The organism is Kitasatospora sp. NPDC001175 (assembly GCF_053598215.1).
Map to the genome: position 1 here is coordinate 130235 of NZ_JBSFJU010000010.1, position 52820 is coordinate 183054.

A 52820-nucleotide genomic window follows, 5' to 3' on the forward strand; every position below is an offset into this window, starting at 1 on the left:
GCAGCAGGCGGCGTTCCTTGGCGACGGCGACCGCGCCGGCGCGGGTGTCGACGCCGAGCTTGGCGTAGATCCGACCGAGGTGGGTCTTGACGGTGGCCTCGCTGATGAACAGTGCGCGGGCGATCTCGCGGTTGCCGAGACCCTGGGCGAGCTGGGTGAGGATGTCCTGTTCGCGGTCGGTGAGTTGGGGTGAGGGGGTGCGCATCTGGGCCATCATCCGGGAGGCCACCGGTGGGGAGAGGGCCGGGCGGCCGAGCGCGGCGGCGTGGATGGCGGCGAACAGCTCCTCGGGCCGTTCGGCCTTGAGCAGGTAGCCGGTGGCGCCGGCGGCGATGGCGCGGGTGATGTCGGCGTCGGTGTCGTAGGTGGTGAGCACCAGGACGTGGCCGGAGCCGGGCCGGGCGGTGATGCGGCGGGTGGCCTCGATGCCGTTGATGCCCTCGCCGAGCTGGAGGTCCATCAGTACGACGTCGGGCCGCAGTCGGGCGGTCAACGCGACGGCCTCTTCCCCGCTGCCGGCTTCGCCGACCACCTCGATGCCCGGGGCGCTGGCGAGCAGTGCCAGCAGCCCGGCCCGGACCACGGCGTGGTCGTCGCAGACGAGGAGGCGTACCGGGACGGTCGCTGTGTCGGTCACTTGGCCTCCAGGGGGATCGCGGCGGAGACGACGGTGCCCTGGCCGGGCGTGCTCTCGACGGTGAGGGCGCCGCCCAGCTGGCGCAGCCGGGCCTTCATGGCGGGCAGGCCGTGGCCGCGCCCTCCGGTCGGCCGGTGGGTGTCCGGGTGGAAGCCGCGGCCGTCGTCGGCGACGTCCAGGACGGCCTGGTCGTCGAGGTAGGTCAGGGTGATCGCGGCCGCCGAGGCGTGGGCGTGCTCGCGGACGTTGGCCAGCGCGCCCTGGGCGATGCGCAGCAGCCCGGACTGGGCGGCGAGGGGCATCGGTACCGGCGTGCCATCCAGGTGGAAGTGGACGGGCAGGCCGCTCTCGGCGCTCTCCCGGGCGGCCAGGGCGCGCAGGGCGGCATCCAGCGTGCCCTGGTCGGCGAGGTCGGCCGGGGCCAGGTCGTGGACGAAGCGGCGGGCCTCGGCGAGGTTGCGGCCGGCGATCGCGGTGGCGGCCTGGACATGGGTGCGGGCGGTGACGGGGTCGTGGTCCCAGGTGCGTTCGGCGGCCTGGAGCAGCATCTGCTGGCTGGACAGGCCCTGTGCGAGGGTGTCGTGGATCTCCGCGGAGAGCCGCTCACGCTCGGCGAGCGCGCCCTCGCGTCGTTCGGTGGCGGCCAGTTCGCGGCGGGTGGCGAGTAGGTCGTCGATCAGCGTCCGCTGGCGGGCGCTCTGCCGCTCCATGTGCAGAAAGACGGCGGTGGCCAGTGCGGCGACGGCCGGCGGGACAAGGGGGAGGGTCGGGTCGAAGCCGTCGGCGAGTTCCAGCTCGGCGAGCACCACCAGCGCAGTCAGCGCCGTGACCAGCGGAATCGCGGCGCGCGGGGGCAGCGCCCGCAGGACGGTGTAGATGAGCGGTACGGCGCACCAGGCGAAGCTGGGCGCGATCAGGACGAGCAGCGCCCACACCGTGAGGACGGCGGCCAGCCGGGTGGGCCGGCGGTCGGCTGCGACCAGCAGGTGGCCCGCGGCGAGGGCGAGGCTGAGCCCGATCACCCAGGGCGTCAGCGGGCTGTGGAGGTGGTGGACCAGGAAGCGGGTGAGCGAGGCGGCGAGCAGCACGAGGAACGCCACCCGCATGACGACGGCCAGCCACCTCGAGTCGGGGTTCGCCGCCTCGGCTGCGGCCTGGTGCACTGGCATCTCCTGATCCGTACGTTCTGACTGCTGGGCGGGCCGCCGACCTCGGGCGCGCCGGTCACCGCCTGTTGGCATGGTGGCCCGCGCGGCGCCCGGGCACATCAACCGATCGGCTGACCCCGTTGTCATCCATGATGCCTGCGGGTTCGGGCCGGAACGCCGATCCGGACGGCGCACCGGCGGCCGGAGGATCGAGGCACAGCGGGAGCCGCACGGCTTCCCGAGCCGATCCGACAGGAGCAGCAGAACCATGAAGAAGACGGGCACGCTCGGCCGAGTTCTCACCGGTGCCATCGCGGCGGTCGCCGTGGGCGCGGGCACCTTCGGTGCGGTGGCCGCCAGCGCGGAGGAGGCCAAGCCCTCGGCCGCCGGGAGCGCCGAGACCGCCAAGGGCAACCTGACCGAGTCGACCCACCTGTCGATCGCCGCCGCGACCAAGGCCGCGCAGGCCGCGCTGGACGCGGCCCAGCGGGGCGGCCAGCACGTCTCGGTGGCCGTGGTCGACCGTGACGGCAATACGCTGGTGACGCTGCGTGGCGACGGAGCCGGCCCGCAGTCCTACCAGTCGGCCGAGCGCAAGGCCTTCACCGCGGTCTCTTGGAACGCGCCGACCTCCGAGTTGGTCAAGCGCCTCGCCCAGGCGCCGGGCCTCAAGGACATCCCCGGCACCCTCTTCCTGGCCGGCGGCGCACCGGTCCAGGTCAAGGGCGCGCCCGTCGCGGCGGTAGGTGTGGCCGGCGCGCCCAGTGGCGACCTGGACGAGCAGTTCGCCCAGGCCGGCGTGGCGGCCCTCGGAAAGTAGTCCGGGAGCGGGGAGCCGGTCTGGTCCCGGGCCGGCTCCAGCGCCGTTCGCCGGGACCGCCTCCGTCCGAGGCGGCGTGCGACGACGGGCACGCCCGCTGAGGCGAGGCCGAGACCACGGCCCGGGGTCACACGCATCCGAGGTTCGCCCGCCGCAGCCCGGGCCGGAGCACGCCGAGGAGGAACTGCCCGGCCCGTACGGCAGGGCGCTCCGCCGCCAGGTCGATCGAGTGCCTGCCTGGTGGCTGCTACCCGAGACCGGTCCGGCCGTGGTGCCCGGCTACCGATTCGGTCAAGGAGTATGGAAATCACGGGAGTTGAGCAAGAGGGTAATGCCAGCAGGTGCGTGAGGACCGCACGCACGGAGCGGTCACTTGGAGAAGTGCGTGCGGGCCGCGGCGGGCCGCAGGATGTCACCGACCTTCAGGCCGTGCCGACGGGCGGTGCCGCGCTTGAGCCGCTGCGGACGGTCCTCGTCCACGAGGACGCCGGGCGTGACGTCCGCGAGCGGGATGTAGAACTGAGGGTTCTACGCCGACCGATCCGGTGAGGAGAGCGTACCGGGGCAGCTGAGACGAGTGAAGGGGGCTAGGGTGGCGCGCTGTGCGGCTGGGCGAGTACCCGAGTGACCGCGGCGAGCGCGCGGAAGCCTGTACCGACATGGTTCTGACCTGCGAAAACGGGGTGCGGCTGCGACAATCGGGCGAGTGGCTTCGGCGGCCCGATACTGAGGTGGCCCACCTTGTCGTGCGGCTAGTGTCGGCGCGATCCAGAAGGGCTTCGATTCTCGGGTATGCGCGCGTAGATCAGGGTGTGGTCCACTGATGCTGACTTTTGCTGACCTGACCTGATGGAATTGTCAGGTATGGCTCGCGCGTAGGGCAGCTGCAACCCGGGCTGCTCGGGAGCGGGCCGGGGACGCGACAGACGCCTACCTGGGCGACTGGTTCGCCGCCTGGGACCGCTTCGGCGCGCTGCGCAAGCCGGTCGTCGCGGCCGTCGCGGCCGTCGCGGCCGTCGCGGCCGTCGCGGGCTACGCGCTCGGCGGCGGCTGCGAGCTGGCGATGCTGTGCGACGTCCTACTGGCGGCGGACACCGCGAAGTTCGGCCAGCCGGAGATCAAGCTCGGTGTGATCCCGGGCATCGGAGGTTCGCAGCGCCTGACCCGGGCGATCGGCAAGGCGAAGGCCATGGAGCTCTGCCTGACCGGCCGCATGATGGGCGCCGAGGAGGTCGAGCGGGCCGGCCTGGTCTCCCGGAGCGTCCCGGCCGACCAGCTGCTGGCCGAGGCACTGGCCACCGCCGAGACGATCGCTGCGATGTCCACCCCGGTGGCGATCACGATGAAAGAGAGCGTCAACCGCGCCTTCGAGACCAGCCTCGCCGAGGGCGTCCGCTTCGAACGCCGGCTCTTCCACGCCACCTTCGCCACCGCAGACCAGAAGGAGGGCATGGCGGCCTTCGCCGAGAAGCGCCCGCCGTCGTTCACCCACCGCTGACCCGCCGCCAGGGCGAGCCGCCCGATGCGGGGACGGCTCGCCGGCACGTCCGAATCCGCGCCGGCACCGCGCGCCGGCCACGAGAGCAGGAGGACAGTCCTCCGGACCCGGGGCACGACCAGCCCGACGAATCAGTCCAGCCTTGCCGCGCACCCCGCTCCCTCGGGGAGGTCCTGACTACCGCCAGGCACTGTAGGGCTGAGCGGGCCGATCGGCTCGGTGGCGTCCTCCCCGCCCCGGGCGGGGTTTCGCCCACCCGGGTCGGGCGGGGGTGGGAGCGCCCCGCGGAGCCGTCGCTAACGGGCCGGGCGGCGGGCCTCGTCGACGGTCACCGTGTCGCCCGTCCGGACGCCGTGCAGGATCTGGGCCAGGACTTCGACGCCGCGGACGACGCGGGGACCGGGACGGTTGAAGTAGGACGGGCCGTCGAGGATCCAGACCCGGTCGTCCCGGACGGCCGGCAGCTCGTCCCAGCCCGGCAGTCCGGTGAGCAGATGGAATTCCCGCTCGGTCCGGGCCGGCGGGAATCCGCAGGGCAGGACCAGCAGGACATCGGGCCGGGCGGAGCGCACCGCGTCCCAGGTGATGGGCTTGGTGTGCTCGCCCGCCTCGGCCAGCAGCGGGGTCCCGCCCGCGATCTCGACCTGCTCGGGCACCCAGTGGCCGGCGGGCCAGAGCGGGTCGAGCCATTCCACCGCGACGACCCGTGGTCGGGGCAGGCCATGCACGGCCGCCGCTACCCGGTCCAGCCGCGCGTGCAGTGCGGCGGCGACGCGGGCGGCGGTGGCCGCGACACCGAGTTCGGCGCCGACGTGTTCCAGGCAGGCGATGACCTCGGGGAGCGTTCGGGGTTCCAGGCTCAGCACGCGCGGGCCGCCGTCCAGGATCCGCACGGCCTCGGTCACTCCGGTGTAGGACACGGCGCACACCTCGCAGAGGTCCTGAGTGAGGACGACGTCGGGCGCGAGGGCGGCCAATTTTTCCACGTCGAGCGTGTAGAGCGACGAGCCCCGGTGGGCCGCGCCGCCGACGGCCTCCGAGATCTCCCGGCTGGTGAGCCGGTCGGCGTCGAACTCGGCAGCCGTCACCACCGGGATCCCCGCGACGGTGGCGGCCGGCCGGTCGCACTCGTGAGTCCGGCCGACCAGGGCCCCACCCAGACCGAGCTCGGCGGCGATGTCGGTCGCAGCAGGCAACAGGGAGACGATCCGCATGCGCCTAGCCTAGAGAGCCCGGGTCCAGGCCGTGGGGAGCACTGCGGCAGGGGTCGGTCGACGAGTACGGCGAGGTCCCGGACGGAGCACGGGCGGATGAGGGAGGATCCGACGCCGTCTCAATATGTGGGCGATTGAGTGATTCTCCAGCCGGATGCTGGCGGATTGGCTCTAGGCTGGCCGGTGCAGCTGGTTCGCCCTGTCCGCCAGGCAGGGTGTCGTAAGAGGGAACCCGGTGGGAATCCGGGACTGCCCCGCAGCGGTGAGTGGGAACGACCGCCGTCATACGCACTGGGCCCGGGTCGGGTTTGGGAAGCGACGGCCAGTAGGTGTCCGCCCTTCACGGGTGGGTGTGTCCGCGAGTCCGAAGACCTGCCCGCTGCCCGCCCGCGGACGATCCGCGTGTGGACATCCGGTGACCTCGAGGGCGGGTCGGCGACCATACCAGGCGGATCAGGCACGCGCGTCCACGGCGGCCGCCGCCCGGTTCGTCATCCCTTCGCGTTCTCGTGCCGTCGCCGGGCCCTTGAGGAGACAGACTCGCGAAGGAGAGTCCCTTGACCACGAAGTCCGCAGCCGCGGCAATCGCGACCGTGTACGGCTACCCCCGCCAGGGCCGGGGCCGGGAGCTCAAGAAGGCGATCGAGGGCTACTGGAAGGGCGCGGTCACCGCCGACGCTCTACTGGCCACCGCCGCCGACCTGCGCCGGGGGAACTGGCAGCAGCTCGCCGACTCCGGCATCGAGGAGGTCCCCACCGGGGACTTCTCGCTCTACGACCATGTTCTGGACACCACGGTAGCCGTCGGCGCGATCCCGGCCCGCCACCGCGCCGCCGTCGACGCCGACCCGCTTGACGGTTACTTCGCGATGGCACGCGGCACCCAGGAGGTGGCGCCGCTGGAGATGACCAAGTGGTTCGACACCAACTACCACTACCTGGTGCCCGAACTCGGCCCCGACACCGCCTTCACCGCGAACCCGGCCAAGGCCGCCGGCGAACTGGCCGAGGCCCTGGCGCTCGGCCACGAGGCCCGCCCGGTGCTGGTCGGCCCGGTCACCTACCTGCTGCTGGCCAAGCCCGCGCCCGGTGTCGCCGCCGACTTCGAGCCGCTCACCCTGCTGGACCGGCTGCTGCCCGTCTACGCCGAGCTGCTGGCCGACCTGCGCGCCGCCGGCGCCGCCTGGGTGCAGCTGGACGAGCCCGCGCTCGTCCAGGACCGCACCCCCGCCGAGCTCAACGCCGCCGCCCGCGCCTACCGCGACCTCGGCGCCCTCACCGACCGGCCCAAGCTCCTGGTCGCGAGCTACTTCGACCGCCTCGGCGAGGCCTTGCCGGTGCTGGCCAAGGCCCCCGTCGAGGGCTTGGCGCTGGACTTCACGGGATCTGCCGCCGCCAACCTCGACGATCTCGCCGCCGCCGGCGGCCTGCCCGGCAAGCGGCTGGTCGCCGGGGTGGTCGACGGCCGCAACATCTGGATCAACGACCTGGAGAAGTCGCTCGCCACCCTGGCGACCCTCCTCGGCCTCGCGGACACGGTCGACGTGGCGCCGTCCAGCTCGCTGCTGCACGTGCCCATCGACGCCACCATCGAGCGCGACATCGACCCGCAGATCGTCCGCTGGCTCGCGTTCGCCAAGCAGAAGTCGGCTGAGGTGGCGCTGCTGGCCCGGGGCCTGCGCGAGGGCGCGGGGGCGATCGCCGCCGAACTCGCCGCCAACCGCGCCGACCTGGCCTCCCGTGCCACCTCGCCGATCACCCGCGACCCGGCGGTCCGCGCCCGCACCGCTGCCGTCTCCGAGGCCGACGCGCGCCGCGCCCAGGCATACCCACAGCGGGCCGAGGCTCAGCGAGCCAGGCTCGGGCTGCCGCTGCTGCCGACCACCACCATCGGATCCTTCCCTCAGACCTCCGAACTGCGCGTGGCCCGGGCAGATCTGACTGCGGGGCGGATCGACGCCGCTGCGTACCGGGAGCGGATGGAGGCGGAGGTCCGCGAGGTCATCGCCTTCCAGGAGAAGGCCGGGCTGGACGTCCTGGTGCACGGCGAGCCCGAGCGCAACGACATGGTGCAGTACTTCGCGGAGCAGCTCACCGGCTACCTGGCCACCCGGCACGGCTGGGTGCAGTCCTACGGCACCCGGTACGTGCGCCCGCCGGTCCTGGTCGGGGATATCTCCCGCCCGCACTCTATGACGGTCGACTGGTTCGGCTACGCGCAGGGCCTGACGGGTCGTCCGGTCAAAGGCATGCTCACCGGCCCGGTCACCATGCTCGCCTGGTCCTTCGTCCGCGACGACCAGCCGCTCGCCGACACCGCCCGCCAGGTCGCCCTCGCCCTGCGCGACGAGGTCACCGACCTGGAGGCCGCCGGCGCGGCCGTCGTTCAGGTCGACGAACCGGCGCTGCGCGAGACCCTGCCGCTTCGCACCGCCGACCGCCCGGCCTACCTCGCCTGGGCCACCGAGGCGTTCCGCCTCGCCACCTCCGGGGTCCGCGCCGACACCCAGATCCACACCCACATGTGCTACGCCGAGTTCGGCGCGATCATGACGGCCATCGACGAGCTCGACGCCGACGTGATCTCGCTGGAGGCCACCCGCTCGCACATGCAGGTGGCCGGGGAACTCGCCGAGGCCGGGTACCCGCGCGAGGTCGGCCCCGGCGTGTGGAACATCCACTCCCCGCGGATCCCGAGCACGGAGGAGGTCGTCGAGCTGCTGCGCGCCGGGCTCGCGGTGATCCCGGCTGAGCGACTGTGGGTCAACCCCGATTGCGGGCTGAAGACCCGCGGCTGGACCGAGACACGGGCGTCGCTGGAGAGCCTGGTCGGCGCCGCCCGCCGCTTGCGGGAGGAACTCGCTGGCTGACACGCCTTCGTGAGATCAAAGGGGGGGCGCAGACCACCTGCGTTCGCCCCGGTGGCTCGCTGACGCGCTGGCCCGGCTGGCCGTGGCCGAGGACGGCAGAGGAGGAGGTGCCCTGACCGCTCCGGGGCGGGACGGGCGTCCGCCACGAGGCGCGGGCCGCGCCGGTCCGGCACGGCCCGCACCTTCGCTCAGCCGGACTGGGACATGCCAGCCAGATCGAGGCGCTGGAGGCGGCGGGCTGCACGAGGATCTTCCGAGAGAAGATCAGCACCCGCGTCAAGCACCGTCCTGAGATGGCGGCAGCCCTCAAAGCTCGCCACCGAGTTCAAGGAGGCCGCGCCCGACCAGGTCGTGATCCTCACCGTCCACGAAACGAAGCGCCTGGCGCGCAACGCCGCCGAGCTGATGCAGCTCTCCGCCGACCTGGAGGAGCCTGAGCCAGGCCTGTTCACACTGCCCCGCCAGAGCACCCGCACATAGCCGCCGTCCACGACGCCTGAAAGGGAATCGGACGAAGAACCACACGGCACCTTCTGAGGCCGAGGTCCTATCACAAGGCGAGATCACGCTGATGGGATTTGTGGGAGAGATAGCTGGTTCGTGTGACTTTGAGGTGAGCCTTTCCGTGTCGGGGAAGGTTCACGGGTGGCTGCGGGGGCCGTGCACCGTCGTCCGGCGGGAAGCCGTCGCAGCCGCGCCTATGGGGAGGGGTGGGGAAAGTCGTGTCAGCACAGGGGAGTGCGGGAGCGGGCGCCGATCGGGGGAAGGAGGCGGTCCAACTGCTGGCCGGTGTCATCGATGTGGGACTGGAACAGGCCGAGGGCTTGCTGCGCCGGATGCGCGGCGTGCTCGGCCGCTCCGACCTGCGCGAGGTGGCGGCGGACGGGCAGGAGGAGTTGCGGGCGCGGGGCGAGTTGCTGATGGGCCGTCTCGCCCCCGCCACCGAGTCCCACCTGGAGGGCGTGGCGCGCCGCGCGGCAGCCTCCCGCCGGACATCCTCCGATGCCTGAGGCGTGGCAGGGGCCGGCGCTGAAGTCGCGCGTCGAGGACGCCCTGCACGCCTTCGTGCACCAGGAGACAGCGCTGCTGGTCGCCGTCGATGCCCAACTTGAGCCGGTGGCTGAGCAGTTGTGCGCGGCTGTGGCGGAGGGTAAGCGGTTGCGTGCCGCGTTCGCCTACTGGGGCTGGCGGGCTTCGGGTCAGCCGGACAGCGAGGCGATGGTGCGGGCCGCGGCGGCGATGGAGTTGGTGCACGCGGCGGCTGTGGTCCACGACGACCTGATCGATGACAGCCCGATCCGCCGCGGTGCGCCCACCGCGCACCGAGCGTTGCGCCATGCCGTCGCCGACGGGCCGGGGTGCGAGGCCCAGGGCAGGTCGCTGGCGCTGTTGGTGGGCGATCTGCTGATGTCCTGGGCCGGGCAGGTGTTCGCCGGCTGTGGGCTGCCCGCCGCCTACCTCGCGCGAGCTCGTCCCCTGTGGGCCACACTCGCCCGCGAGCTGATCGCCGGCGAGTGCATGGAGATCCTCCGTGCCCGGCTGACGCCGAGCGCGGAGAGCTCGCTGGAGATCATTCGTTACAAGACCGCGAAGTACACCGTCGAGCACCCCCTGCACCTGGGTGGCTACCTTGCCGGCGCCCCGCCCGCACTGCTCGACAGCTTCACCGCCTACGGTGTGCCGCTGGGCGAGGCGTTCCAACTCCGCGACGACCTGCTCGGTGTCTTCGGCGACCCGCAGCGCACCGGGAAGTCCAACCGGGACGACCTCACCGGTGCCAAACCCACCGCGCTGCTCGCCCATGCCCTCACCGGTGCGACGCCCGCCGACCGCGCGCACCTGCAAGCCGGGCTCGGCCGAGGCGACCTCGGTGCGGCGGAGCTGGACCAGCTGCGGGACATCATCGAGCGCTCCGGTGCCCGGGCCCGCGTCGAGGAGATGATCGCCCAACGAGCGACGGCCGCCCGCACCGCCCTTGAGCGGGCCGCACTCCCGCCGCAGGCCGCCGCGGCCCTCTCCGAGCTGATCGCCGCGGCCTGCGCCCGCACGTCCTGACATCGCCGACGCCGAACAGACCCGAACCAGGGGGCACCCCATGACCGTGACACCCGAGGCGATGAACGCCCTGCGCCTGGCGGGCGACCCGCCGGCCGACGACGTGGTGGACTCGCTGTTCGAGCGCGGTGACATCGGAAAGTTCAACACCCTGATGCGCTGGTTCGCCCAGAGCGGCCAGCCGCTGCCCGACGACGTTCCCGAGGTGGCTCGCGACTACCTGCAAGCCACCGCCACCCCGCCCGACTGGGTCGACTGGGACCAGATCGAGAAGGCCCGGCTGTTCTTCATCCGCAACAACGTCCACATCTCCACCGCGCTGTCCTTCGCCTCGATGCCCGCCTGCTATGTCGTCCCGCACGTCGCCCGCCTGCTCAGTGCCACCCACTCGCTCGACTATCCCTCCAAGCGAATGGCCGAGACCGGCCAGTTCACCCTCTACCTGATGCGGCCCGACGCCTTCGAAGCCGGCGGCAGGTTCCTCCCCGCCGCGCAGAAGGTCCGCCTGCTGCACGCCTCCATCCGCCACCACCTACGCCGCGAGAACCGCTGGGACGAAGCCACCCTCGGCATGCCGATCTGCCAGGAGGACATGATCGGCGGTCAGATGATGTTCTCCATCCAGGTGCTGGACGCCCTGCACCGGATGGGCATCCACATCTCCAACGAGGGCGCCGAAGCCTACTTCTACGCCTGGCGCGTGGTTGGCGCGATCCTCGGTGTCGACACCCAGGCCGCGCCCGCCGACCTGGCCGAGGCACGCGACTTCTCCGACCTCTACATGGCCCGCCACATGGGCCCCTCCGACGACGGCATCACGCTCACCCGCCAACTCATCGACCTCTACGAGCAGGTCGTCCCCGGCACCCTGCTCGACCCGGTTGTCCCCGCCCTGATCCGCTACCTCATCGGCGACACCTGCGCCGACTGGCTCCAAGTCCCGCGCTCCACCTGGGACAAGGCCATCACCCTCGCCCCCACCCTGCTCGGCATCCTAGAGCGCATCGAGGACTCCTCGCCGCTCGGCGCCTGGGCACTGGACCGCCTCGGCGACCTCACTACCCGTTTCGAACTCAGCTCCCTCACCCGCGGCCGCGTCATGCAGTACGCCATCCCCGAACACCTCCACGACGAACACGGCGTGACCTCCACCAAACACCGCACCGACCCGTGGAGCCCGCCCCCGCTCTCCAACAGACTCCCCGCATGACCGGCGAACCCTGCCGTTCCGAAACTCGTCGCCGCAGGTCAGGCCGCGTATCGGTACTCGTTGGAGTCTGGCCAACTCTCCATCTCGACCCGTAGTGGCGGACGGACAAGCCTCTTCCCTCTGCCTGAGCCCGATCACTCGATCGTGAGTTCTCTCGCGCTCACGCTCGGCATGACGCGGTGCTCGCAATGAAGGCGTGAAGCCGGCGCAGTTGAAGTGCGGTAGGTAGGGAGAAGTGCCGACGCGGAAGCTGGACGGCAGCGGGGCCTTGATCGTCAGGCGGTGCGGGGCCGCTCCAGCACCAGATGGCACTGTCCTACCCCGGATCGGCATGGCGGGCGGCCCGGCGTGACGACTACGACGCTGGGCGGCGCTTCCGGACACCCCGCACCGTACCGCAGCTGCCGTGACGGCGCCGACTTTGCGCGCAACAGCGGGAAGGTGGCTGGTCAGCCAGGCAGAGCGACACGCGCTGACCAGCACAGCGGGAAGTGATCTCGATGTGCCCGGGAACGACCAACCCTGCGGTGCCGCATAGGGCCCCACCCAGAGGTAGGTGGTTTCACCGTCACGATCCCTGAGCACATCGTCGCAGCAACCCGACGCCGCGCGCTGCTCGCCGAGCCACGCCGACACCCGGGCGCGCTGAGCGCACTCGACGACGCCCACGTCGTCGCGATGGCCCTGGACGCCATGGCGATAGACGCCGCAGTCACGGCCGCCAGTCGTGTGTGGTGGGTCGGGACTGGTGGAAGAGGGTGTGGTAGTAGCCGTCGGCCTCGCGGCCGGTCGGGTCGTAGCCGGTGGCGGTGACGCGCGCGATGGCGCGCTGTTGCTCGTCGTCGTCAGTGAAGCGGCGCTGTGGATACGTCTCGGGGGAGGTGCGTGTCACCATTCCCCGGGCGGCCAGGGTGTTGGCGATCGGCCGGTAGTCGACCATCCGTAGTGCGAAGGCGGCCACCCACACTGGGGTGCGGGTGTGGCTCACGACGGTGTCGAAGGTGCGGGGGCCGATGTAGCCGACGCCGCCGGTGATGGTGATGAGACCGGTGGCGGCCACGGCCCGGGCCAGCCTCGCGCTGGCGGGGCCGGTCTCCAGGTTCTCGGCGAACGCGCCGTCCAGCAGGCCGACCGCGCTCGCGTAGGCCACCGCCCGGGGCGCGGCGTCGAGGCCGATGAACGGCACCGCCTGCTCCCGGCGGTGCGCGGCGTAGAACTCCTTGTCCGCCTCGATGAGTTCCGGCGTGGACAGCCCGGCCATCTCCGGGCCGGTGTAACGGGCGTACAGGTCTTCCAAGGTGAGGTCGTGGTTGACCAGTGCCGCGGTGATGCCGTAGGAGCAGCACAGGTCCACCATCGTGACCGGCTCTCCCGGCGGGTTCAGGCGGGCCCGCTCGGCGAGGAGCCCGCGGAAGACCGGCTGGGCGTGGTGCGGGGTCTGGTAACGCAGGGGCCGCAGCCGGGTGAAGTAGGCGCGCGGGTCAGGCTGGTCGTAGATGTCCTCGAAGGTGCTCTTCCCCCAGCCGTGCTGTCCGCCTCCGGCGTCCGACTGCATGCTCTGCCCTCCCAGCCGAGAACGTGCACTTCGCGTACCAGCATGACCGGGCACCGCCGGGGAAGCCAGCACGCCTCACCGGTGGCCGGGACGTCGCGTAGGTCCCCCAGTACGGCCCACGGCGCCTGGAAGGGCCGTAGGCTGCTGATTCTTCCGGAGCCGACGAAGCGTGAGCTGGTCGCCGCGTTGGCCTCGGTGCCGAGCGACCCGTGGTGGGAGGTCCGGCAGCAGCAAGCTCACCCCCGGCTGCTCACGCTCGGTGTTGACGAGACAGGACCTGGTCCAGGGCCTCACGCCGGATGCTGCCGATCACTCGCTCGCAGTGGGTGTTCATCCGGGGAGCCTGGGGTGCGCTCTTGAGGATCTCCATCTCCTCGGCCTCGAAGACGGCGTCGAAGGACTGCCCGTACTTGCCGTCGCGGTCGCGCAGCAGGAACCGCAGGACTCCGTGCGCCTGCCGAGGTTGGCGGTCACGTTCCGGGCCTGCTGCACCGCCCGTTCCCGGGTGGGGTGGGTGGTGACGCCGGCGATGTGCAGGCGCCGGGTGCCGTGCTCGGGGAACGCCAGCGCGTACATACGCCTGCCGAGCGCAGTGTCGAGATGGAAGAAGTCGACGGCGATGATGCCCTCGGCCTGGGCCGTGAGGAACTCGCGCCAGGTCGGGCCGGTGCGGCGCGGAGCTGGGTCGATGCCCGCCGCGTGGAGGATCGCCCAGACCGTGGATGCGGCGATCGGGTGCCAGAGGCGGGCGAGTTCGCCCTGGATCCGCTTGTGGCCCCACCCAACTCCGCGAGGCGTACGCGAGGCAGCGCTGACCGCTCTTACCACAGGCCGTCCAGCATGAGGCGATGACCAGCCTGAGGAGCTACCTCCTTCGTCGAAGCCTTCCCTCAGGCGAGGGCGGCCAGGGCCTGGGAGGCGGCGGCCTGGAGGCGGGCGGGGTCGGGGGCGGCGCGGGCGATGACGCGGATGCCCTGGAGCATCACCAGCAGGAAGCGCGCCAGCACCTGCGGATCTCGTTCCTCGGGAAGCTCGCCCTGGGCGATCGCCCGCATCAGGGCCGAGGTCAGCGTGGTCTCCAGGACGCCCCAGCTCAGTTCGACCTGGTGGGCCACCTTGGGGTCACGCGGGCTGAGTTCGACGGCGGCGTTGACCACCAGGCAGCCGAGGTGGGCCGGGTCGTTCAGAGCCTCGTCGACCCAGCTCTGCACCAGGCTCCGCACGGCGGGGAGGACCGGGCCCGGCTGGGACAGCGCCCGGACGAACCCGGTCTCCCTGATTTCCAGGTAGCGCTTCAGGGCCGCGAGGTACAGGTCGTGCTTGCTGCCGAACGTTCCATACAGGCTGGCGCGGGCGATGCCGAGGCGCTCCACGAGGTCAGCCATCGAGGTGGCCTCGTACCCTCGCTCCCAGAACAGGTCCATGGCCTGCCCCAGCACGGTGTCCGGATCGAAATCCTTGGTCCTCGCCATGCCACGACCGTAGCAGCATTCAAGACCATTCGGTCTACTGGCCTGTCACCTCGTCCGGCGCGGGCGTCCGGTCCTCCGGCGGGGACGACCGGGCCCGGCAGTCGTACGGAGTGGTCGTGCCGGGAAAAGCCCCCGGGATCCCAGACTGCCTTCACCTTCGGGCCGTACGCGCTCAGGAGCGGCATCGCCCCGGGGCTGGCGGAGCCGGTGCGGGTCAAGTGGCGGTAGGTCTTGGCGAGTTGGCCTCCGGGGAGCCATGCACGTATGTGTACGGACTTCCGGTCGCCGCGCAGGGTCGGGTCGACCAGGACGTGGTCCCGGGGGCGCGTCCATCTGGGTCAGCGCGCTGATCTCGCCGTTGGGTCGGTGGTTCAGGTTGAGGTTGACGAACGGCCTGTCAATGCGGATTCCCGGTGGGGGCGTGAGCCACCCCGGGCGGCGTAGTTGCTCGCCAGGGTGGAGAGCGACGCCTCGGTCGGCTGCTCCCAGGGTCAGGAAGCGGCGCGTTCCAGAATTCGGCAGTCAGGTCACGGGGGGCGCATAGGGGCTGGGGTTCGCCGTTCTGTGCAGTAGTCCGTCCCACGCCTGGGAGTGGTGGAGGCGGACCGGCACGGCCGGGTCCGGGCCGCCGGATGTGGTCGCCGACAGCGTCGAACTCAGCTGATTCATCAGAGAGTTCCTCCCGCATCGGGGTTGGTGGGGACGAGTCTGCTGTGTTGCGGGGGGCGGGTCATCACCTGTTCACGGGATCCTCGGCGGCGGTCGGGCGGCCAGGCTGGAGTCACCTCCGAGGGGCCGCCGAGGCCGGTTCGGAGCGGCGGTTCGGACCCAGTCTCGGACCTATCTAGACCGTACGTTCTGAAGTTGCTACGGTTCTAGTCATCAGATTCTGCGGATTCGCCGCGCTGACGGCATCTCTATCTGGAACGATCAGTCTGCTAAGGAGTGGGTATGGCAGTGGAACCCGCCCGCACTGGCCGTGCTGCTGGCCGCCAGCCTGGCGGGCCGCGCCCTGCAGCGCCTGCGCCCCGGCCTGGTGACGGCGGCAAAACTGGCGATCTCGGCCCTCGGGCTGCTGGTCCTGGCCGGGATGGAGCAGGACACCCCGTACGTCGGGCCGCTGCTGGCCGGACTGGTGATCTTCCCGGTCGGAGCCGGGTTCACCTTCTCCGGCGCCACCGTCTGGGCGGTCAACGACGCACCCGGCCACCAGTCCGGACTGGTCGGCGGGGTGATGAACACCGCCATGGAGATCGGCCCGCCGATCGACCTCGCCGTCCTGGTCCCGATCGCCAACGCACACGCAGCCTCCCTTGCCGGGTTTACCCCCGGTGCGGCGGCTGGCGGCTTCGCCTTCGCCGTCGCGGCGGCCGCCCTCGCTGCCACCGCGGTCCTCGTGCTCCTCCAGCGCGGCACGAACCACCGCTGACCCTGCCGGGCCTGGCCCGGACCGACTCGGCACCTCGGTCAACCGGCCACGGGGCAACCGACTTTCCGGACAACACCTCTGCAACCAAGGAGACCCAGATGACCGCCCGTTTCGCCGGCAAGATCGCCCTCGTCACCGGAGCCGCCGGTGTGGTCGGCCGGACCGCCGCCCTGGCCTTCGCCCGGGAGGGTGCCACCGTCCTGGTCGCCGGCCGCAACGAGGACGGCGTGGCCCAGACCGTGAAGCTGATCGAGGCCGAGGGCGGCGAGGCCAGCGGCGTCCTGGTGGACGTCTCCGACTCCGCCTCCGTCGCCGCCATGGTCGCCACCGCCGTCGAGCGCTACGGTGCCCTGCACATCGCCTTCAACAACGCGGGCGTCCTCGGCGGCGGCACCCCGGTCGGCGAGCACGACGAGGACGAGTGGAACCGGGTCCTGTCGATCAACTTGACCGGCGTCTTCCTCGCCATGAAGCACCAGATCGCGCACATGAGCGGCAACGGCGGCGGCGTGATCGTCAACACCTCCTCCAACCTGGGGGCGCACTGGCGCCTGGCGGGTATGAGTGCCTACGCCACCTCCAAGGCGGGCGTCAGCTTCTTGACTCGTACGGCGGCCCGCGAGGCCATTTCCCAGGGCGTGCGGATCAACTCGATCAGCCCCGGCCCGATCGACACCCCGATGTCCTACCTCCCGGGTGAGACCCGCGAGGAGCGCGACGCCCGCTTGGCCCCGACCGTCCCGCTCGGCCGGGTCGCCAAGCCGGAGGAGATCGCGGCGGCCGTCCTGTGGCTGGCCTCGGATGAGTCCAGCTTCGTCGTCGGCCACGACCACGTGATCGATGGCGGTGCCACCGCCTGACACCGGCCGTACCGAGGGGCGCAGCGACCGCGGCGCGAGGTCGCTCCGCCCCTCGTTTCTCCCGTGTGGGTCCGCCGAGGGCCCCACCGGCGGAACCGCCCCCGCCGTGCCCCGACTTGGCCACCAGGATCGGGCAGCGTCGCGAACCACGAGTCCTCTAGCGGTGGTCGGCGAGTCCCTTCAGGAACTCCAGGAGAGCGAGGTTCACCTCGGCAGGGCGCTCCTGCTGAACCCAGTGTCCGCATCCGGGTAGTGCGAGGCTGCCGCGCAGATCCGCTACCAGGCCGGGCAGCGCGTCGATCAGCTGTGCGGCATAGAGGGCGAACGAGTCCTCGGCTCCGTAGATGAACAGGCCGGGGACATGGATGGTCGCGTCCTGCCACGCGCCCATGAGTTCCCAGCTCGAGTCGAGTATGCGGTACCAGTTGAGCGCCCCGGTGAAGCCCGAGTGTTCGAACGCCTCGACGTAGGCCGCCAGGTCCGCCTCGGTCAGCCACGGGGGCACGATGCCCGGGTCAGGAAGAACGTCCAGCCAACCACCGCCTGCGGGGATCACCGGATCCCATGGCGCAGGGGCATCCCCGGAGCCGGAGTACAGCACACTGCGGAACGTGGCCGCGACATCGCGGGCCAACTCGGCATCCGCCGTGCCGGGTTCCTGGAAGTACTGCATGTAGTAGCGGTCACCGAACCGGGATCGCATCGCGGTCAGCAGGCTCTGCCGCGCGCGGGGCACATAGGGAACGCTCAGCCCTGCGACTCCGCTGACGCGATCGGGCCGCAGCAGCGCGGTGGACCAGGCGATCATGGAGCCCCAATCGTGCCCGACAACCGCGGCCTGCTCCTCGTGCAGCGCGTCCAGCAGGCCGATCACGTCGCCGACCAGGTGCAGCTGGGTGTACTGCCCGATGTCGCGCGGTCGGTCCGTACGGCCGTAGCCCCGAAGGTCGGGGGCGACGACGTGGTAGCCCGCATCGGCCAGGGCTTCCATTTGGTGCCGCCATGAGTACGAGAAGTTGAGGAATCCGTGCAGCAGCACGACCAGCGGTCCGCTCCCCGCCTCCGCGATGTGCATCCGAAGGCCGTTGCTGCTGACAAACCGATGTGTGACGCCTGACATGGGTCCTCCTGCTCGGTATTCCCGGCCTTGACTCCACCCCGGGCCTCTAATGACCAACTGGTCACTAGTGACAGCCTAGGGCCGGGCACGGCTAATGACCACTCGTACACTTGTGACATGGGACAGATCTCCGGCGCCGGCCGCATGACCGCCGACCCCCAGGTTCGGTCAAAGCGGGTCCGCGACCCCGAAGCACGCCAGGCCGCCATCCTCGACGCGGCACGTGCCTGTTTCGCCGAACGCGGATACGCCCGGGCCACCATCCGCGACATCGCCCGGCGTGCTGGAGTCACCCATGGCTTGGTGATGCGCCACTTCTCATCCAAGGAACAGCTGTTCATCGCCTCGATGCCGGGCCCCCGGGACCTGGGCGAGGTCATCCCCGGCGAGACCGCCACACTTCCGGAACGACTCGCGAGCGCGTTCGTCGAGCGAATGGAGAGCGCCGAGGGCAATGACCCGCTCATCGCGCTGATCCGTGGCGCGGCCTCCAACGAGGACGCGGCCAGCGCCCTCTACCAGGCCATGCGAGAACGCAGCATGAGCGTCTACCGCTCGGTTCTGGACTGCGAAGACGTCGACGCCCGCGTCGACCTGCTCAGTGCGCACCTTGTCGGCGTCGCCTTCAACCGGTACATCCTCGGCATCGGACCACTGGCCGAGATGCCGCCCGACCAACTGGTCATCCGCCTCGCCGCCAGCTTGCGGCAGATCCTTTTCGGCTGACACATCCGCCTTCGCTTGATCATGTTGCTCTGATCAGGGGCGCACGTGATCACAGGTGCCGATCTGAGCGGCGCCGGCGTTGTTGACCAGTGCGTCGAGGCAGGCGGTGATGCTCGCGAGGTCGACCACGTCCAGGCGCTTGACCTGGATGTGGTCGGCGACACGGTTCTCGGCGGCGGCCTTCAGTGGACTTGCCGGCGCTCGGCAGACCGGTCAACCACACCGTTGCCCCGCAGGAGCACGTGGGACACGTCTGGTCGTGTGGGATGGTCACAGCTGCACCGCTCGCGGGTGCCCGAGGGTCTTCCCCCGCGTGTCGAAGAGCAGATCTGCGCGATCGGCGAGCTTGATGACGTCGATGTCGCTGTGGGGCTGTAGCAGGATCGTGAGGTCGGCCGTCTCGGCGTCGGCCAGGTAGTCCGTCACCCGCTCCACCGGTGTTCCGGCCACGCCCCAGGTCGCGACCCTGGGATCGTAGTACCGGACGTCCGCCCCGCGTCGTCGCAGTCCGAGCACGAGCGCGGTGGCCGGCGTCTCGCGCTGGTCGGAGATGTCGGGCTTGTAGGTGACACCCAGCAGCAGCACCCGAGAGCCGTTCATCGCCTTGCCCCGGCCGTTGAGCAGATCGACCGACCGTTGGACGACGTGCACCGGCATCCGCTGGTTGATCTCCTGCGCCAGCTCGACGAACCGGAACGGAATGCCCAGCGACCGGACCTTGTAGGAGAGGTAATTCGGGTCGATGGGAATGCAGTGGCCGCCCACGCCGGGCCCGGGATAGAACGGGGCGAATCCGAACGGCTTTGTCGAGGCGCAGCGGATGGCGTCCCACAGGTCGACGTCGATCTCACGGCAGAACATGGCCATCTCGTTGACCAGCGCGATGTTGACGTGCCGGTAGGTGTTCTCAAGGAGTTTCGCCATCTCTGCTTCCCGCGGGCTCTTGGCCTCCACCACCTCCCCGACGAAATGCTCGTAGAGCCGGCGGGCGGACTTCGTACAGTCCGGAGTGCACCCCCCGATCACCTTGGGGGTGTTCTCAAGTCCGAAGTCGGGATTTCCCGGGTCGATGCGCTCGGGGGAGAAAGCGAGGTGGAAGTCGATCCCGACGCGCAGTCCGCCGGCCTCCAGCGCTGGCCGGACGACGTCATCGGTCGTGCCCGGGTAGGTCGTCGACTCCAGCACCACCAGCGTCCCGGCTCGCAGATGATCGGCCACCATGGCGACCGCGCTGTTCACCGCGGACAGGTCGGGAGCCCCATGCTCGGTCAACGGCGTCGGCACGCAGATCACCACCGCCTTCGCGCTGGCGATCACCGAGGCCTCGGTGGTGGCCCTGAACCCGTGGTCCAGCATCGCCGCCACGTCGGCGTCGGAAATGTCATCGACGTGGGAGCGCCCCGCGTTGAGCCCGTCCACCACCGGACGGCTCAGGTCCAAGCCTGCCACCCGCAGGCCCGCCCGAGCGGCCCCACGGGCCAGCGGTAGGCCCACATAGCCCAGGCCGACCACGACCAAATCAATACTTGTACGGGAGCTCATTGTGTGCACAACCCCCCAGAGCGACGCTTGGACAATATTCAAGAGTGGATGACTTATCCGGTTCACCTTGGCGCGGGAACTGATCACGGCGCCGACTGCCGAATTCCAGCATAAATGAATCGATCCACCGCCGGTGCGGCGACTACGGAAACTGGCTCCACTCGAAAAGAAGGGCCTCTGTACTGTCAACCCATTGGCAAGAGGCGCCTGCGAATTCCGAAAAGATGGTCGCACACAGCCCTTGGGTGACGACGGCGTAATGCTACGAAATGCAGTGACGTCCGGCGCGTCGAAATTCCGGCAGTGGAACCGGCGTACGAATGCCGGTACTTGTCGGACATTCCGGCGGATCGTGACGGCAGCGCGCAGCCCGCGAGCCGGGCGTTCCGGCTCGCGAGGCGATCGCCGCAGGTCAACAACAGCGGAATGCGGATCCAACGGTCAACTCCAGTCGCTCGAGGTGTCCCGGTAGTTGAACCAGCACAACGCGCATCGTGAAGCAGGTTCTCCCCGTCCCTGCCGCAGCGGCGCCGCCGGATCAACCAGGCACTGCTGGACGCCGAGATCGCCGAGTTCAAGGCCCGGGTCAACCACCACATCGTCTCCCCGGCGGTGACCGGGAAGTCCCGGTCGCGCCGTCCGGATGGCGTGCGCTCCGAGGTGCGCTGGAAAGGTGCCGCGCCGATCGCCGCGGTGGGCTCCGCCTCGATGGGTGGACGCCGTCCGAATTCCGAATTGAACACGCCGCCGGATCCGCAGGGGCTTCAAGGCGTTCGTGCCAGCGTCACGAAGGCGTCTCCACTGTGCGCCTGGCCAGCGCGGATCGGGCGGGTTCACCGCCGATGGCCTCCGCCCGGCGTGCCTCGGCGAGGACATCGGCGGCGGTGAGGCGGTCGACCCCGGCACGGAACCGGTCCAGCAGGTGCTCGGCGTCGTCCAGCAGCTCCTGCTCGGTGCGGGGGCGGTGGTTGAGCGGCATCCCGTCCAGCAACAGGCGCTCCAACGCCGAGTACAGCTCGGACCGGCCGACCTCCCGGATCGTGAACGACAGGTGCACGGACAGCTCGTCCTGCTCTCCGACCGCCTCGTGTGCGTATCCGCGCGGGATGTAGAGCACCTCGCCCTCGCGCACGACCTCCGCCAGCAGCGCCGGGCCCACGTTGCCGGCCCGGCCCGGCGACCAGGCGGTGTTGCGCGGTCCGTCGTAGACCTTCCAGCGCTTGCCGCCCTGGATCTGCACCAGCAGCACGTCGGCGTCGTCGCGGTGTACGGGCAGACCCTGCTCGCCGGGCGGGGTGGCGAACAGGAACGCCTCGACGCGGTGCCCGAGCTTCCGTTCGAGCAGCGTGGCGGCCTCGCGGGTGGCCATGTGCCAGTGCTCCACATTGCGCAGCAACAGGGTCACGCCGTCGTCCATCATGCGCCTGATGCCCTCGGCGTCCGCGAAGCCCTCGGCGAGCACGTTGTTGACGGTGCGAGCCTTCGTGTAGTCGCCTGCGTCGATCGGCGTGGACTTGCGCACCATTTCCACGTAGGGCACGCGCAGCAGTCCCGAATCGATCGCGTCGTCGACCTCCCGCAGGCTGATCGGGCTGGGCGACCCGATCGGGCCCGTCGAGTCGGGCGCCTGCTCCCGCTCCCGCGGCCTGAACACCGCCGGAGCGGTGCGCCAGTGTTTCGCGTAGAAGTCCGAGACGTCGCCGACCAGGCTCGGCAGTACTTCCCGACTCGTCATCGTATTCCTCCCTGTCCGGCCGGTGGGCTCAGCCCAGCCGCCCGTCGCCGTTCAGCTCGGCGAGCGCGGCGGCGTCGAGCTCGATGTTCAGGGCACCGAGCGCGATCGCGGCCTCGGCCGGGTCGCGGGGCCCGATGATGGGGAAGGCCGCCGGGTGCGCAAGCACGTAGGCGAGGGCGACGTTGATCGTCTCGACGCCGAGCCGCGCGGCCAGCCGCTGGGCGCGCTCGCGGCGGCCGCGGTTGGCCGGCGTGTCCCAGCAGCGCACCATGTTCGGGTCGAGCAGGCCGGGGTCGACGCTGGAGAAGAACCCGCGCGCCTGACTGGACCAGGGGATCAGCGCCACGTCATTCCGGGCGAACCAGGCGAGGTCGTCCTCATCGGCGGCGATGCACCCCGGGTACAGCGGCTCGGCCATCTCCGCCAGCGCGAAGTGGTTGCTCACCGCGGCGAAGCCCTGCCCGCCCGTGGAACGCGCGTACGCGGTGGCCTCCTCGACGCGGGCCCGTCGCCAGTTGGAACCGCCGTAGGCGCCGATCCGGCCGGCGCGAACCTCGGCCTCCAGCGCGTCCACCCATTCGCCGACCGGGACCTGCTCGTCGTCGCGGTGCAGCAGGTACACGTCCACACACTGGACGCCCAGGCGCTCCAAGGAGATCGAGAGCTCTTCGGTGATCGTCTCGGGCGCGCACTTCGGCGGGTGCGCCCCCTTGGCGATGATCACCGGCGGCTCGTCCGGCGTGTTGCGGGCCAGCCACGTGCCGAGGACCTCCTCGCACACGCCGCCGCCGTAGGCGAAGGCCGTGTCCAGGAGATTGCCGCCCTGCCCGAAGAAGTGCTCCAGCAGGGGTGCGGCCTTCTCGTACGTCCGCATGCCGGACGTGCCGAGCGTGATGCGCGAGACCTCGCGGTCCACGCCGGCGATCTTCCCGTACTCCATCGTCATCGCTGTGTCCCTCTCATCGGTTCTCGGCGCTCAGGCCGACTTGTTCGAGTGCGGACCGGCTGGGCAGGTTCGCCATCACCTGCCGGACCTTGGTCCGCGCGAGCTCTCGGTGTTCTTCGTGCGCGTCCGCCGCGATCGCGACCGACGCCTGCGTGTACAGGTTGTTGAGGACCGTGCCCAGGTACCCGGAGAAGCACGACAGGTCCCTGACGCGGCCGGGGCCGCCAGCCCGTGCGTACGCTGCCGCCGTGGCGGCGACGCGGTCCGTCCGCGCCCGGCCGTCGGGGGCGTGCCAGGCCATCAGGGCCGCGGCGAGCTCGTGGTCGGCCGAGCCCGGTCCGGCGTTGTCCCAGTCGACGAGCACGAACCCGCCGGTGCGCTCACGCATCACGTTCGCGGGCGTGAGATCGAGGTGGCACATGACCAGGGCGTCCCGGTCCAAGGGGACGACGAGCTCGGACAGCTCCCCGACGGCGGGCATCAGCCGTTCGAGCCCGTCGGCCCACTCGACGCGCTGTGCGCGCAGCGCGTCGAGCAGCTCCTGCCACTGATCCGCGGTCGGCACGCGCTCGAACCTGCTGTCCGGCGCACCGGCGCCCGGGTCCCGCAGAGCCAGCCGGTGCAGCCGGGCCAGGCAGTCGCCGAGCCAGTCCGCGGCGTGCTCGGCGGCATGGTCCGCGGGAGTCAGGGGCCTGCCGTCGATCCAGCTGTAGAGCCGGACGTATACGTTCCCGAGTTCAGGGGGAAGCCGGCAGAGGTAGTCGCCGTCCACGGTGGGCAGGCTCTGCGGGCACCCGACCCCGGCGGCCCGCGCCGCAGTCTCGAACCGGACCCGGCCGCGGATCTCCTGCTCGTCCTGGTCGTCGTCCCAGAACAGCTCCTTGAGCGCGTGCCGGGTGCCGGCGGCCGTCAGCTCCCAGATCCGGCCGCACAGCCCGCGGGCCGTCGGCTCCGCGCCGAGCGCGGTGCCGGCCAGCCCGAACCTTTCCCCCACGTAGGCCGCGGCGGCCGGTGTGGGGGCGAACGCCTGCCGGGTGCTCATCGGCCCGTCCTGCCCAGCTCGGCCGTCATCGACCGCACCGTCGGGAAGTCGAACACGGTGTCCACGCTGATCGCGCCGCCCAGCTTCGCCCGGACCCTGGAGACGAGGCGCAGTGCCAGCAGGGAGTGCCCGCCGATCTCGAAGAAGTCGTCGTCGGGCCCCACGGCGACACCGCCGAGTACCTCCGACCAGAGCGCGGCCATCTCCTGCTCGGGCCCGGTCAGCGGGGCGCGGTCGGCCGCGTCCGCGGTCCCGGCCGACGGGCCGGGCTCCGGCAGCGCCGCCCGGTCCAGTTTGCCGCTCGGCGACAGAGGCAGCTGATCCAGGTCGACGAGTGCCTGCGGCACCATGTAGGCGGGCAGCGCGGCCGCGAGGTGCTCGGTCAGTTCGGCGGAGGTCACGGCGGCGTCGGCCTTGACGACGTAGCCGATCAGTCTGGCCGGGTCGCCCTTCGGCTCGACGGCGCAATCCGCCACGGCAGGGTGGGCGAGCAGCACCTGCTCGATCTCGGTCGGCTCGATCCGGTAGCCCCGCAGCTTCAGCTGCCGGTCCGCGCGATTCAGGAACTCGAGCCCGCCGTCGCTCCGCAACCGCACCACGTCGCCGGTCCGGTAGAACCGGCCGTCCTCGCCTGGCAGGGCGGTGAAGCGCTCCTCGGTGAGTCCGGCGGCGGTGTAGCCGTCGGCGACTCCGGTACCGCCCAGGTAGAGCTGGCCCGGCAGGCCCGGCGGCACCGGCCGCAGCCGGTCGTCGAGGACCCGGGCCAAGGTGTTGGCCAGCGGCGTGCCGATCGGCACTGGCGACTCGCCGCCGTCGAGCCGGTACGCCGTCGACCAGATGGTGGTCTCGGTGGGGCCGTACAGGTTCCAGCACACGGCGGCCCGTTCGACCAGCTCCGCCGCCAGGTCTGCGGGCATCGCCTCCCCGCCGCACAGCGCGGTGAACCGGTTGGCCGGCCACCACTTCGCGGCCACGAGCATGCGCCAGGTCAGCGGCGTCGCCTGCATGACCGTCGCCGAGTGCCGGGCCAGCAGGCCGACCAGCGCTTCCCCGTCCGAGGCCGACCTCTCGTCGGCGATGACCACCTGGCCGCCGGACACGAGCGGGAGCAACAGTTCCAGCAGCGAGATGTCGAAGGCCAGCGTGGTCACGGCCAGCAGCGTGTCGGCCTCGGTGAAGCCGATCCGGGCCCGTATCGAGGCCAGGAGTCCGGCCAGCGCGCGCCGCGGCACTCGCACGCCCTTGGGCCGGCCGGTCGAGCCCGAGGTGTAGAGCACGTACGCCTCGCTCCCGGGGTCGGCGACGTGCTCGGGAGCCGGTCCGGGTTTACCGTTGACGAACTCCTTGTGACGGCCGGGGAACCGGCCGCCGATCTCCGGAGTGGTCACGATGACCTTGACGTCGGCGTCGTCGAGCACATACTCGTTCCGAGCCGCGGGGTGCCGGTGGTCCAGCGGCACGAAGGCGGCGCCGGTCAGCAGCACGCCCACCAGTCCGACCACGGTGGAGACGGAGCGGTCGACGCACAGGCCGACCCGGTGGCCGGGGCCGATGCCGAGCGCGGCCAGCCGGCCGGCCAGCCCGTCGGCCCGGGCCTGGAGTTCGGCGTAGGTCAGCGTCCGCCCGCCCGCCGTGACCGCCGGGGCGTCGGGGCGCGCGGCGGCCTGGCGCGCGATGAGCGCGACGACGTCGTCCGCGACCGGGAAGTCCCGCGCCGTCCCGCTGGAGGCGGCGATGGCCGTGTGGTCCTCGGGCACGAGCATGTCCAGGGCGTCGACCGCCCCGCTCGGATCGTCCACCGCCGAGCTCAGCAGCCGCAGGTAGTGGTCGACCATGCGCTGCGCCGCGTCCTGGTCGATCAGATCGGTGTTGAACTCCCACATCAGGGCGAGCTTCTCCCGCTCGCCCGGGTCGCCCGCCCGGCGCAGCTGCTCGGCGCGGGGGATGACGACGACGTTGAGGTCGAACTTGGCACTGCCGTTGTTGTGCTCGACCAGCGTGCCCCGCGCCCCCGGCCAGTCGAACGACGGCACCGGCGAGTCGTGGAAGCTGAAGCAGGTCTGCACCAGCGCGTTCCGGCTCGGGTCGCGCGGCAGGTCCAACGAGCGCACGACGTCCTCGAAGGGGGCCTCGCCGTGCGCCAGCGCCTCCAGCACGGCGTCGCGGGTCTGGCCCAGCAGCTCCTGGAAGGACAGGTCCTTGTCCAACCGCAGCCGCATGCCGACCATGTTGACCAGCATGCCGAGCAGGTTCTCGGTCTCCGGGCTGTCGCGGTTGGCCAGCCAGGAGCCGATGGTCAGGTCGCGGGCCCCGCTGTAACGGTTCATCAGCACGGCGAACCCGGCGAACATGACGACGAACAGCGACACGCCCTCGTCCCGCCCGCACTCGCGCAGCCGGGCATAGAGGTCGTCGGGCACCGCGACCCGGATAGCCGTGCCGCGGAAGGTCTGTTTGGGCGGGCGCGGTCGGCTCACGGCCAGGTCGAAGGTGCCCGCGCCGGCCAGCCGATCCGTCCAGTACGGAAGCACCTGCCCACGCCGGACGGCGTAGCGCCCCCGCTGCCAGGCGGCGTAGTCGGCGAACTGGACCGGCAGGTCGGCGAGCTCGGGTTCGCGCCCGTCCGCCCACGCCGAGTAGAGCTCGCCGATCTCCCGCCAGAACACCGAGACCGACCAGCCGTCGTGCACCAGATGGTGCTCGGTTTCGACCAGGGCCCAGTCGTCCTGCGCCAGCCGGATCAGGGTCCACACGGCCAGCGGGCCGGTGGCGAGGTCGAAGTCGCGGTCGAACTCGGCGCGGAGCGCCGCGGTCAGCGCCGCTTCGCGGTCGGCGTCCGCGGCTTCGCGCAGATCGCGCTCGTGCAGCGGCACCTCGGCCGGGTCGTGCACCACCTGGATCGGGCCGCTCTCGGAGAGGTGGAAGGTGGTGCGCAGGATCTCGTGCCGCCGGGTGACCTCGGTCAGGGCCCGCTGGACGAGGTCCGGCCGGAGCTCGCCGCGGAAGCGGATGACGCATTGGAAGTGGTAGGCGCGGTCGCCCCCGGCCAGCTGGTCGAGGAACATCACCTGCTCCTGGCCGAAGGAGACCGGTGCCGGCCCGGTGTCGGCGCGCGGAGCCAGCCTCGGCTCCGCGGCCTCGCGCACGGCGGGCAGGCCGGCGAGCGCCTCGGCCATCCCGGCGATCGTGCGCCGCCGGAGCGGCAGACCCAGGGGGATGTCGAGCCCGAGCCGCCGACGCAGCCGGGTGACGAACTGGACGGACAGCAGCGAGTTGCCGCCGAGCTCGAAGAAGTCGGCCGAGCGGTCGGCGACGGGGCGGCCGAGCAGTTCGGTGAGGATGTCCGCGAGCTGCTGTTCGGCACCCGGCCGCGGCGGCTCGGCGTCCGGGCCCGTCCGCGCCGCGGCCGTCGCGGCGAGCGCGGCCCGGTCGACCTTCCCGTTCGCGGTCAGCGGGAGTGCCGCGACCACGTGGATCCGCCGCGGGACGAGGTGGCCGGGCAGCCGTTCGGCGAGCTCGGCGGTGATCGCCGCCTCGTCGGGCACGGTGTGCGGGCCGGGGGTGACGAAGGCGACGACGCGGTCGCGCGCCGTCTTCGGGCCGAGCGCGACGGCGATCGCCTGGTCGACGTCTGCGGCGCCGCGCAGCGCGGCCTCGATCTCGCCGAGCTCGACCCGGAATCCGTGGATCTTGACCTGCAGGTCGCTTCGCCCGAGGAACTCCAGCGTGCCGTCGGGGCGGACCCGGGCCCGGTCACCGGTGCGGTACATGCGCACGCCGAGCTCGGGGTGCCGGACGAAGGCGGCCTCGGTCTGCCGCGGGTCGTCCCAGTAGCCCCGGGCGAGGCCGGTGCCGGTGATGCAGAGCTCGCCGGCGGTCCCGGCCGGGACCGGCGCGAGCGAGTCGTCGAGAAGGAGGCAGCCCTCGCCCGGCAGCGGGTCGCCGTAGGGGATGCTGGTCCAGGACGGGTCGACGTCGCCGATCTCGTAGATGAGGGAGTTGATCGACGTCTCGGTCGCGCCGCCCATGCTCACCACGCGGGCCGCGGGGTACCGGTCGCGCACCCGGTCCGGCAGGCCCACCGGGATCCAGTCACCGCTGAGCACCGCGAGGCGCAGCGGCCCGGGAGCCGGCGCGCCGGATTCGCCCAGCCAGGACACGAGCATCTCCAGCAGCGCCGGCACCGTGTGCCAGAGGCTGACCCCGTGCCGCTCCATGAGCTCGGCCCAGTGCGCCGGGTCGCCCGCACGCTCCGGGTCCGGTACGACGACCGCGCCGCCGGCGGCCAGGGGGCCGAAGATCTCGTAGACCGACAGGTCGAAGCTGAGCGAGGTCAGCGCGAGGGAGCGGTCCCGCGGCCCGACGCCGAAGCGCCGGTTGATCTCCAGCACGGTGTCCGCGACGCCGCCGTGCTCCACCATCACGCCCTTGGGCGTGCCGGTCGAGCCAGACGTGAACATGACGTAGGCCAGGCTGTCCCGGGTGCCCGCGGCCGGTCCGGCCGGCGCGGGGTCGATGCCCTCCAGGGTGGAGACGGCCGCGTCCGCGGGCCAGGCCGCGGACGTCAGCAGCGAGGCCTGCGTGAGCACATGGGAGCAGCGGCCGAGCTCGACCAGCTGCCGGAGCCGGGCCTCGGGCAGGTCGGCGGAGAGCGGCAGGTAGGCCGCCCCCGCCTTCAGGACGCCCAGTACCGCGACGATCTGCTCCCAGCCCTTGTCCAGGGCCACGGCGATCAGCTCTTCGGGGCGCACCGATCCGCGCAGCCGTTCGGCCACGGCCTCGGCCAGGCCGTCCAGCTCGGCGTAGCTGAGCGTGCGGTGCGAGGTGATCACCGCCGGTGCCTGCGGGTCGCGCCGGGCCGCCGCGGCGACGAGTTCGTGCAGTGTCATCGGTCTTCTCGTTTCTCGTTCGGGAGCTTCAGGCGTGCTCACGGGCCAGGTCGGCGATCCGGTGAAGGCCGCTCAGCACGGCCTCGGGCTCGACACCGAAGTCGATCAGGCAGGCCACCTCGTCGACCCCCATGTCCTCGAAGGACCGGAGTGTGCGGCGCGCGGTGTCCGGGGACCCGAACAGGCCGCTGTCGCGTGAGTAACGGTCGAAGGCCCGGCGCAGCAGGGCTTCGCGGTCCGCCTCGGTCAGCTCGTCGATGCCTTCGACGGTCGGCCCGGACGTGCCGGTCAGGTCCAGAGAGCTGGCCAGGTAGCCGCTGAACGGCTCCCGGATCAGCTCCAGCACCTCGGCGTCGGAGCGGCCGATCAGGGTGTGCAGCATCAGCGTGACCCGGCCGCGCGCCGAGCTTCCGTGCCGGGCGGCCAGGGTCTCCCGGTAGAGCGCGATGTTCCGCTTCAGCACGTCCGGGCGCTGGCCGAGCAGGTGGGTCAACAGATTGCCGCCCAGTTCACCGGCCAGCCGGAACGTGTCCGGGCGGCCGGAGCTCGTGATCCAGAACGGCAGGTCCGGCTGCACCGGTGCGGGATAGATCCGGACGCCGACCCGCTCGCCGCCGCCATCCAGCCGGATGACCTCCTCGCCGGCCCACAGCCTGCGCACCACCTCGATGTGCTGCGCCAGCGTGGTCTTGCGCTCCCGGTAGGCGGTCTCGGGTTCGGGGGTCAGGGCGAAGTCCACCGCGTGCCAGCCGGACGCGAAAGCGAGCGCGGCGCGCCCGTTCGACAGGTTGTCCACCATGGCCCACTCCTCCGCGACACGGATCGGATCGTGCAGCGGCAGCACGACGCTCCCGGCCCGCACCCCGACCCGGCGGGTGACGGCCGCGACCGCCGCGCCGGTGACCGCCGGGTTGGCGTAGAGACCCCCGAAGGGATGGAAGTGCCGCTCCGGTGTCCACACCGCGTGCAGACCCGCGTCGTCGGCCAGCCGGGCCCCGTCGAGCAGCAGGTCGTAGCGTCCCTGGTCGGTGCGCGACGCGTCGTCGGCGAAATAGAAGAGGCTGATGTCCACAGGATCTCCGTACGAGGTCTTAGGCTGAGGCACCCGAGTAGCGCCGCAGACCGCGCCGCCACAGGAACCGGGTGAAGGCGAGGCCGGCGGCGGCGAATGCGGCCAACGCGGCCGGGCCCGCCCCGGTCGCCCGGGAGGTGAGGACTTCGGCGGGCAACGTGACGGCCAGGCCGATCGGGATCACGACCGTGAGCCCGATCCGCATCCACCCGGGGTAGAGGCCGACCGGCCAGCGTGCCGCCTGGAACAGGCCCGAGAACAGTTCGGCGACGTTGTCCAACTTCACGAACCAGAACGCGCTGATGGCGATCGACATCAGGAAGCTGTAGATCAGCGCGGCCCCGCACAGCAGCGTGACGGCGAAGACCGGGACCGCCGACAGGCCCACGCCGCCGGAGAGCACCGCACCGGTCGCCGTCGTGGCCAGGCCGATCGCCACGTCCAGCCCCTGCCACACCTTCGACGAGCGCACGCTGACGGCCAGCAGGGCACCGGCGGGCTTGAGCAGCACCGCGTCGAGGGTGCCCTCCTGAATGTCCGTCAACAAGGCCAGTGCGTTGGGCATCACCAGCATCTGGGTGAAGCCGCTGAGGGTGGTGTAGACGCCGGCCAGGACCACCAGCTGGTCCAGGTCCCAGCCGTCCAGCCGCTGGACCTGGCGGAAGACCAGAGCCAGTGTGATCACCGCGGTGCCCAGGGACAGCACGGAGGTGACGATGCGCAGCAGGAAGTTCGCCCGGTACTGCATCTCGTTGAGCAGCAGCAGGCGCAGGTACAGCGCGGCCAGTCGGATGTTCACGCGCCCACCCCGGTGAACCGGCGCACGGCGCGCCGCCAGACCACCGCCACGAGCAGCGCTCCCACGCCGATCCACAGCGCCTGGACGCCCAGCCCTGCCAGGAGCCGCGGGGCCGGGCCGGGTGCGATCAGTGTGTTGATCGGGAAGCTGAACGTCCACTCGAACGGGAACCACCCGGCCGCGCTCCGCATCCACTGCGGCAGCAGTGTGAGCGGCACCAGCCGTCCGGACAGCAGCAGCTCGAACAGGAGGTAGAGCTCGAACAGCGCGCTCGCCCTGGTGGTCCAGAACGTCACCAGCCCGATCAGCCACAGGAACAGCGAGCGGATGACGAACGCCGCCCAGATCGACACCAGGAAGACCAGCACACCGGCCGGGGTCGGATGCGCCGTCGGGTGGAACAGCAGGACGAGCACGGCGGCGACGGGAAGCCACTGGGCGATCCAGACGATCTTGGCCCCGCCGAAGCCGGCCAGGTCGTAGTGGATCGGATGGATCGGCAGCAGCATCCGGCCCGACATCCGGCCGGTGGTGATCCGGTGCTCGAACCCGGCCGGCGCGTAGCCGACGTTCATGTTCCGCACCAGGGTCCAGGTGATGTAGTAGGCCGCCAGGGTGCCCGGCGTGTATCCGTCGACGGATCCGCCCTGGGAGCGGGCGATCGCCGACCACACGACCAGGTAGATCACCGGCTCGGTGAGCATGCCGACCATCAGCAGCAGGCTGCTGGCGCGATAGGTCAGCTGCTGGGTCATCGACTGCCGGCCTGCGGCCGCGTAGAAGGCGCCCAGCGCCCGTACGCGGCCCGCCGCGCCCCCGGCCGTCATGGAGCCGCCGCCGTGGCCGGGGCGCCGCGGCCCGCCGGGTCGGCGCCGTCGACCCGCAGGTCGACCGCGTCCGAGGTGAAGATGTGCTCGATGACGTCCTCGATCGCGGGCCGTGTCACCGTGAGGTCCGTGACCCCACCCCCGGCCAGCAGCCGGGTCGTCACCTCCGGCACCCGTGCCGCCTCGACCCGGACCCGCAACCGCCCGGCGGAAGCGGGCCGGCACTCCCCGAACCCGCTCAGGTCCACGCCGGGATCGGTCGGCGTCACCTCGATGTCGCGGTGCGCGGCGAAGCGCTCGCCGAGCCGCGACAGGTCTCCGTCGTAGAGCACCCGGCCGCAGTGGACCACCACGACCCGTTGGCAGAGCGCTTCGATGTCGGCCATGTAGTGGCTGGTCAGCAGCACGGTCGCGGATCGGGTCCGGTTGTATTCGGCGACGAACGTCCGGATCCGCCGCTGCATGGCGACATCCAGGCCGAGGGTCGGCTCGTCCAGGAACAGCATCTCCGGCCGGTGCAGCAGCGAGCCGACCAGCTCCATCTTCATCCGCTCGCCCAGCGAGAGGTTGCGTACCGGCTTGCGCACCAGGTCGCCGAGGTCCAGCAGTTCGACCAGTTCGTCCCTGGTCTGCCGGAAACGCTCGCGGGGGATCCGGTAGATCGCCCGGTTGAGCTCGAAGGAGTCGACGGCGGGCAGATCCCATTGCAACTGGTACCGGTTGCCCATGACCAGCGCCATGCGGCGCAGGTAGGCCGGCTCGCGCCGGGCCGGATCGTGGCCGAGTACGCGCACCGATCCCGCCGAGGGGTGGAGCAGGCCGGAGAGCAGCTTGAGCAGGGTGGTCTTTCCTGCCCCGTTCGCGCCGAGGATGCCGACGATCTCTCCCGGCTCGACGCGGATGCCCACGTCCTGCAGGGCGTGCACCTGTTGCTTGCGCCGGCGGACCAGGACGCCGACCGCCGAGCGCAGCCCGGCGTCCCGTTCCGCCACGGTGAACGACCGGCCGAGCCCGGACGCCTCGATGGCCGCAGGGGTCACAGTCGGGCTCCCTCGGTGCCGAGCGGGTCGACGAGCACCATCCGGAGCTCGGCCGTGTACGGCGCGCCGGCGGCGTCGGTCAGCCAGGTCTGGCCGAGGTCCGGCAGCATCTCCGAGATCGTCACGCTCCGGCGTTCGGCGGTGTCCGCCGCGGCCCGGCGCACCGCGCGCGCGGTCTGCTCGAGCATCAGGACGCTGCTGAAGTCGGTCAGGGTCGGCTTGCGCTCGGTGTGCACGCGGCAGAAAGTCCGCACCGGCATGTCGTGCGCCTCCCGGAACTTCTGCGCCTCCCGGAACCGCCGGGCCGCGGTCTTGGCGAACGCCCACTCCAGCTCGGCCGGCTCGAAGCTCCAGGCCTCCCGTTGGACCACCAGGCGGCCGATCGAGATCCGCGGCAGGTGCCGGGCCGGCGCTAGCGGGCGGAAAGCGCCCACGATCGCGGCGGAGACCTGCTCGGCGAGCACCTCCAGCAGGTCCCACGGTCCCTCGCCGGTCTTCGAGACCACCACCAGGCGCCCGTCCTCGCGGCACACCTCCAACGCGGCGGACGGGAACACCGGGCCGGGCGCGCCGGTGTCGCTGTCGTGCAGGCACCAGTACCGGAAGTGCGGCGAGAGCAGCGCGGCCGGGTAGCTGCGGGAGTTGACCAGCGGTGAGTCCTTGCTGGGCACCGAATACCAGCGGCGGCCGGCGTGGTCGCGCTCCGCGGCTTCGAGCAGCCGGCCGACGTCCGCGTGCCGCTCCACGAAGGGGCGGGCCTCGAGCGTGTTCGTGGCCAGATGCAGCTCGCCCATCACCGCCGTGAACCGCCCGAGGCGCACCGCGTCCAGCCCGGCCGCGGCGATCATCAGGTCGGGGGAGTGGTGCCGTGCCGCGGACCACAACGGGGCGGTCGCGGGGAACTCCCGGCGGACCGCGTCCCGGATCGACTCGACGGTCGGTTCGTGGCGCCGCGCGCCGTCCGGTAGCTCGAGGATCCGCGCCCACTTGGCCTGCAGCCGGGACACCGCGTCTGCCACCGGCTCCGGCGGCCCGCCGCGGGGCGTCAGCTGCCGGGTGGCCATCCCCAGCAGCTGGGACAACGGAAGGCGGTCGCGGCCGGTGGCGCGGCTGTGCCGGTCGAGCAGGGAACCGAACAGGTCCAGGTAGTTGCGGCCGGCGCGGCCGGCGAACCACCGGGCGCTGTCGGCCACCAGGCCGAGCGGCCCGCCGATCGCTGCCTGCACCGGTCGTCCGATCTCCAGATCCACGTCGCGCCTGGTGTCCTCGTAGACCAGGGTCCGCCCGGCGTACATCTCGCCGTGCCTGCGTACGGCGTCGCTGCCGGTGATCCGCAGGAACGCCTCGTCCAGCGCCGCGGTGGCGGCCATCAGCCGGTCCGGCCGGCCGGCCGCCGCGGCGACCGCGTCCCGGCCGCGCTCCAGCTCGTCGAGCGCGGCGAGCGCGCGCTCGCGCGGCTCTCGGTCGCCGACCAGGGCGAGCCGTTCCCGCAGCGTCCGTTCGGGATGCGCCTCGATCGGACCGCTCAGGTCCATCCGTACCACGCCGTCGTCCAGCCACGGCCGCAGCTCCTCGACGATCGAGTCGACCGTCGAGGTGTCCCGCCGCGCCGCCAGCTCGGCGAGGGTTCGCGATCCGTCGCACATCCGGAGCAGGGACAGGACGCCGGGCGGCAGCTCGACGGGTTCCCGATAAGGACGCAGGAGCCGGTCGTCGTCCACGAACACCCCGCCGGAGAGCACCGGCCGCAGCCATGGACGCATGCCGGGCTGGTCGGACAGTCGCCGGGCGAGCGTGTCGATCGCCCAGTTCTCGAAGTAGACCGTGCGGTCGGCGAGCAGGCCGGGCCCGCCGGCACAGTCCATCGGCCGGTCGGACTCGGTCAACCGGCCCCAGGCGGCCGGGCCGAAGAAGCCGATGGTGTCGTTCTTGACCGTGTACCGCTGCAGGTAGTTGGCGACGAGTTGCAGATGCTTGAGCTCTGTGGTGCGGCCCGGCTCGGCCGGGCGGCCGACCTTGTCCACGGCGCTGCGCACCGCGGCGGGGTTCTGCCAGGCGACGGCCTCGCGGAACCGCGGGTCGGCCGCCACCTCGCGCAGCGAGTCCGCCAGCCGTTCGAGCTCCGCCTTCCACAGCTCGTCGAACTCCTGGTCCGGCAGACCGGCGGCCTGCGCCAGGCCGGGCGCCGAGAGCCGGCCCGCCTCGGTCACCGGGAAGCCGGCGCCGCGCAGCACGACGTCACGCCACACGGCCCAGTCGGAGCCGGCCAGCGGAAGCAGGTGGGAGCGCTCGTCCGTCTCCGGCCACGCGGGCCGTCGCGGCGCCGTCACTGGTCCCCCTCGGCAGCGGGCGCCGGGTGGACGGACAACGGCAGCAGCCGGCTCCCCGGCGGCGCGGTCGCCGGACCGGGCACGAAGGACGCGCACAGGGAGCGGGTCAGCCGCGTCCGGTGCTGCTCGTACGGTTGGTACGACTCGTGGTCGAAGTCCAGGTAGCGGTTGCGGTAGCACCACCGGCAGTCCTCGAACTTCGGGTCGATGTGCTCGCGGCCGGCGCCGTGCTGGGCGCGCAACGACAGGTACTGCTCGTTGTTCCAGATCTCGCGCAGGCCGGAGGTGTTCAGATCGCCGACCAGATGGTGCTCCGCGGGCGAGCCGATCAGGTGGTCGCAGAAGCCCACGCCGCCGCGGTAGTTGACGTACAGGTACATCCACGGATGCGTGCAGGTCTTGTTCGCCGTGTCGTCGTCGGCCCACAGCTCGTCCAGCGCCGTGTTGAGCTGAACGTCCACCTCGGTGGACTCGGTCACCTCCGCCAGTTCGGCGAGCGCGCGGAACACGTCGGGACGGTGGTGCAGCAGCTGGTCCGGATGCCCGTCCGGGAGGGTGATCGGGCTGAGGTGCATGCCGACGCCGAGCCGTGCAGCATGCTTGGCGATGGTGGTCAGCTCGTCGAGTGCCGCGGGCTGCACGGTCACGTTGAGGTGGATGTTGCCGGTGCCCACTCCGCTGGCGTGTGCCTCGTCGACCAGCACCTCCAGGTTGCGCAGCACCACGTTCATGTCGGCGCCGCGGCGGACCTTCCCGAACGTCTCGCGCTCGCCGGCGTCGAAGGACACCGAGATCAGGGCGCCGGAACGCACGAGCTTGCGCCACGTCGCCTCGTGGAACGCCGTCAGGTTGGTCACCATGCGGACCCGGCAGCCGTAATCGAGGGTCTGGTCGACGAACCGGGGGAAGTTCTTCAGAATGGTGCTCTCGCCCCAGCCGCGCAGGTCCACGATCTCGGCGGTGGGGAACAGTTCGCGCGCGATCCGGTCGAACAGCTCCTGACTCATGTTGCGGGAGCGGTCGAACTTGCCGGCCGAGCGGCACATCGGGCAGGAGAGGTTGCAGTTCTCGGTCAGCTCCACGAACAGCACCCGGGGCAGGCTGTGCAGGAGCGTTGCCCGCTGCTCGAACTCACGGAGGTTCAGCTCGTGGTTCTCGACGCGGGCCTCGGTCCACTCGACGTGGCTGCTCAGACGCTGCTGCGCGGGCGGTGCGGACGGAGTGCTCTCGATCATGCCTGTCACGGCCTTTCTGGCAAGGCGTCGCGGACCGCGTCCACGAACTCGGTGCGGAATCCCGGGTCGGGGAAGATCGAGTACTCGTGGTGGTCGGCCTCGACGCGGTGGCGGATGACGCGCCGGGCGTGGGGCTCCCAGTTGCCGACCAGGTCGTCGGCGATGTGGGCGTTGAAGTAGTGCAGGTCTCCGGCGTAGTAGCCGGGGTGGTAGAACCGGTCGGCGCGCAGGGTGCGGGCGAAGACCTCCAGCTGGCGCCGCAGGACCTCCGGTCCGACCGTCTCCGCGAGCACGCGGGCCTCCTTCAGGCTGCTGACGACGCCCGCGTCCCCGACCGTGATGGTGTAGGGCACGTCGACGCCGATCCGGCGGAGCAACTCCTGCAGTCTGCCGCCGATCAGGACCTCCTCCGAGGACACCCCCGCGGCGAGCGAGGGGTCCGGCGGCTGGCTGTCGATGAGGGCGAGCATCGCGACGCGCCGACCCTCCGCCAGCAGCCGGCAGGCGACCTCGAAGGCGATCGCGCCACCGGTCGAGAAGCCGCACAGCAGATACGGCTGCTCCGCCGGCAGCCGCAGTAGCTCCTCCAGGTAGATCGAGGCGAACTCCTCGATGCTGCGGGGCACCTCGCGTTCGCCCTCCATCCCGGCGGCGCGCACGCCGACCGACTGGACCGGCAGCACCGAACGCAGGGTCCTGATGGCCATCGCCGTGCCGGAAGCGGAGTGGAAGTAGAACAGCGAGGGAGCATGCGGATCGAAATCGGCCGGCAGTTGGAGGCAGCGGTCGGACGGCGCGCGCTCGCGCAGGTACGCGGCGACCCGTTCGACGGTGTCGCGGGCGGTGAGTTCGGCCCGGGGCAGCCGGGCGCGGGTCGTCTCGAACAGCCGGTCGGCGATGCGGGCGGCCGCTTCGTCGTCGCCGGATGTGCTGAACGCGGTGTCGATCGAGACGTCGGCGACGTCGAGCTCGTCCGCGTAGGCCTCGGCGACCGCCGCTTCCCACTGGTCCCGGTAAGGCCGCCTCGGGCCCTCCGGCACCGGCGCAAGTCCCTGCTCCACGAAGACGCCAATCTCTCGGATGTTTGGCGAGAACGTTAGGGAAGTCCAGTGATCAAGATCTGACCGCGCTCTGAACGCCGCCGACAGACGGCGTTCATTCCTCCACCAGTGCCCGTGCCTAAGCTCAGCGGCCGGGACGGAGCCGGTTGTGAACCGTTCCCTTCTCACCTTCGAACCCGCTGGGAGAGACGTGTCCGCCGTACGTACGAAGAACTTCCCGTCCTGGCCTCAGCTGGGCCCGCAGGAGGTGGACGCCGCCGCCGCCGTCCTGCTGACCAACGAGCTCTCACAGAACTCCGGCCGTCACGTCGCCGAGTTCGAAGAGGCTTACGCGCAGTGGCATTCGGCGCCGCACGCGATCGCCGTGAATAACGGCACCAGCGCCATCCACCTCGCGCTCACGGCGCTGGGCATCGGCCCGGGCGACGAGGTCCTGGTGCCGGCCTACACCTTCGTGGGGTCCGCCTCTCCCATTGCCTACCTCGGCGCCACCCCCGTCTTCGTGGACATCGACCCGGACACCTACTGCATCGACCCGGCCGACGCCGAGGCCAAGATCAGTGAGCGCACCAAGGCCGTCATCGCCGTGCACCTCAACGGCTACCCGGCGCCGGTCGGGCAGCTGGCGGAGATGGCGCGCCGACACGGGATCAAGCTCGTCGAGGACACCGCCCAGGGCCACGGCGCCGAGATCGACGGCCGCCGGGTCGGCTCGGTCGGCGACGTCGGCTGCTTCAGCTTCTGGCAGGACAAGACGATGACGACCGGAGGCGAGGGCGGAGCCCTGCTGACGGCGGACGCGGACCTGGCCGCCTCGCTGCGCACGCTGCGGGACCACGGCCTGGTGCCGGCCGGCCCCGGGCTGTTCCACCACGCCGTGGTCGGCTACAACTACCGGCTGACCTCGCCGCAGGCGGCCGTCGGTCTCGTGCAGCTGGGCCGGCTCGACGACTTCGTCGCCGCGCGCCGCCGCAACGGCGCCCTGCTCGACGAAGGCCTCGCGCAGCTGCCCGGCCTCTCGCTGCCGAAGGTCGTGCCCGGCGGGGTGGCCGCGCCGTGGAAGTACACCCTGCGGCTCACCACCGACCCGTCCGTCCTCGACGTCGTCACGCTGGTCTCCGAGCTGCAGCAGGCGGGGGTCCCCGCGCAGCGCCGCTACCCGATCCCGCTCACCCGCCAGCCCATATTCGCGGGCAACCCCTCCAACGAGACCTGCCCGAACTCCGACCTGTGCGCGAGCACGGCGTTCTGCCTGCCTGTCCACCCGGCGGCCGAGCCCGAGGACATCCAGGACTGCGTCGACGCCCTGGCCAAGGTGCTCTCCGACCACGGGGTGAGCGCGGCGTGACCACGGCCCCCGAGATCGCCGTCATCGTCACGGCGGACGCCGGTGGTCCCGGCGGGCTCGGCGCGGTGCTGGCCGCGGTCGACGCCCAGGTCCCGGCGCCCGCCGAGCGGATCCTGCTCGGCTTCGGCGCTCCGGCCCCCCTCGAGGTGCCCGAAGGCTGGACGGTCCTGGCCGGTGACTGGCCGAGCCGGGCGCAGGCCCGCACCGCGGGCTGGGCCGCGACGGACGCCCGCTGGGCGGTGTTCGTCGACGCAGTCGTTCCGGCGGGTCTGCTCGCGGCCGCCCAGCAGGCCGTGTGCTCCGCGCCGTCCGACGTCGCGGTGCTGTCGCCCGGCAGCGAGGACGGTGAGCGGGACTACTGGGCGCTGCGCGTGGCCGACGGCATCGAGCCGGCCTCGGTCTGGCGGCGTGCCGCCGCCGAGCTGGTGGGATGGTGGCCGGACCGGTGCGACGGGCCCGCGTCGCTCGACCACGCGCTCTGCCTGGATCTGACCGCCGCCGGCTGGCGCGCCGTCAGCTTCGCGGCACCGCTGCTGCCGCGGTCCGAGGCCGACGCCACGGCTGACGCCTGGCAGAAGCGCTCCCTTGCCATCGTCTCGCTGCACGCCGGGCGCGAGAGCACCTTCTCCCGGTGGGAGGAGGTGCTGCTGAAGACCGAGCTGCCCGCCCGGACCTCGCTCTACGTGGTGGACAACAGCCGCGATCCGGAGTTCACCGAGCGGTTGCGGGCCGCAAGCGTCGGGATCCAGGCCGCCCGTGGGCTCGAGCACCTCGACTTCACCGTCGACGGCACCGTGTACCAGCCGTCGCCGGACGAGTGGTACCTGAAGCGGGAGCGGAATCTGCACGTGGCCCGCCTCTACGCCTCGGTCCTGCCGAGGATCAAGGAGGACCTGATCCTGACGCTCGAGGACGACATCGACCCGCCGGCCGACGCCGCGCGCCGGCTCGTCGAGGAGTACTCGCGCCCGAGCGGCACGCCGCTCGCGGCGATCTCCGCGGCCTGGGACCGGGTCGAGGGGCGCTACGTCTGCGGGGGCAAGGCAGGGCCCGAGGGCGGCTGGGGCGCGCCGATCCCGTGGGAGGAGCTGCCGGACGAGCCACTCGACGTGGGCTGCGTCGGCGGCGCCTGCACCGTGTGGGCCAACGCCGTCGTCTCGCAGACACCGGTGTTGTTCGACTGGGAGGAGACGATGGGCTGGGACGGGCTGCTGTGCACGGGGGCCCGGGAGCGCGGGTTCACCGTCCGGATCCACGGCGGAGTCAGGTGTGTCCACCACACCTGGGGCGTGCTGCGCGGATCGGAGTGACCGTGGCGCAGGGGCAGGCCGGCCCGGTGTCCGGAATCGAGGTGCACGGCGTGACCGGACCCGAAGGCCTGTGCCTGGTCACCCTGCGGGACGGCGCACCGCTTCCGGCACCGGGCGAGGTGGCCGCGCTGCTCCGCGAGCACGGCTATGCGGGCTTCGAGGTGTGCCTGGCCGCCTCCGATGTGGAGCCGGGGTGGGCAGCCGAACTGGCGGCGCGGTTGGGCGAATCCGTGCACGTGCCCGCGCCTGGCTACGTCGTCGCGGACCTGCGCCGCGGCGTCCGGCTCAAGTGGGCGGACGGCGCCGACGAACGGGCCGACGCGTGGCGGTCCCACCCGCCGCACGCCGGCGCCGTCCCCAGGTTCGCCGATCACCAGGACCGGCTGCTGCCCCGCGGCCTGCCGCCGCATCTGGAGCCGGCCGAGGGCCGGCCGGCCGTGATGACGACGGCAGAGGTGCGCGATCAGCTGCGCCGGCTGCTGCCCGCCCGGCCGGCCTGCTCCTACCTGGGCGACCACCGGCTGTTCGACGAGGCGGCGCACCGGGTGGCCCGCCGGCTGCGGGCCGGGCTGCCGCCGCTGGAGACCGAGTACCGGCGGCTGCTCGGCGGCGCCGGGAGGCTGGTCACCCGCGGCGTGGAGATCGAGTTCCACGCCGGCCGCGGTGCCCGGGCGGCGGACGGAACGCTGCTCAGCACCCCGCAGATCGACGCGATCGCCGCACTGCTGCGGGCGCGCGGGCTCGCCCGCGACGCCCGGGTGCGGCAGCACGGCGCCGACCGCGGGCCCGACGGCGCCGAGCCCTACAGCGAGGACCGCCGTACCTGGCGGGTCGAGCTGGAGGAGGCCGAGGGAGACGGCGAAGTCGTCTCGCCGATCCTGCGGGACACCCCGCAGGCGTACGAAGACCTCGTCGCGGTGTGCGCGATCATCCGCGATTGCGGCGGCTACACCAGCGTCCGGGCCGGTGGCCACGTCCACGTCGGGGTCCCCTTCGGCACCGACACCGCCCTGCACGCCCGCCACCTGGCCCGCTTCCAGGCCCGGCAGTGGCTGCACTTCCGCCTGGGCACCTCGATCCGGGCCGAGGCGCACCGGGGCACGCGGTTCTGCCAGCCGCTGCCCGGGCCGCCGCCGGTGGACGCGACCCGGATCAGACAGCTGCGGGACGACCTCAAGCGCCGCCTGGCGCACCCGGCGCTCAAGATCGCCAGGTCGGTCGGCCGGGCCGGCGACTCGATCGAGTACCGGCACGGTGACGCGAGCCTGGACGCGGCGGAGTGGTGGACCCGCGCCGCGGTGTTCGCCGCCGACGTCGTGCTGACCGTCACCGCCGACCGGCACACGCCGTCGCCCCGGGCGTGGGTGCCGGCCGGCGACGGCCGCACGGTGAGCGACCAGACGGTGCTGGCCGCCCGCGACGGGGTCCAGGTGTACCGGCCCGAGCCGCCCGGTGACACCGTCGAGGTCCGGTGCGTGCTCGACGAGTACCCCTGGCCGCGGTTGCGCCGGCACCTCGCAGAGCTCTACCACCTCACCCCGCCGTACTGGCGGCGCCGGCCGGACCCGGATCCGGCCGCGCTGCCGGTGCCGTACGACGTGGCCGCGCTGCTCGGCCGACCCCGCGACGCGCGGCTCGACGAGGAGTCACGGCGGCGGCTGGTCGCGGTGCTCGACCACATGCACGCCGTCGGGGCGCTCTCCTCCGGGACGCCCGAGACGCCCGCGGCCCTGCGGGCCCACGCCGTCGCGGCGGTGGGCCCCGGCCCGGAGCCGGTGGTCGAGCTCGGGCGCCGGCTGCGCGCCTGGGACGCGCTCACCGACGAGCCGGACACGCCGCCGACCTTCGAGGACCTGGCCGCGCTCGCCGCCGTGGGGCCCGAGCCCCTCGCCGCCCTGGCCGGCCTCCCGTTCGTGTCGACCGCATCGATCAGAACGCTGCTCGCCGACGCCGCCGACGGCAGCGGGGGCCCTGACAGCGACAAGGAAAGGAGCCGGAACTTTGAGGAATTTCGATAGCGTGCTGGTGCTCTCGCCGCACGCGGACGACGAGGTGCTCGGCTGCGGAGGGCTGCTGTCCTCGGTGTCCGCAGCGGGCGGCGAGGTGCACGTGGTGTACCTGTCGGTGGACGGGATGGCGCACTACGGGCTGGACGAGCCGGTCACCTACCAGGCGCGGCTGGCCGAGATCGAACAGGTCAGTGCGCTGCTCGGCTTCAGCTACACCGTCGTCCACGGCGACCGGCAGCTCAACGAGCGGCTCGACACGCTCCCCCGCCGCGAGTTGGTCGACGAGTTCCAGGAGCAGCTGGACCGGCGCCGCCCGGACCTGCTGCTGCTGCCCAGCGGCCGGGACTACGACCAGGACCACGCGGCCACCTTCGCCGCCGGCTTCGCCGCGGCCCGGCCGATCGGCTCCCAGTTCGGCAAGTGGCTCGTCCCGCACGTGATGAGCTACGAGTCGTCCAAGATCCAGTGGTCGTCCGAGCCGCTGCCGCTGTCCACCGCGTACGCCGACATCACCGGCCGTCTCGACGCCAAACTGGCGGCGATGCGGGCCTACCGGTCCCAGCACCGGCCCGCCCCGCACATCCGCAGCGAGGAGTCGATCGCAGCGCTCGCCACCCTGCGTGGTGCCGCGATCGGCGTGCGGCACGCGGAGGCGTTCGAAGTCCACCGGACCGTCCTGTAGCCATCGGACGGGATCGACCTGATCCGAGCCCGGGCCGGTGTCGTGTCCGACACGCACGGCCCGGCCCACGCCGCCGACGCCGACCGGCTCCGAGAGGAGCCGACGGCCCCGACCGGAAGGAACCCCAGGCATGGCAGAACCCGAAATCACCGTCGTCATCCCCGCCCACAACCGGACGCGAGCCCTGCAGCACTGCCTGGCCAGCCTGGCGCGCCAGACCCTGGACCCGGGTGCGTTCGAGATCATCGTGGTGGACGACGGGTCCGACGAGCCGGTCGGTGAGACCGTCGCGCAGTTCGCCGACGGTGACCGGATCAGGCTGCTGCGGCACGAGCGCGCCCGGGGCGCGGGCGCGGCCCGCAACACGGGCGCGGCGGCGGCGCGCGGCGGGCTGCTGGTCCTGCTCGACGCCGATTGCCTGTGCCACCCGGACCTGCTGCGCGCCCACCTCGACGCCCAGGCCGGGGGCCCGGTCGCTGTCTGCGGATACGGCGCCGGGCGCGAACTGACCCCGGCGGCATGGCGACTGAAGCTCGGAGCGGACTGGGACTTCTCCGATCCGGACGCCGTCTTCGCACGGCTGGCCCGGACCCCCTCGCTGCACGATCCCCTCACCGAGCTGCTGGCCCGGCCCCGCCCGGCCGACTGGGCGTTCTTCTGGACGCTCAACGCCGCCGTGCCCAAGTCGTTCTTCGACCTCGTCGGCGGATTCGACACGCGGTTCGAGGTCAAGGGCATCGAGGACATCGAACTCGGCTACCGGCTCGCCCGGGCCGGCCTGCCCACGGTCTTCGCCCCCGCGGCGATCACCCTGCACCAGCCGCACGGGCGCGACCGGAACCGCGAGGTGGTGCGCGACCGGCGCAACGAACACATCCTCGTGCGCGAATACCCGAGCCTGGACGTCGAGGCGGTGTGCAGCTACGACATCGCCCACTCCCGCGACCTGATCCCCGCGCTGGAACGGTTCTCCGACCGCCTGGACGCCGCGACCGCGGACTGCGGCCGCCTGGCCGCCCTGGACCGGCTGACCCGCCGGATCACGGACGCGGACGGCGCCGTCCTGCTGGTCGGCGCGCCGCAGGGCTGGCCGGCGGGCCTGCCCGCCCCGGACACCGTGTGCTACCCGGCCGACCTGCCAGACGGCCCGGGACGCCGCCTGCGGCTGCTCGGGACCCGGCTCCCGGGTGCCGGGAAGCACTACGCGCTCGGCGTGATCACCGACTACTGGCGCCACTTCCCGGACGGCACCTTCAGCCGCGTGCTGGCCGAGATGGACCGGGTCTGCCGGGAGGTGTTCGTCCTGTCCGGCGTGAGCACCGCGCCGGTGCCCGCGCCGGACCCCGAACTGAGCGAGGCGCTGGCGGCGTACGACCGCCCGTACTGGGAGTCCACCACACCGCTCCGCCGGGAACTGCACCAGTTCGACCTGACCGAGGACGAGCCCGGCACCTCCGGACCGGCGGCGTTCCGCTGCACACCGATTCCCTGGCCGATGACCGAACTGACCGATGTGGGCGTGCCCGCGGGTGAGGAACTTGTACCGCGATGAGAAGCCTCGTGACCGGAGGAGCCGGATTCATCGGCTCCCATCTGACCGAACACCTGCTGGCGGCCGGGGACGAAGTCGTCGTCCTCGACAACCTGACCACCGGGAGCATGGCCAATCTGGCGTCGGTGCGCAGGCACCCGCGCCTGCGCACCGTCACCGGCTCCGTCTGCGACGAGGCACTGGTGCGACGCGAGGTCGCCACGGTTGACCGGGTGTTCCACCTCGGCGCCCTGGTCGGGGTGTTCAACATCCTCGAGGACCCGCTCGGCGGACTGCGGACCAACATCCGCGGCGCCGAGAGCGTCCTCGCCGCCGCGCACGAACACGACGTGCCGATCCTGATGGCGTCGAGCAGCGAGGTGTACGGCAAGAACAGCAAGCCGCGGCTGACCGAGCAGGACGACCAGATCCTGGGCCCGCCCCAGCTGAGCCGCTGGACGTATGCGGAGGCCAAAGCTGTCGCGGAGTCGCTGACCTACGGCTACGTGGCCAAGCACGCGCTGCGGGCGGTCACGGTGCGGCTGTTCAACACGGTGGGGCCGCGGCAGACCGGACGCTACGGCATGGTCGTCCCGCGGTTCGTCGGCCAGGCGCTGGCGGGCGATCCGCTGACGGTCTACGGCGGCGGGGCGCAGCGGCGCTGCTTCTGCCACGTGCTCGACATCGTCCCGGCGCTCGTCGCGCTGCTCGAGGACGAGACCGCCCACGGCGGGACGTTCAACCTGGGCGGCCTCGAACAGGTGGACATCGCCGAGCTGGCCCGGCGGGTCGTCGCCGTCACGCAGTCGTCGAGCGAGATCGTGCATGTCGAGTACCAGCAGGCCTACGAGACCTACGGCCCAGGCTTCGAGGAGGTGCCCAGCCGCGCGCCCGACTGCGCCAAGGCCTTCGCGCAGATCGGTTACCGGCCGCGCCACGACCTGGCCACGATCGTCGCCGACGTGGCGGCGTATCAGCGCGCGGCGTCGGTGCTCGTGTAGGGGACCGGTGCGACGTGCTTCGTCCGCCCAGCGCTCCGGCGCGGCCCGGGGATCTCCGCGCGGCCGCGCCTGGCGCCGGCTCGGGCCGGCGCCAGGCGCGGGAGAGGCGGTTGCCGCAGCGCGTCAACCGGACGACGGAGCCGCCAGCCGGTGGGCCGGGCGGTGGGCGGGCGCGGCGCGGTGCCAGGCGCGGCCGCCCGTGCAGTCCGCCTGCGAGACCTGTGCCGCAGGCGATTCGACGCGGTGCTCGGCTTCGAGCGCGTAGTCGGCGACGAACCGGTGCATCTCGAAGCAGCCCGGTGACGGCTCGGAGATCAGGGACTCGGCGACCATGCCGACCAGCAACTGCCGGCAGCGCGCCACGGCAACCCGGCGAGCGCGGCTGCGGCCTCGACCCGGACGCGGCGGTCCGCGCCCTCGCCCAGGCGCCGGAAGAGCCGGGCCGTTGCGTCGTCGAGCACCCGGTACGAGCAGGTCAGGGCGCGGCGCAGGTCGAGGTCGGGATCCGGGGAGAAGAAGGCGTCGAGGCTGTTCGCCGCGGTCCGCAGCTCTCCCGCGATCGACTCCAGCGGCCGGCCCGGGTTCAACGACGCGCGTGCGGCCGCGACCGCCAGGGCGATCGGCACCCCGCGGCAGGACTCGACGATCGCCTCGACGGCCCGCGCCTGGCCGGCCGTCCGGGACGGCCCGATGTGCCGCTCGAGGACGACACGGCCCTCTCCCACGCTGAACGGCGGCACGGACACCGGATGGGCGTTGTGGGTGACCAGCAGCTGTTCGAGCACGTTGCGGCTCGTGACGAGGGCCATGCAGCCGGGCGCCGACGGCAGCAACGGCTGGACCTGCTGCGCGTCCCTGGCGTTGTCGAGCACGATCAGGACCCTGCGGTCGGCCAGAAGGCTGCGGTATTTGCCGGTCAGCCCCGGGATGGTCGAGGGCAGGTTCCTGGCCGGCAGGCCGAGGCATTCGAGCAGGCAGCTCAGCGCGTCGGCGGGCGCGAGGGCCGCGGCCGAGTCGTCGAAGCCGTGCAGGTTCACGAAGAGCTGCCCGTCGGGGAAGCGCTCGGCCAGCAGGTGGGCCGCGTGCACGGCCAGCGCGGTCTTCCCGATCCCGGCCATACCGTTCATCGTCGCGATGACCGGGCCGGAGGCGCCGGCCGCGAGGGCCAGGATCCGGGCCAGCTCCTCGTCCCGGCCGACGAACACCGGCAGGCCGGGCGGAAGCTGGGCCGGGGCCGGGGCCGGGTGCGGGTGCGGGGCCGCGGCGGTCGGCGCGGGCGTGGTGTCCTCCGGATCCGCGGTGGCGTCCGTGCGAACGCTCTGCCGCAACACCGCGGTCTGGGCGGCGCGCAGCGCGTCGCCGGGCTCGATGCCCAGCTCCTCCGAGAGCGTGGTCCGGATCCGCCGGTAGATGTCGAGCGCCTCGACCTGGCGGCCGGCCGCGCCGAGTGCGCGGACCAGGGCGGCTTGGAGCTGTTCGTCCAGCGGATAGCGCTCCGCGGTCAGCCGGAGCAGTGGGAGCATCCAGTGCCCGTGGCCGATCCAGTGGTGGATCTGCGCGGCCTCCACCACCGCCTTGGCGTACTCGCTCTCGGCGGCCTGGAACAAGGCGGTGCTGGCGACGTTCTGCGGGCTGCCGGTGCCCACGGAGCCCCGCCGCAGCGTGAGTGCCTCGCGGTACAGACTCGCCGCCTGTTCCCAGTCGGATCGGGCGGCGCGGTCGCGGCCGCGTTCGACGAGCCCGCGGAACACGTGCAGGTCGACGGAGCCCGGATCGACGTCCAGCCGGTAGCCGACGCTGCTGCGCAGCAGCCAGCGTCCGGCGTCGCGCCGGCCCAGATCCGGTTCGAGCATGCGTCGCAGCGCACTGATGTGGTGGTGTATGACGTTCGCCGCGGTGGCCGGCGGGTCGTCCTGCCAGAGCAGGTCGCTGATCTCGTGGAGCGGGACCGACTCTCCGGCCCGGATCAGCAGCAGTGTGAGGACCGCGCACTGCTGCGGGCCGCCCAGGGGGAGCGGGGCGCCGTTCAGAGCGGTGCGGATCGGTCCCATGATGTCGAACGTGAAGGGGCCCTTGGACATGTCCCGTCCCAGTCGTGCGTCGGAGCCGCGGGATTCCGTGGCGATACCCGGTGCTGTCATCCGACACCCGCGCCGGCCTGCGAGCGGGCGTGCAGCGGATCGGTCGGCGCGAGCCGGGCCGCACGCCCGCGGGGGGCCGCGCGCCGACCCGACCCGCTCTCAGCCAACGGATGCCCCGGCGTTGGCGCCCGCCGGACTGAGCGCCTCGTCGATCCGGGCGCAGACCGTCTCCGCGGCCACCGCGTCCCGCCAGTGCGGCAGCTCGTCCGGCCCGCCCTCGACGAAAGCGAGGAAGGCCGCCATCTCGGCGCGGTACGCCGCGGCGAACCGGGACCGGAAATCGGGGTGCGGGCCCGGGACGGTGAGCGGCCGGGTGTCCAGCAGCGTGCGGGAGCCGATGAGCTCGGCATAGGCCTGGCAGCCGCCCGGACTGGCCCGCTTGCTCACCACGGAGCACACCGTCCCGGAGGCCAGCGTCAACGTGGTCACCAGGAGGTCGGCCGCCGCGCTGGCGTCGCTCTGGGACGCCGAGACCTCGACGACCTCGGACCCGAAGAGCCACAGGACCAGGTCGATGTCGTGGATCTGCAGGTCGAAGGCGAGGCTGCCGCCGGCGACCTGGTACCCCTGGGGCGGCGGGGCCCCGTCCAAGCTGGTGAACACGGCGAACCCGAACTGGTCGGGCTGGGCGCGGTACTCCCGTTGCAGTGCGGCGTACTCCGGGGAGAACCGACGTTGGAAGCCGATCCGCAGGGCCACCCCGGCCTCGTCGGCGAGCGCGCCGAGGCGTGCGCTGGCCTCCGGCTGTGCCGTGCACGGCTTCTCCAGCAGCACCGGGATCCCGAGTGGCAGCAGGCCGGCGGCCACGGCCGCATGGGTATCGGTCGGCGTACACACCACGGCCCCGTCCGCATCGGGCAGCCCGGCCGCATCCGGGACGACGCGGCAGCCGAGTGCGGCCGAGAGCGCCGCGGCGCGTGCCGGGTCGGGTTCGACCACCGTGACGTCGGCTCCGAGCTCGACGAGATTGCGGGCGTGGGTGCTACCGATCCTTCCGCCGCCGACGACGGCGATGCGGGGTCGGCCGATCTGGGTGCTCATCGTGAGGACTCCAAAGCTTCTCGGAACGTTCGGGTTCGATCGGCCGGCGCCGGCCGGCAGTGCTCTGCCGGCGGGGCGGGCCGGCGTCCCGCCGTGTGCAGCGGCTCCGGCCCCGTTGCCGAAGGCAGAACGGGTGACGGCGTGGCGCAGGCCCCAGATGACCGGCTCGTGGAGGAGGTTGAAACAGGCGTAGGTGCCCTCGGTCCGCCGGTGGTCGAACCCGACTGTGCGAAGGCGGAGGGTTGCGCCCCGGCGGGAGGCCAGCTGCATGCCGACCGGGTCGCCGTCGGACTCGGCCGGACAGCGCACGCCGCTCCCGGGCTGCCGGTCGCAATTGCGCAGCCACGGCACGCCGTCGTGCGGTGCGGGCCGGGGAGCGAGCCGCCGGTATTCCTCCGCGACCTCGTCGACACGGTGGTGTCGATCACGTATCGGCGTACGTCCATCCCTCTTCGTTCCCGCTGTTGTTGTCGTGAAAGTGGCTTTCCCGTAGCCAATCAGTCGCCGATGGATGGAATATCAATTCCGGATCTACAACTTTGCGTACACGTTGTTGATCTGACGTTGATCCGTGGCTGGTGTACTGGCTCTGTCCAGCCGGACCCACCCTCTGCGACGCAGGCCGGCGGCACAGTTCAAGCAGAAGATTGTCAATCGCGATATTGACGTCGACGAGGTCGGCAGTTCGCCTATGGCCGGCGCATCGTCATCCTCACGCAGACGTCTTGCGCTGTATTCACCATCCAGATGGATAGGACCTGACGCCGATGAACAATGCACCATCTCCGTCGTCCGGGCGAAAGGTTTCCTGCTGGCCGCGCTGGCCTGAAGCGGACGAGGACACCGAGCGGGCGGTGATCAGGGCACTGCAGAGCGGGCGGCTGGCCGTCAGCGGCAGCAAGAGCATCTGGCAGTCGCAGAACGTCGCCGCCGCGGCCACCGTGGCGCGGATGTCCGGCCGCCGGCACTGTGTCCTGGTCACCAGCGGATCGAGCGCGATCGTGACCGCGCTGCACGCCCTGGGTATCGGGCCCGGTGACACCGTGGCCATGACCGCGACCACGTGGGTCAGCTGCGCCACCTCGGTGTTGCGCGTCGGAGCCACGCCGGTGTTCTTCGACGCCACGCCCGAATCGCCGTGCGGCGACGTCGCGACCCTGGCCGAGACGCCGTCGGCGATCCTCGGCATCCATCTGTACGCGCAGCACTTCGACGTGGATGCGGCCCGGGCGCGGTTCCCCGGGGTGCCGGTGGTCGAGGACGCTTCGCACGCCCAGTTCGGGGCGACCGCCGACGGACGCAGGATCGGCTCGCTCGGCGACGTCTCCATCCTGAGCCTCCAGGCCACGAAGATCATCACCAGCGGCGAGGGCGGCGCGGTCCTCACCGACGACCCGGAGACGGCGGCCCGGCTGGAGTCGCTGGTCATGGACTCGCGCCGGCGCACCGATGTGGTGTCGCGCACCTCTGCCAACGAGTTGGAACCGGCGCACCTGCTCCACGGGGCCAACCACTCGCCGCCCGAGTTCGCCGCGGCGCTGCTCGTCGACCAGCTGGCCAGGTTCGACCGGCAGGCGCGGCGCCGTGCGGAGGGAGCCGCGATCCTGGCCGGGGCCCTCGACGGGAGCCGGTGGTCGATGGCCGCCGACCGGAGCGCCGTCGCCGGCGGAGCGTTCTACGGCGTCGCGGTGCGCGTCCCGGCCGGTGTCGGTAGTCCGGCCGAGGTGGTCGCGGCCGTGGAGGAGCAGACCGGCCTGATCCTCGACTCGGTGTACCCGCCGGTCGTCGAAGGGCCGCTGTACCTGCCGGAGACCATCAAGCAGTACGCCGCTCTGCGGGCCCCCGAAGTACCTCTGCCCCACTCCCGGACCTGGCACCGCGAATACGTGGTGGTGCCGCACCACGCCTTCCTCGCCGACGAGTCCCGGCTGGTCCATCTGGCGGCCACACTCCGGGGACTCGACCGGGAACCGGCCGCTCTCCGGCCCGCACTGCCGCGGGACCGTCCGACCATCGAGGTCGTCATGGTCACCAGGGGAGATCGGGACACCCTGGAAGCAGCCCTGGCCGGCGTGGCGAAGCAGGATGTCGATGCCGAGGTCAGGCTGACGGTGTGGGTGGACGCGGACCGGGTCCCGGCGGCCGTCGCGGACACGGGCTGTGCCGTGGTCACCCTGGGCGCCGACGGCATGCTGCCGAACGAGCCCTTCGCGCGGATCGCGGCCCTCCGGGAGCTGGCGGCCGCCGGGTGTACCGGGGACTTCATCGCCTTCCTCGACGACGACAACGAATGGGACCCCGACCACTTGTCCAGCCTGCTGGCCGTCGCCGACGCGGGCTATCCGGCGGCGCACTCGTGGCGGACCTTGATCGATCATTCCGGCTCGCTCGCCACCGTGGACCGTTTCCCATGGCTGCCGCCCTCTGAGGCCGCCGCCGAGCTGTTCGAGCAGCTGTCCGCGGTCCGGGTGCTGGAACCCGGCAGCCCGATCGTCCGGGACCGCGCCGTGATCCCCGCGGCGGGCCTGAACGGCATGGTCGACATGGGGGCATGGCTGCTGCGCCGCGATCTGTTGCGCCTGCTGACATTCCGGCGCACCCGGAGCGAAGCGGAGATACAGGCGCGGGTCGGCGAGGATGACATCCTGCTGGAACAGATCCGCCGGCTGGACATCCCCGTCGGATGCACCGAGACGCCGACCCTGAGATACCGGCTGGGCGGCATGTCCACGCCGGAGTACCGAAAGCCGGAATCGCCTGTACCGGACGCGACGTCGGCCGCACCATCCACGTCGGCCGCATCGGTCGTGACATCAGAGGTGTCGTCGTGACCCAGCACGTTCTCTCCCCCCGCCAGCTCTCCTCCTACCGGCAGTTCGGCTTCCTCAAACTGGAAGGCTTCTTCGACGCCGGAACCGTCGCCTCCCTCGAAGCCGAGGTGACGGCGCAACTCGCCAGTGCCTACGATCTGCCCACCGAGATCCCCGACGTGGTCACCGGCTCCATGGGGTACTACCTGCCGTTGATGGGGGAGGGCAGCGCCACGAGCCGGCGTCTTGCCGCCGGACCCCGTCTGGTCGAGCTCGGCGAGGCCCTGCTCGACGGCCCGGTCATGCCCAAGCCGGCCAAGGGGATGCTCTACAACGACGCCTCCCCATGGCATCGGGATGCCGCTGATCCTGCGCTGCGCGCCGTGAAGATGATCACCTATTTCAGTCCGTTGACCGCGGACTCCGGCGCGCTCCAAGTGATTCCGGGCTCTCATCGCGACGAGTTCAGCGACCAGCTCGCCGACTACCGGGCGGCTTGGCCGGCGGGCAGCCCCCTGGACGAAGCCGGTGAGGCCGACTGGTGGCCGGGGACGAGCCTGGACTGCAGGCCGGGCGACCTCATCGTGTTCGACGTGCGACTCTGGCACGCGTCCCTGTTCGGAAGGCTCCGGGCGCAGTGGAGCGTGTCGTACGTCGCGGTCCCGGGGACCGAAGTCGAGCGGCGGGCCGCCCACGACTACATCGACCTCTTCCTGCGGGCCGGCCACGAGTACGATGCCGAGCGGTTCCCCTACTACGACCCCGACTGGAGCAAGACGGACGGCCCGGCTTTTGCGGAGGCCATGGCCGATCTCGGCCTGATCCGGGTGGACGGCGCCGCGGCGGCCGACTGACGGCCCGAGGGGGCCCTGCGTCCGCTGTGCGACCCGGCCGCGGTGGACGACGACCAGGACGAGCGGTAGCCCCCGGCGGCCGAACGGCGGGGAACCGGCCGGTCGGGGTGTCGTTGAGCCGGTGTGCGGGCATCCTTGGGCCGGCCGGTCAGGGCGGGTCCAGCCGCTGACGGCTGGGCCCGCCTCTCCGCGAAACGCGAGCGTTCCCGAGACGCGGCCAGGGTTCATCCCTGGCGGCGGCCTTCGGGACCTGTGGGGCTCGGAAGGTCGTTGCTGCATGTCAAGCCGCATAGCAGTACTCGTTGATGACACCGCCGAGGATGCGGGTGCGCAGAAGTCGACGTTCAGAACAGCGCCAGGCCCTCGCTGCTGGTGTCCGGAACGACGGGCCGGAACTGCGCGGGGACGGTGTCGTGGCGGCCAGGCCCCGCGGCAGCGGCCACCGCCGGGGCTGTCTCGGCCAGCCAGGTGCGGAATCGGTCGACGGCTTCGCGGTAGGGGACTTGCGCCAGGATGCGGTGCTCCCCGCTGGGACAGTAGTCCACACTCAGGGTGATCATGCAGGAGCCGGGAGCGTTGTGACTGCCCGTCCAGGAAGCACGCAGTTCACCGCAGGGCTTGCGCCCGCGGGAGCTGTGGGGCACGCGGTGGGTCGGGCGCAGCGGTTCGCCGACCAGGAGTGCGGTCAGTGCCGCCAGGTGCGGCAACGGCAGCGTGGTGCGGGCGCGGCAGCCGGGGCAGCGGTGCCAGTGCCGCAGCCAGTCCTCGGCGTGGGTATGGAAGAGGTACGCGTAACGGCTGGTCACGTACACGTCGTTGCGGTAGAGGTAGTTCGGCCGTTCCCGCGTGTTGCAGGACTGGCAGACGGCCCGTTAACCGAACTAACTTTGGCATATTCGCAGGTCAGAGGCATGATCTGTTAGCTTCCCTGGGTGTTCGAAACTGATCGTCCCGAGCGGGA

The 52820-nt window shown here is 71.8% G+C and carries 39 protein-coding genes, 2 pseudogenes and 1 riboswitch; of the genes and pseudogenes, 18 read left to right on the forward strand and 23 right to left on the reverse strand.

Annotated elements, in window-relative coordinates:
- Positions 1-637, reverse strand: a 637-nt coding sequence (locus tag ACWDAK_RS10555; protein ID WP_427393971.1) for a response regulator, incomplete at its 3' end; no start/stop codon positions are given.
- On the reverse strand, positions 634-1806 hold the full coding sequence (locus tag ACWDAK_RS10560) for a sensor histidine kinase (RefSeq protein ID WP_344636030.1): 1173 nt from the start codon (positions 1804-1806) through the stop codon (positions 634-636). The genes ACWDAK_RS10555 and ACWDAK_RS10560, both read right to left, overlap by 4 nt.
- Positions 1807-2053: 247 nt before the next feature.
- On the opposite strand from ACWDAK_RS10560, the gene ACWDAK_RS10565 reads away from it, so the two are divergent.
- Entirely contained in the window at positions 2054-2605 is a 552-nt protein-coding gene (locus tag ACWDAK_RS10565; RefSeq protein ID WP_427393972.1) for a GlcG/HbpS family heme-binding protein, read from the forward strand.
- A gap of 925 nt (positions 2606-3530) precedes the next feature.
- Positions 3531-4103: pseudogene (locus ACWDAK_RS10570) on the forward strand (enoyl-CoA hydratase-related protein); the annotation flags it as partial.
- A 296-nt stretch (positions 4104-4399) separates the two neighbouring features.
- Here the strand turns inward: ACWDAK_RS10570 and ACWDAK_RS10575 are convergent.
- Positions 4400-5317, reverse strand: coding sequence for a cobalamin-binding protein (locus tag ACWDAK_RS10575; protein ID WP_344636028.1), 918 nt, complete (start codon positions 5315-5317; stop codon positions 4400-4402).
- 186 nt (positions 5318-5503) lie between these two features.
- Positions 5504-5699: riboswitch (cobalamin riboswitch) on the forward strand.
- A gap of 175 nt (positions 5700-5874) precedes the next feature.
- Here ACWDAK_RS10575 and metE point away from each other — a divergent pair.
- From metE to ACWDAK_RS10600, 5 genes are all read left to right on the forward strand, one after another.
- The gene (gene metE, locus ACWDAK_RS10580) at positions 5875-8187 is read left to right on the forward strand and encodes a 5-methyltetrahydropteroyltriglutamate--homocysteine S-methyltransferase (protein ID WP_427393973.1); all 2313 of its coding nucleotides are present in this window, start codon (positions 5875-5877) and stop codon (positions 8185-8187) included.
- A gap of 351 nt (positions 8188-8538) precedes the next feature.
- On the forward strand, positions 8539-8667 hold the full coding sequence (locus ACWDAK_RS10585; protein WP_427393974.1) for a hypothetical protein: 129 nt from the start codon (positions 8539-8541) through the stop codon (positions 8665-8667).
- A gap of 242 nt (positions 8668-8909) precedes the next feature.
- The gene (locus tag ACWDAK_RS10590; protein WP_427393975.1) at positions 8910-9197 is read left to right on the forward strand and encodes a hypothetical protein; all 288 of its coding nucleotides are present in this window, start codon (positions 8910-8912) and stop codon (positions 9195-9197) included.
- A complete protein-coding gene (locus ACWDAK_RS10595) occupies positions 9190-10242 on the forward strand; it encodes a polyprenyl synthetase family protein (RefSeq protein ID WP_344636025.1) in 1053 nt (350 codons plus the stop codon). Before ACWDAK_RS10590 ends, ACWDAK_RS10595 begins: the two co-directional genes overlap by 8 nt.
- 40 nt (positions 10243-10282) lie before the next feature.
- Entirely contained in the window at positions 10283-11452 is a 1170-nt protein-coding gene (locus tag ACWDAK_RS10600) for an oxygenase MpaB family protein (RefSeq protein WP_427393976.1), read from the forward strand.
- 712 nt (positions 11453-12164) lie between these two features.
- Here ACWDAK_RS10600 and ACWDAK_RS10605 read toward each other — a convergent pair.
- The 3 genes and pseudogenes from ACWDAK_RS10605 to ACWDAK_RS10615 all read right to left on the reverse strand — a co-directional run bounded on the left by ACWDAK_RS10605 (position 12165) and on the right by ACWDAK_RS10615 (position 14479).
- Positions 12165-13007, reverse strand: a complete 843-nt coding sequence (locus ACWDAK_RS10605; RefSeq protein ID WP_344636023.1) for a hypothetical protein — start codon at positions 13005-13007, stop codon at positions 12165-12167.
- Between the two features lie 271 nt (positions 13008-13278).
- Positions 13279-13796, reverse strand: a pseudogene (locus ACWDAK_RS10610) (integrase core domain-containing protein); the annotation flags it as partial.
- Between the two features lie 101 nt (positions 13797-13897).
- On the reverse strand, positions 13898-14479 hold the full coding sequence (locus ACWDAK_RS10615) for a TetR/AcrR family transcriptional regulator (protein WP_344636022.1): 582 nt from the start codon (positions 14477-14479) through the stop codon (positions 13898-13900).
- Between the two features lie 979 nt (positions 14480-15458).
- Here ACWDAK_RS10615 and ACWDAK_RS10620 point away from each other — a divergent pair.
- Positions 15459-15908: an MFS transporter gene (locus ACWDAK_RS10620; RefSeq protein ID WP_344636021.1), complete on the forward strand. Its 450-nt coding sequence runs from the start codon at positions 15459-15461 to the stop codon at positions 15906-15908.
- A gap of 98 nt (positions 15909-16006) precedes the next feature.
- Positions 16007-16768, forward strand: coding sequence for an SDR family NAD(P)-dependent oxidoreductase (locus ACWDAK_RS10625; RefSeq protein ID WP_344636020.1), 762 nt, complete (start codon positions 16007-16009; stop codon positions 16766-16768).
- Between the two features lie 157 nt (positions 16769-16925).
- On the opposite strand, the gene ACWDAK_RS10630 is transcribed toward ACWDAK_RS10625, so the two are convergent.
- On the reverse strand, positions 16926-17888 hold the full coding sequence (locus ACWDAK_RS10630; RefSeq protein WP_427393977.1) for an alpha/beta fold hydrolase: 963 nt from the start codon (positions 17886-17888) through the stop codon (positions 16926-16928).
- A gap of 117 nt (positions 17889-18005) precedes the next feature.
- Between ACWDAK_RS10630 and ACWDAK_RS10635 the strand changes: the two genes are divergently transcribed.
- Entirely contained in the window at positions 18006-18614 is a 609-nt protein-coding gene (locus ACWDAK_RS10635; protein WP_344636018.1) for a TetR/AcrR family transcriptional regulator, read from the forward strand.
- A 270-nt stretch (positions 18615-18884) separates the two neighbouring features.
- Here the strand turns inward: ACWDAK_RS10635 and ACWDAK_RS10640 are convergent, their stop codons facing one another.
- The 12 genes from ACWDAK_RS10640 to ACWDAK_RS10695 form a co-directional block, all read right to left on the reverse strand.
- On the reverse strand, positions 18885-20156 hold the full coding sequence (locus tag ACWDAK_RS10640; RefSeq protein ID WP_344636017.1) for a nucleotide sugar dehydrogenase: 1272 nt from the start codon (positions 20154-20156) through the stop codon (positions 18885-18887).
- A gap of 784 nt (positions 20157-20940) precedes the next feature.
- Entirely contained in the window at positions 20941-21891 is a 951-nt protein-coding gene (locus ACWDAK_RS10645; RefSeq protein WP_344636016.1) for a JmjC domain-containing protein, read from the reverse strand.
- A gap of 28 nt (positions 21892-21919) precedes the next feature.
- Positions 21920-22837: an aldo/keto reductase gene (locus ACWDAK_RS10650; protein ID WP_344636015.1), complete on the reverse strand. Its 918-nt coding sequence runs from the start codon at positions 22835-22837 to the stop codon at positions 21920-21922.
- Positions 22838-22850: 13 nt separating this feature from the next.
- Entirely contained in the window at positions 22851-23879 is a 1029-nt protein-coding gene (locus ACWDAK_RS10655) for a phosphotransferase enzyme family protein (protein WP_344636014.1), read from the reverse strand.
- A complete protein-coding gene (locus ACWDAK_RS10660; protein ID WP_427393978.1) occupies positions 23876-28768 on the reverse strand; it encodes an amino acid adenylation domain-containing protein in 4893 nt (1630 codons plus the stop codon). The genes ACWDAK_RS10655 and ACWDAK_RS10660 overlap by 4 nt, the downstream gene beginning before the upstream one ends.
- A 28-nt stretch (positions 28769-28796) precedes the next feature.
- The gene (locus ACWDAK_RS10665) at positions 28797-29840 is read right to left on the reverse strand and encodes a MupA/Atu3671 family FMN-dependent luciferase-like monooxygenase (protein WP_344636012.1); all 1044 of its coding nucleotides are present in this window, start codon (positions 29838-29840) and stop codon (positions 28797-28799) included.
- Between the two features lie 19 nt (positions 29841-29859).
- Complete coding sequence (locus tag ACWDAK_RS10670) at positions 29860-30639, reverse strand: ABC transporter permease (RefSeq protein ID WP_344636011.1); 780 nt, start codon at positions 30637-30639, stop codon at positions 29860-29862.
- On the reverse strand, positions 30636-31466 hold the full coding sequence (locus ACWDAK_RS10675; protein WP_427393979.1) for an ABC transporter permease: 831 nt from the start codon (positions 31464-31466) through the stop codon (positions 30636-30638). Before ACWDAK_RS10675 ends, ACWDAK_RS10670 begins: the two co-directional genes overlap by 4 nt.
- A complete protein-coding gene (locus tag ACWDAK_RS10680; RefSeq protein WP_344636009.1) occupies positions 31463-32506 on the reverse strand; it encodes an ABC transporter ATP-binding protein in 1044 nt (347 codons plus the stop codon). Before ACWDAK_RS10680 ends, ACWDAK_RS10675 begins: the two co-directional genes overlap by 4 nt.
- Positions 32503-34836 (reverse strand): lantibiotic dehydratase, encoded by a 2334-nt coding sequence (locus tag ACWDAK_RS10685; RefSeq protein ID WP_427393980.1) that lies wholly within the window; start codon positions 34834-34836, stop codon positions 32503-32505. Before ACWDAK_RS10685 ends, ACWDAK_RS10680 begins: the two co-directional genes overlap by 4 nt.
- Positions 34833-36071 (reverse strand): radical SAM protein, encoded by a 1239-nt coding sequence (locus ACWDAK_RS10690; protein WP_344636007.1) that lies wholly within the window; start codon positions 36069-36071, stop codon positions 34833-34835. Before ACWDAK_RS10690 ends, ACWDAK_RS10685 begins: the two co-directional genes overlap by 4 nt.
- Positions 36072-36076: 5 nt before the next feature.
- The gene (locus ACWDAK_RS10695; protein ID WP_427393981.1) at positions 36077-37132 is read right to left on the reverse strand and encodes a thioesterase domain-containing protein; all 1056 of its coding nucleotides are present in this window, start codon (positions 37130-37132) and stop codon (positions 36077-36079) included.
- 190 nt (positions 37133-37322) lie between these two features.
- Here ACWDAK_RS10695 and ACWDAK_RS10700 point away from each other — a divergent pair, with 190 nt between their 5' ends.
- From ACWDAK_RS10700 to ACWDAK_RS10725, 6 genes are all read left to right on the forward strand, one after another.
- A complete protein-coding gene (locus ACWDAK_RS10700) occupies positions 37323-38480 on the forward strand; it encodes a DegT/DnrJ/EryC1/StrS family aminotransferase (RefSeq protein WP_344636005.1) in 1158 nt (385 codons plus the stop codon).
- The gene (locus ACWDAK_RS10705; RefSeq protein ID WP_427393982.1) at positions 38477-39790 is read left to right on the forward strand and encodes a hypothetical protein; all 1314 of its coding nucleotides are present in this window, start codon (positions 38477-38479) and stop codon (positions 39788-39790) included. Before ACWDAK_RS10700 ends, ACWDAK_RS10705 begins: the two co-directional genes overlap by 4 nt.
- Before the next feature lie 50 nt (positions 39791-39840).
- Positions 39841-41808 (forward strand): hypothetical protein, encoded by a 1968-nt coding sequence (locus ACWDAK_RS10710; RefSeq protein WP_344636003.1) that lies wholly within the window; start codon positions 39841-39843, stop codon positions 41806-41808.
- Complete coding sequence (locus ACWDAK_RS10715) at positions 41792-42481, forward strand: PIG-L deacetylase family protein (protein ID WP_197084767.1); 690 nt, start codon at positions 41792-41794, stop codon at positions 42479-42481. Before ACWDAK_RS10710 ends, ACWDAK_RS10715 begins: the two co-directional genes overlap by 17 nt.
- 130 nt (positions 42482-42611) lie before the next feature.
- Positions 42612-44033 (forward strand): glycosyltransferase family 2 protein, encoded by a 1422-nt coding sequence (locus ACWDAK_RS10720; RefSeq protein ID WP_344636002.1) that lies wholly within the window; start codon positions 42612-42614, stop codon positions 44031-44033.
- Positions 44030-45013: an NAD-dependent epimerase/dehydratase family protein gene (locus tag ACWDAK_RS10725; RefSeq protein WP_427393983.1), complete on the forward strand. Its 984-nt coding sequence runs from the start codon at positions 44030-44032 to the stop codon at positions 45011-45013. The genes ACWDAK_RS10720 and ACWDAK_RS10725 overlap by 4 nt, the downstream gene beginning before the upstream one ends.
- A gap of 123 nt (positions 45014-45136) precedes the next feature.
- Here the strand turns inward: ACWDAK_RS10725 and ACWDAK_RS10730 are convergent, their stop codons facing one another.
- The 3 genes from ACWDAK_RS10730 to ACWDAK_RS10740 form a co-directional block, all read right to left on the reverse strand.
- Complete coding sequence (locus ACWDAK_RS10730; protein ID WP_427396232.1) at positions 45137-45346, reverse strand: hypothetical protein; 210 nt, start codon at positions 45344-45346, stop codon at positions 45137-45139.
- Positions 45328-47094 (reverse strand): AfsR/SARP family transcriptional regulator, encoded by a 1767-nt coding sequence (locus ACWDAK_RS10735; RefSeq protein WP_427396231.1) that lies wholly within the window; start codon positions 47092-47094, stop codon positions 45328-45330. The genes ACWDAK_RS10730 and ACWDAK_RS10735 overlap by 19 nt, the downstream gene beginning before the upstream one ends.
- A gap of 159 nt (positions 47095-47253) precedes the next feature.
- A complete protein-coding gene (locus tag ACWDAK_RS10740) occupies positions 47254-48195 on the reverse strand; it encodes a Gfo/Idh/MocA family protein (RefSeq protein ID WP_427396230.1) in 942 nt (313 codons plus the stop codon).
- A 767-nt stretch (positions 48196-48962) separates the two neighbouring features.
- Here ACWDAK_RS10740 and ACWDAK_RS10745 point away from each other — a divergent pair.
- The gene (locus ACWDAK_RS10745) at positions 48963-51026 is read left to right on the forward strand and encodes a DegT/DnrJ/EryC1/StrS family aminotransferase (RefSeq protein WP_344635998.1); all 2064 of its coding nucleotides are present in this window, start codon (positions 48963-48965) and stop codon (positions 51024-51026) included.
- Positions 51023-51859: a phytanoyl-CoA dioxygenase family protein gene (locus ACWDAK_RS10750; RefSeq protein ID WP_427396229.1), complete on the forward strand. Its 837-nt coding sequence runs from the start codon at positions 51023-51025 to the stop codon at positions 51857-51859. Before ACWDAK_RS10745 ends, ACWDAK_RS10750 begins: the two co-directional genes overlap by 4 nt.
- A 344-nt stretch (positions 51860-52203) precedes the next feature.
- Here the strand turns inward: ACWDAK_RS10750 and ACWDAK_RS10755 are convergent, their stop codons facing one another.
- Complete coding sequence (locus tag ACWDAK_RS10755; protein WP_427396228.1) at positions 52204-52671, reverse strand: hypothetical protein; 468 nt, start codon at positions 52669-52671, stop codon at positions 52204-52206.
- Positions 52672-52820 lie beyond the last annotated feature (149 nt).

Excerpts from the sequence above, each read along its gene's own strand:
- ACWDAK_RS10560 (WP_344636030.1), bottom strand. The coding sequence starts at position 1,806 with ATGCCAGTGCACCAGGCCGCAGCCGAGGCGGCGAACCCCGACTCGAGG.
- ACWDAK_RS10565 (WP_427393972.1), top strand. The coding sequence starts at position 2,054 with ATGAAGAAGACGGGCACGCTCGGCCGAGTTCTCACCGGTGCCATCGCG.
- ACWDAK_RS10575 (WP_344636028.1), bottom strand. The coding sequence starts at position 5,317 with ATGCGGATCGTCTCCCTGTTGCCTGCTGCGACCGACATCGCCGCCGAG.
- ACWDAK_RS10595 (WP_344636025.1), top strand. The coding sequence starts at position 9,190 with ATGCCTGAGGCGTGGCAGGGGCCGGCGCTGAAGTCGCGCGTCGAGGAC.
- ACWDAK_RS10600 (WP_427393976.1), top strand. The coding sequence starts at position 10,283 with ATGACCGTGACACCCGAGGCGATGAACGCCCTGCGCCTGGCGGGCGAC.
- ACWDAK_RS10605 (WP_344636023.1), bottom strand. The coding sequence starts at position 13,007 with ATGCAGTCGGACGCCGGAGGCGGACAGCACGGCTGGGGGAAGAGCACC.
- ACWDAK_RS10615 (WP_344636022.1), bottom strand. The coding sequence starts at position 14,479 with ATGGCGAGGACCAAGGATTTCGATCCGGACACCGTGCTGGGGCAGGCC.
- ACWDAK_RS10625 (WP_344636020.1), top strand. The coding sequence starts at position 16,007 with ATGACCGCCCGTTTCGCCGGCAAGATCGCCCTCGTCACCGGAGCCGCC.
- ACWDAK_RS10630 (WP_427393977.1), bottom strand. The coding sequence starts at position 17,888 with ATGTCAGGCGTCACACATCGGTTTGTCAGCAGCAACGGCCTTCGGATG.
- ACWDAK_RS10635 (WP_344636018.1), top strand. The coding sequence starts at position 18,006 with ATGGGACAGATCTCCGGCGCCGGCCGCATGACCGCCGACCCCCAGGTT.
- ACWDAK_RS10640 (WP_344636017.1), bottom strand. The coding sequence starts at position 20,156 with ATGAGCTCCCGTACAAGTATTGATTTGGTCGTGGTCGGCCTGGGCTAT.
- ACWDAK_RS10645 (WP_344636016.1), bottom strand. The coding sequence starts at position 21,891 with ATGACGAGTCGGGAAGTACTGCCGAGCCTGGTCGGCGACGTCTCGGAC.
- ACWDAK_RS10650 (WP_344636015.1), bottom strand. The coding sequence starts at position 22,837 with ATGACGATGGAGTACGGGAAGATCGCCGGCGTGGACCGCGAGGTCTCG.
- ACWDAK_RS10655 (WP_344636014.1), bottom strand. The coding sequence starts at position 23,879 with ATGAGCACCCGGCAGGCGTTCGCCCCCACACCGGCCGCCGCGGCCTAC.
- ACWDAK_RS10660 (WP_427393978.1), bottom strand. The coding sequence starts at position 28,768 with ATGACACTGCACGAACTCGTCGCCGCGGCGGCCCGGCGCGACCCGCAG.
- ACWDAK_RS10675 (WP_427393979.1), bottom strand. The coding sequence starts at position 31,466 with ATGACGGCCGGGGGCGCGGCGGGCCGCGTACGGGCGCTGGGCGCCTTC.
- ACWDAK_RS10690 (WP_344636007.1), bottom strand. The coding sequence starts at position 36,071 with ATGATCGAGAGCACTCCGTCCGCACCGCCCGCGCAGCAGCGTCTGAGC.
- ACWDAK_RS10720 (WP_344636002.1), top strand. The coding sequence starts at position 42,612 with ATGGCAGAACCCGAAATCACCGTCGTCATCCCCGCCCACAACCGGACG.
- ACWDAK_RS10725 (WP_427393983.1), top strand. The coding sequence starts at position 44,030 with ATGAGAAGCCTCGTGACCGGAGGAGCCGGATTCATCGGCTCCCATCTG.
- ACWDAK_RS10730 (WP_427396232.1), bottom strand. The coding sequence starts at position 45,346 with ATGGTCGCCGAGTCCCTGATCTCCGAGCCGTCACCGGGCTGCTTCGAG.
- ACWDAK_RS10735 (WP_427396231.1), bottom strand. The coding sequence starts at position 47,094 with ATGTCCAAGGGCCCCTTCACGTTCGACATCATGGGACCGATCCGCACC.
- ACWDAK_RS10740 (WP_427396230.1), bottom strand. The coding sequence starts at position 48,195 with ATGAGCACCCAGATCGGCCGACCCCGCATCGCCGTCGTCGGCGGCGGA.
- ACWDAK_RS10745 (WP_344635998.1), top strand. The coding sequence starts at position 48,963 with ATGAACAATGCACCATCTCCGTCGTCCGGGCGAAAGGTTTCCTGCTGG.